Annotated in this window: 58 protein-coding genes, 1 pseudogene and 1 riboswitch (2 of these 60 running past the window's edge); of the genes and pseudogenes, 26 read left to right on the top strand and 33 right to left on the bottom strand. The window is 70.0% G+C overall.

Features of this window, described 5'->3' with window-relative positions; genetic code table 11:
• Positions 1-889, top strand: the 3' portion of a protein-coding gene (locus IE278_RS18610) for a bifunctional albaflavenone monooxygenase/terpene synthase (protein WP_189773665.1). Its footprint begins 482 nt before the window's first position; only the last 889 of its 1,371 coding nucleotides appear in the window; its start codon lies beyond the left edge, outside the window; it ends in the stop codon at positions 887-889.
• A 78-nt stretch (positions 890-967) separates the two neighbouring features.
• Here IE278_RS18610 and IE278_RS18605 read toward each other — a convergent pair whose 3' ends face one another.
• Positions 968-1,933 carry a helix-turn-helix domain-containing protein gene (locus tag IE278_RS18605; protein WP_189773663.1) on the bottom strand — a complete coding sequence of 322 codons (966 nt, stop codon included), beginning with the start codon at positions 1,931-1,933 and terminating at the stop codon, positions 968-970.
• A 93-nt stretch (positions 1,934-2,026) separates the two neighbouring features.
• Between IE278_RS18605 and IE278_RS18600 the strand changes: the two genes are divergently transcribed.
• On the top strand, positions 2,027-2,281 hold the full coding sequence (locus tag IE278_RS18600) for a hypothetical protein (RefSeq protein ID WP_189773661.1): 255 nt from the start codon (positions 2,027-2,029) through the stop codon (positions 2,279-2,281).
• Here IE278_RS18600 and IE278_RS18595 read toward each other — a convergent pair.
• The 9 genes from IE278_RS18595 to IE278_RS18555 all read right to left on the bottom strand — a co-directional run bounded on the left by IE278_RS18595 (position 2,194) and on the right by IE278_RS18555 (position 13,257).
• On the bottom strand, positions 2,194-3,264 hold the full coding sequence (locus IE278_RS18595; RefSeq protein WP_373312023.1) for a ribonucleotide-diphosphate reductase subunit beta: 1,071 nt from the start codon (positions 3,262-3,264) through the stop codon (positions 2,194-2,196). The genes IE278_RS18600 and IE278_RS18595 overlap by 88 nt on opposite strands.
• Positions 3,264-5,669: a ribonucleoside-diphosphate reductase subunit alpha gene (locus IE278_RS18590; RefSeq protein WP_189773659.1), complete on the bottom strand. Its 2,406-nt coding sequence runs from the start codon at positions 5,667-5,669 to the stop codon at positions 3,264-3,266. The genes IE278_RS18595 and IE278_RS18590 overlap by 1 nt, the downstream gene beginning before the upstream one ends.
• Positions 5,670-5,807: 138 nt before the next feature.
• A riboswitch (cobalamin riboswitch) is annotated at positions 5,808-5,976 on the bottom strand.
• A 74-nt stretch (positions 5,977-6,050) separates the two neighbouring features.
• Positions 6,051-6,584, bottom strand: coding sequence for a GNAT family N-acetyltransferase (locus IE278_RS18585; RefSeq protein ID WP_189773658.1), 534 nt, complete (start codon positions 6,582-6,584; stop codon positions 6,051-6,053).
• A gap of 56 nt (positions 6,585-6,640) precedes the next feature.
• The gene (locus tag IE278_RS18580) at positions 6,641-7,630 is read right to left on the bottom strand and encodes a nucleoside hydrolase (protein WP_189773657.1); all 990 of its coding nucleotides are present in this window, start codon (positions 7,628-7,630) and stop codon (positions 6,641-6,643) included.
• Between the two features lie 182 nt (positions 7,631-7,812).
• Complete coding sequence (gene mctP, locus IE278_RS18575; RefSeq protein ID WP_189773655.1) at positions 7,813-9,444, bottom strand: monocarboxylate uptake permease MctP; 1,632 nt, start codon at positions 9,442-9,444, stop codon at positions 7,813-7,815.
• Complete coding sequence (locus IE278_RS18570; RefSeq protein ID WP_189773653.1) at positions 9,441-9,734, bottom strand: DUF3311 domain-containing protein; 294 nt, start codon at positions 9,732-9,734, stop codon at positions 9,441-9,443. The genes mctP and IE278_RS18570 overlap by 4 nt, the downstream gene beginning before the upstream one ends.
• Before the next feature lie 145 nt (positions 9,735-9,879).
• On the bottom strand, positions 9,880-10,089 hold the full coding sequence (locus tag IE278_RS18565) for a YbdD/YjiX family protein (protein ID WP_107021434.1): 210 nt from the start codon (positions 10,087-10,089) through the stop codon (positions 9,880-9,882).
• Positions 10,061-12,238: a carbon starvation CstA family protein gene (locus IE278_RS18560; RefSeq protein ID WP_189773650.1), complete on the bottom strand. Its 2,178-nt coding sequence runs from the start codon at positions 12,236-12,238 to the stop codon at positions 10,061-10,063. The genes IE278_RS18565 and IE278_RS18560 overlap by 29 nt, the downstream gene beginning before the upstream one ends.
• Positions 12,239-12,492: 254 nt before the next feature.
• Positions 12,493-13,257 (bottom strand): GntR family transcriptional regulator, encoded by a 765-nt coding sequence (locus tag IE278_RS18555; RefSeq protein ID WP_107021392.1) that lies wholly within the window; start codon positions 13,255-13,257, stop codon positions 12,493-12,495.
• 418 nt (positions 13,258-13,675) lie between these two features.
• Here IE278_RS18555 and IE278_RS18550 point away from each other — a divergent pair, with 418 nt between their 5' ends.
• The 4 genes from IE278_RS18550 (at position 13,676) to IE278_RS18535 (ending at position 18,395) form a co-directional block, all read left to right on the top strand.
• On the top strand, positions 13,676-14,953 hold the full coding sequence (locus IE278_RS18550) for an extracellular solute-binding protein (RefSeq protein WP_189773649.1): 1,278 nt from the start codon (positions 13,676-13,678) through the stop codon (positions 14,951-14,953).
• Between the two features lie 86 nt (positions 14,954-15,039).
• Complete coding sequence (locus IE278_RS18545; RefSeq protein WP_189773648.1) at positions 15,040-16,068, top strand: carbohydrate ABC transporter permease; 1,029 nt, start codon at positions 15,040-15,042, stop codon at positions 16,066-16,068.
• A complete protein-coding gene (locus IE278_RS18540; protein WP_189773647.1) occupies positions 16,065-16,895 on the top strand; it encodes a carbohydrate ABC transporter permease in 831 nt (276 codons plus the stop codon). The genes IE278_RS18545 and IE278_RS18540 overlap by 4 nt, the downstream gene beginning before the upstream one ends.
• A gap of 9 nt (positions 16,896-16,904) precedes the next feature.
• Complete coding sequence (locus tag IE278_RS18535; RefSeq protein ID WP_189773646.1) at positions 16,905-18,395, top strand: glycoside hydrolase family 3 protein; 1,491 nt, start codon at positions 16,905-16,907, stop codon at positions 18,393-18,395.
• A gap of 233 nt (positions 18,396-18,628) precedes the next feature.
• Here the strand turns inward: IE278_RS18535 and nagB are convergent, their stop codons facing one another.
• The gene (gene nagB, locus IE278_RS18530; protein ID WP_189773645.1) at positions 18,629-19,414 is read right to left on the bottom strand and encodes a glucosamine-6-phosphate deaminase; all 786 of its coding nucleotides are present in this window, start codon (positions 19,412-19,414) and stop codon (positions 18,629-18,631) included.
• Between the two features lie 144 nt (positions 19,415-19,558).
• Here nagB and IE278_RS42300 point away from each other — a divergent pair.
• Both IE278_RS42300 and IE278_RS18525 read left to right on the top strand, forming a co-directional pair.
• Positions 19,559-19,666 (top strand): annotated as a pseudogene (locus IE278_RS42300) (TetR/AcrR family transcriptional regulator); the annotation flags it as partial.
• Positions 19,667-20,050: 384 nt separating this feature from the next.
• Positions 20,051-21,526, top strand: a complete 1,476-nt coding sequence (locus tag IE278_RS18525; protein WP_189773644.1) for a sensor histidine kinase — start codon at positions 20,051-20,053, stop codon at positions 21,524-21,526.
• A gap of 237 nt (positions 21,527-21,763) precedes the next feature.
• Here IE278_RS18525 and IE278_RS18520 read toward each other — a convergent pair whose 3' ends face one another.
• On the bottom strand, positions 21,764-22,021 hold the full coding sequence (locus tag IE278_RS18520) for a WhiB family transcriptional regulator (RefSeq protein ID WP_016639615.1): 258 nt from the start codon (positions 22,019-22,021) through the stop codon (positions 21,764-21,766).
• A 264-nt stretch (positions 22,022-22,285) separates the two neighbouring features.
• The gene (locus IE278_RS18515) at positions 22,286-23,254 is read right to left on the bottom strand and encodes a diacylglycerol/lipid kinase family protein (protein WP_189773643.1); all 969 of its coding nucleotides are present in this window, start codon (positions 23,252-23,254) and stop codon (positions 22,286-22,288) included.
• A 158-nt stretch (positions 23,255-23,412) separates the two neighbouring features.
• Here IE278_RS18515 and IE278_RS18510 point away from each other — a divergent pair, with 158 nt between their 5' ends.
• Positions 23,413-23,862 carry a hypothetical protein gene (locus IE278_RS18510; RefSeq protein WP_189773642.1) on the top strand — a complete coding sequence of 150 codons (450 nt, stop codon included), beginning with the start codon at positions 23,413-23,415 and terminating at the stop codon, positions 23,860-23,862.
• A 111-nt stretch (positions 23,863-23,973) separates the two neighbouring features.
• Here the strand turns inward: IE278_RS18510 and IE278_RS18505 are convergent, their stop codons facing one another.
• From IE278_RS18505 to IE278_RS18495, 3 genes are all read right to left on the bottom strand, one after another.
• Positions 23,974-25,119 (bottom strand): RNA polymerase sigma factor SigF, encoded by a 1,146-nt coding sequence (locus IE278_RS18505; RefSeq protein ID WP_189773640.1) that lies wholly within the window; start codon positions 25,117-25,119, stop codon positions 23,974-23,976.
• Positions 25,116-25,529, bottom strand: a complete 414-nt coding sequence (locus tag IE278_RS18500; RefSeq protein ID WP_055512819.1) for an ATP-binding protein — start codon at positions 25,527-25,529, stop codon at positions 25,116-25,118. Before IE278_RS18500 ends, IE278_RS18505 begins: the two co-directional genes overlap by 4 nt.
• A gap of 251 nt (positions 25,530-25,780) precedes the next feature.
• A complete protein-coding gene (locus tag IE278_RS18495; RefSeq protein WP_189773638.1) occupies positions 25,781-26,041 on the bottom strand; it encodes a UBP-type zinc finger domain-containing protein in 261 nt (86 codons plus the stop codon).
• Positions 26,042-26,102: 61 nt separating this feature from the next.
• Here IE278_RS18495 and IE278_RS18490 point away from each other — a divergent pair, with 61 nt between their 5' ends.
• A complete protein-coding gene (locus IE278_RS18490; RefSeq protein ID WP_189773636.1) occupies positions 26,103-27,698 on the top strand; it encodes a Na+/H+ antiporter in 1,596 nt (531 codons plus the stop codon).
• On the opposite strand, the gene IE278_RS18485 is transcribed toward IE278_RS18490, so the two are convergent.
• From IE278_RS18485 to IE278_RS18475, 3 genes are all read right to left on the bottom strand, one after another.
• The gene (locus IE278_RS18485) at positions 27,695-28,639 is read right to left on the bottom strand and encodes a 1-aminocyclopropane-1-carboxylate deaminase/D-cysteine desulfhydrase (protein ID WP_246570378.1); all 945 of its coding nucleotides are present in this window, start codon (positions 28,637-28,639) and stop codon (positions 27,695-27,697) included. The two genes, IE278_RS18490 and IE278_RS18485, sit on opposite strands and share 4 nt — an antisense overlap.
• 107 nt (positions 28,640-28,746) lie before the next feature.
• Positions 28,747-29,337: an N-acetylmuramoyl-L-alanine amidase gene (locus IE278_RS18480; RefSeq protein ID WP_189773632.1), complete on the bottom strand. Its 591-nt coding sequence runs from the start codon at positions 29,335-29,337 to the stop codon at positions 28,747-28,749.
• Between the two features lie 132 nt (positions 29,338-29,469).
• The gene (locus IE278_RS18475; RefSeq protein WP_149511585.1) at positions 29,470-29,703 is read right to left on the bottom strand and encodes a hypothetical protein; all 234 of its coding nucleotides are present in this window, start codon (positions 29,701-29,703) and stop codon (positions 29,470-29,472) included.
• A 236-nt stretch (positions 29,704-29,939) separates the two neighbouring features.
• Here IE278_RS18475 and IE278_RS18470 point away from each other — a divergent pair, with 236 nt between their 5' ends.
• From IE278_RS18470 to IE278_RS18460, 3 genes are all read left to right on the top strand, one after another.
• Positions 29,940-31,346, top strand: a complete 1,407-nt coding sequence (locus IE278_RS18470; protein WP_189773629.1) for a family 2B encapsulin nanocompartment shell protein — start codon at positions 29,940-29,942, stop codon at positions 31,344-31,346.
• Between the two features lie 111 nt (positions 31,347-31,457).
• The gene (locus IE278_RS18465; protein ID WP_373312022.1) at positions 31,458-32,684 is read left to right on the top strand and encodes a family 2 encapsulin nanocompartment cargo protein polyprenyl transferase; all 1,227 of its coding nucleotides are present in this window, start codon (positions 31,458-31,460) and stop codon (positions 32,682-32,684) included.
• A 191-nt stretch (positions 32,685-32,875) separates the two neighbouring features.
• Positions 32,876-33,484 (top strand): GNAT family N-acetyltransferase, encoded by a 609-nt coding sequence (locus IE278_RS18460; RefSeq protein ID WP_189773626.1) that lies wholly within the window; start codon positions 32,876-32,878, stop codon positions 33,482-33,484.
• Positions 33,485-33,659: 175 nt separating this feature from the next.
• On the opposite strand, the gene IE278_RS18455 is transcribed toward IE278_RS18460, so the two are convergent.
• The gene (locus IE278_RS18455) at positions 33,660-34,250 is read right to left on the bottom strand and encodes a TetR/AcrR family transcriptional regulator (protein ID WP_189773748.1); all 591 of its coding nucleotides are present in this window, start codon (positions 34,248-34,250) and stop codon (positions 33,660-33,662) included.
• Positions 34,251-34,369: 119 nt separating this feature from the next.
• On the opposite strand from IE278_RS18455, the gene IE278_RS18450 reads away from it, so the two are divergent.
• Positions 34,370-34,954 (top strand): dihydrofolate reductase family protein, encoded by a 585-nt coding sequence (locus tag IE278_RS18450; protein WP_189773624.1) that lies wholly within the window; start codon positions 34,370-34,372, stop codon positions 34,952-34,954.
• 55 nt (positions 34,955-35,009) lie between these two features.
• Positions 35,010-35,276, top strand: coding sequence for a hypothetical protein (locus IE278_RS18445; protein WP_189773761.1), 267 nt, complete (start codon positions 35,010-35,012; stop codon positions 35,274-35,276).
• 33 nt (positions 35,277-35,309) lie between these two features.
• On the opposite strand, the gene IE278_RS18440 is transcribed toward IE278_RS18445, so the two are convergent.
• The 5 genes from IE278_RS18440 to IE278_RS18420 all read right to left on the bottom strand — a co-directional run bounded on the left by IE278_RS18440 (position 35,310) and on the right by IE278_RS18420 (position 38,931).
• Complete coding sequence (locus tag IE278_RS18440; RefSeq protein WP_107021374.1) at positions 35,310-35,720, bottom strand: VOC family protein; 411 nt, start codon at positions 35,718-35,720, stop codon at positions 35,310-35,312.
• 4 nt (positions 35,721-35,724) lie between these two features.
• Complete coding sequence (locus IE278_RS18435) at positions 35,725-36,138, bottom strand: helix-turn-helix transcriptional regulator (RefSeq protein ID WP_189773622.1); 414 nt, start codon at positions 36,136-36,138, stop codon at positions 35,725-35,727.
• A gap of 39 nt (positions 36,139-36,177) precedes the next feature.
• On the bottom strand, positions 36,178-36,945 hold the full coding sequence (locus IE278_RS18430; RefSeq protein ID WP_189773620.1) for a GAF and ANTAR domain-containing protein: 768 nt from the start codon (positions 36,943-36,945) through the stop codon (positions 36,178-36,180).
• A gap of 292 nt (positions 36,946-37,237) precedes the next feature.
• A complete protein-coding gene (locus IE278_RS18425) occupies positions 37,238-37,996 on the bottom strand; it encodes a GAF and ANTAR domain-containing protein (protein WP_189773618.1) in 759 nt (252 codons plus the stop codon).
• A gap of 641 nt (positions 37,997-38,637) precedes the next feature.
• Positions 38,638-38,931 carry a hypothetical protein gene (locus IE278_RS18420; RefSeq protein WP_189773616.1) on the bottom strand — a complete coding sequence of 98 codons (294 nt, stop codon included), beginning with the start codon at positions 38,929-38,931 and terminating at the stop codon, positions 38,638-38,640.
• Positions 38,932-39,664: 733 nt separating this feature from the next.
• On the opposite strand from IE278_RS18420, the gene IE278_RS18415 reads away from it, so the two are divergent.
• The 5 genes from IE278_RS18415 (at position 39,665) to IE278_RS18395 (ending at position 43,102) form a co-directional block, all read left to right on the top strand.
• Positions 39,665-40,513, top strand: a complete 849-nt coding sequence (locus tag IE278_RS18415) for a GAF and ANTAR domain-containing protein (protein ID WP_246570377.1) — start codon at positions 39,665-39,667, stop codon at positions 40,511-40,513.
• Complete coding sequence (locus IE278_RS18410) at positions 40,510-41,238, top strand: GAF domain-containing protein (RefSeq protein ID WP_189773614.1); 729 nt, start codon at positions 40,510-40,512, stop codon at positions 41,236-41,238. The genes IE278_RS18415 and IE278_RS18410 overlap by 4 nt, the downstream gene beginning before the upstream one ends.
• 274 nt (positions 41,239-41,512) lie before the next feature.
• On the top strand, positions 41,513-41,899 hold the full coding sequence (locus tag IE278_RS42955) for an STAS domain-containing protein (RefSeq protein WP_189773612.1): 387 nt from the start codon (positions 41,513-41,515) through the stop codon (positions 41,897-41,899).
• Between the two features lie 179 nt (positions 41,900-42,078).
• On the top strand, positions 42,079-42,576 hold the full coding sequence (locus IE278_RS18400) for a hypothetical protein (RefSeq protein ID WP_189773610.1): 498 nt from the start codon (positions 42,079-42,081) through the stop codon (positions 42,574-42,576).
• Positions 42,577-42,772: 196 nt separating this feature from the next.
• Entirely contained in the window at positions 42,773-43,102 is a 330-nt protein-coding gene (locus IE278_RS18395) for a MerR family transcriptional regulator (protein WP_213089729.1), read from the top strand.
• A 13-nt stretch (positions 43,103-43,115) separates the two neighbouring features.
• Here the strand turns inward: IE278_RS18395 and IE278_RS18390 are convergent, their stop codons facing one another.
• Positions 43,116-43,469, bottom strand: a complete 354-nt coding sequence (locus IE278_RS18390) for a hypothetical protein (protein ID WP_189773606.1) — start codon at positions 43,467-43,469, stop codon at positions 43,116-43,118.
• Between the two features lie 230 nt (positions 43,470-43,699).
• Entirely contained in the window at positions 43,700-44,095 is a 396-nt protein-coding gene (gene sodN, locus IE278_RS18385) for a superoxide dismutase, Ni (protein WP_005480378.1), read from the bottom strand.
• A 144-nt stretch (positions 44,096-44,239) separates the two neighbouring features.
• Between sodN and sodX the strand changes: the two genes are divergently transcribed.
• Positions 44,240-44,674, top strand: a complete 435-nt coding sequence (gene sodX, locus IE278_RS18380) for a nickel-type superoxide dismutase maturation protease (RefSeq protein ID WP_189773604.1) — start codon at positions 44,240-44,242, stop codon at positions 44,672-44,674.
• Here sodX and IE278_RS18375 read toward each other — a convergent pair.
• The gene (locus tag IE278_RS18375) at positions 44,578-45,207 is read right to left on the bottom strand and encodes a CGNR zinc finger domain-containing protein (protein WP_189773602.1); all 630 of its coding nucleotides are present in this window, start codon (positions 45,205-45,207) and stop codon (positions 44,578-44,580) included. The genes sodX and IE278_RS18375 overlap by 97 nt on opposite strands.
• Positions 45,208-45,305: 98 nt before the next feature.
• Here IE278_RS18375 and IE278_RS18370 point away from each other — a divergent pair, with 98 nt between their 5' ends.
• Positions 45,306-46,064, top strand: coding sequence for a class I SAM-dependent methyltransferase (locus IE278_RS18370; protein ID WP_189773600.1), 759 nt, complete (start codon positions 45,306-45,308; stop codon positions 46,062-46,064).
• Between the two features lie 176 nt (positions 46,065-46,240).
• Here IE278_RS18370 and IE278_RS18365 read toward each other — a convergent pair whose 3' ends face one another.
• Genes IE278_RS18365 through IE278_RS18355 form a run of 3 tightly spaced genes read right to left on the bottom strand, consistent with a single transcriptional unit; the run spans position 46,241 to position 48,992 of the window.
• Complete coding sequence (locus IE278_RS18365) at positions 46,241-46,993, bottom strand: amino acid ABC transporter ATP-binding protein (protein WP_189773744.1); 753 nt, start codon at positions 46,991-46,993, stop codon at positions 46,241-46,243.
• Between the two features lie 53 nt (positions 46,994-47,046).
• Positions 47,047-47,988, bottom strand: coding sequence for an amino acid ABC transporter permease (locus IE278_RS18360; RefSeq protein ID WP_189773599.1), 942 nt, complete (start codon positions 47,986-47,988; stop codon positions 47,047-47,049).
• Between the two features lie 41 nt (positions 47,989-48,029).
• Complete coding sequence (locus IE278_RS18355) at positions 48,030-48,992, bottom strand: ABC transporter substrate-binding protein (protein WP_189773597.1); 963 nt, start codon at positions 48,990-48,992, stop codon at positions 48,030-48,032.
• Between the two features lie 659 nt (positions 48,993-49,651).
• On the opposite strand from IE278_RS18355, the gene IE278_RS18350 reads away from it, so the two are divergent.
• From IE278_RS18350 to IE278_RS18335, 4 genes are all read left to right on the top strand, one after another.
• Positions 49,652-50,875, top strand: a complete 1,224-nt coding sequence (locus IE278_RS18350; protein ID WP_107021358.1) for an NAD(P)-dependent malic enzyme — start codon at positions 49,652-49,654, stop codon at positions 50,873-50,875.
• A gap of 395 nt (positions 50,876-51,270) precedes the next feature.
• Positions 51,271-52,236 (top strand): zinc-binding dehydrogenase, encoded by a 966-nt coding sequence (locus IE278_RS18345; RefSeq protein ID WP_189773595.1) that lies wholly within the window; start codon positions 51,271-51,273, stop codon positions 52,234-52,236.
• Positions 52,237-52,338: 102 nt separating this feature from the next.
• A complete protein-coding gene (locus tag IE278_RS18340) occupies positions 52,339-52,548 on the top strand; it encodes a helix-turn-helix domain-containing protein (protein ID WP_010984411.1) in 210 nt (69 codons plus the stop codon).
• The gene (locus IE278_RS18335) at positions 52,548-53,168 is read left to right on the top strand and encodes a Clp protease N-terminal domain-containing protein (protein WP_189773593.1); all 621 of its coding nucleotides are present in this window, start codon (positions 52,548-52,550) and stop codon (positions 53,166-53,168) included. Before IE278_RS18340 ends, IE278_RS18335 begins: the two co-directional genes overlap by 1 nt.
• A 41-nt stretch (positions 53,169-53,209) precedes the next feature.
• Here the strand turns inward: IE278_RS18335 and IE278_RS18330 are convergent, their stop codons facing one another.
• Together IE278_RS18330 and IE278_RS18325 are read right to left on the bottom strand one after the other, a co-directional pair.
• Positions 53,210-54,283: a PadR family transcriptional regulator gene (locus tag IE278_RS18330; RefSeq protein WP_189773591.1), complete on the bottom strand. Its 1,074-nt coding sequence runs from the start codon at positions 54,281-54,283 to the stop codon at positions 53,210-53,212.
• A 1-nt stretch (position 54,284) separates the two neighbouring features.
• Positions 54,285-54,840, bottom strand: partial view of a DUF4097 family beta strand repeat-containing protein gene (locus IE278_RS18325; protein ID WP_189773589.1) — the 3' portion only. The gene runs 479 nt beyond the window's last position; 556 of the gene's 1,035 nt are visible here — the last part of the coding sequence; its start codon lies beyond the right edge, outside the window; the stop codon is at positions 54,285-54,287.

Raw genomic sequence — 54,840 nt, 5'->3', positions numbered from 1 at the left:
CGCCCGCTGTCTGCTGCGCGGCGACTTCATGGACGAGCGGGCCGAGCGGCTGAGCATCGCCCTCGCCACCGTGTTCCGCGGCATGTACCGCCGTATGGTCGTTCCCGCGGGGCCGCTCTACAGGCTTCCGCTTCCGGCCAATCGTAAATTCGACCGCGCATTGGCCGATTTGCACCTCCTGGTCGACGAGATCGTGGCCGAGCGCCGTGCATCTGGTCAAAAGCCGGACGATTTGCTGACAGCATTGCTGGAAGCGAAGGACGAGAATGGCGAGCCCATCGGGGAACAGGAGATCCACGACCAGGTGGTCGCGATACTCACCCCCGGAAGCGAAACCGTCGCTTCCACGATCATGTGGCTTCTCCAGGTCCTCGCGGAACATCCGGAACAGGCGGACCGAGTACGCGAAGAGGTCGAATCGGTCACCGATGGCCGTCCCGTCGCATTCGCGGACGTGCGGAAGCTGTCCCACACGAACAATGTCGTCGTCGAGGCCATGCGGTTGCGTCCCGCCGTTTGGATATTGACGCGCCGGGCCGTGACCGAAACCGTACTCGGCGGGTATCGCATTCCGGCCGGGGCCGACATCGTCTACAGTCCGTACGCGATACAGCGCGACGCGCGTTCGTACGGCACAAACCTGGAGTTCGACCCCGATCGCTGGCTTCCGGAACGCGCGAAGGACGTGCCGAAGTACGCGATGAGCCCGTTCAGTGTGGGCAACCGGAAGTGTCCGAGCGACCACTTCTCGATGGCCCAGCTCGGCCTCGTCACGGCGGCGGTGGCCTCGCGCTGGCGCCTGGAGCAGGTGTCCGAGTCGAACGACACCACGCGCGTCGGCATCACGCTGCGACCGCACCGGCTGCTGCTGAGGGCCGTACCGAGGTGAGCGCGGCTCCTGCCGAGGTGAGCGTGCTCGTACCGAGGTGAGCGCGGGCGTACCGCGCTGACCGCTCCCGGCGCACGTTCAGGCGGCCTGCGGGCCCCTGAACGTGCGCCGGTACGCGTTCGGTGTCGTCCCCAGCGAGCGGACGAACTGATGGCGCAGCGCCGCCGCCGTCCCGAACCCCGTGCGGTCCGCGATGAAGTCCATCGTCTCGTCCGTGGCCTCCAGCAACTCCTGCGCCAGCAGCACCCGCTGACGCAGCAGCCAGCGGTACGGGGTGGTCCCCGTCTCCTGCTGGAAGCGCCGGGCGAAGGTGCGCGGCGACATGTGCGCGCGGGCGGCCAGCTGCTCGACGGTCACCTCCTCGTCGAGGTGGGCCTCCATCCAGGCGAGCACCCCGCCGACCGTGTCGCACGTCGAGCGCGGCAGCGGGCGCTCGATGTACTGGGCCTGGCCGCCGTCGCGGTGCGGCGGCACGATCATGCGGCGCGCGATGCTGTTGGCGACCTCCGGGCCCTGTTCCTTGCGGACGATGTGCAGACAGGCGTCGATGCCGGAGGCGGTGCCCGCCGAGGTGATCACCGGGTCGTCGTCCACGTACAGCACGTCCGGTTCGACCTTCGCGCGCGGGTGGCGCCGGGCCAGTGTCTCGGCGTGCCGCCAGTGGACCGCGCAGCGCCGCCCGTCGAGCAGGCCGGCCGCGCCGAGCACGAAGACCCCGGAGCAGACGCTGAGCACCCTGGTGCCGCGGTCGGCCGCCCGGACGAGGGAGTCGAGCAGCGCGGGCGGGTAGGTGCGCCCGATGTAGTGGCTCCCGGCGGGCACGACGATCAGGTCGGCCTCCTCCAGCCGGTCGAGCCCGTACGGGGTGGAGACCGTGAAGCCCGGGACGTGGGTGGCGAGGGTCGGCCCCTCGGCCGAGGCGACCGCGAAGTCGTACACCGGCAGGCCCTCGTCGCTGCGGTCGAGGCCGAACACCTCGCACACGACGCCGAGTTCGAAGGGATGCGCGCCGTTGAGCAGGACGGCGGCCACGTTGGTCAGCATGCTGACAGTGTGCACCCGATCTGGCAGGAAATCGAGGGTGTGCGGCAGTACTGCCACTCACGGTAAGGAGTATTCGGCGCGACAGTGGTGTCCATGAATACGACACAGCTGGAAGGCCTGATCGGAATGCTCTTCGTCCTCGGAATCCTCGTCCTGCTCGTCCTCCCTTCGGTGTTCGGCATCGTGCGCGACCGGCGCGTCGACCGTCAGCTCAGGGAGGCCGAGCAGGGCCCCGCGCGGCAGCAGGGCCCCTCGGTGGATCAGAAGTCCTCGTCGAGGTCGACCGTCCCCTCCACCGCCACCTGGTACGCCGAGGGCCGGCGCTCGAAGAAGTTGGTCAGCTCCTGAACCCCCTGCAGCTCCATGAAGGAGAAGGGGTTCTCGGAGCCGTACACCGGGGCGAGGCCGAGGCGCTGCAGCCGCTGGTCGGCCACGCACTCCAGGTACTGCCGCATCGACTCGGTGTTCATACCGGGCAGGCCCTCACCGCACAGGTCGCGCCCGAACTGCAGCTCGGCCTCCACGGCCTCGCGCATCATGTCGGTCACCTGCTGCCGGAGCTCCTCGTCGAAGAGCTCCGGCTCCTCCTTGCGGACGGTGTCCACGACCTCGAAGGCGAAGCTCATGTGCATCGTCTCGTCGCGGAACACCCAGTTGGTGCCGGTCGCGAGGCCGTGCAGCAGGCCCCGGCTGCGGAACCAGTAGACGTACGCGAAGGCCCCGTAGAAGAACAGGCCCTCGATGCACGCGGCGAAGCAGATCAGGTTCAGCAGGAAGCGGCGCCGGTCGGCCTTCGTCTCCAGCCGGTCCAGCTTCTCGACCGAGTCCATCCACTTGAAGCAGAACTCGGCCTTCTCGCGGATGGACGGAATGCTCTCGACGGCGTCGAAGGCCGCCGCCCGGTCCGCCGGATCGGGCAGATAGGTGTCGAGCAGCGTCAGATAGAACTGGACGTGCACGGCCTCCTCGAAGAGCTGACGGCTCAGATAGAGCCGCGCCTCGGGGGAGTTGATGTGCTTGTACAGCGTCAGCACCAGGTTGTTCGCGACGATCGAGTCGCCCGTCGCGAAGAACGCGACCAGCCGGCCGATCATGTGCTGCTCACCCGGTGACAGCTTCGCGAGGTCGGAGACGTCCGAGTGGAGGTCGACCTCCTCGACGGTCCAGGTGTTCTTGATCGCGTCCCGGTAGCGCTCGTAGAAGTCCGGGTAGCGCATGGGGCGCAGGGTCAGTTCGAAGCCGGGGTCGAGAAGGTTCTTCTCGATCTTCTCGGTCTTCTCGGCGTTCTCGGTCGTGCCGGTCTCGGCGGCCGTCTCGGGTGCGGTGGTCATTACTGGCAGGCCTCGCAGGACTCGGGGTTCTCAAGGGAGCAGGCGACCGCGTCGGGGTCGGCGGCCTGCTGAAGGGGAATGGTCTTCTCGGGCTGGGCCTGGGCCTGCTGGCCCTGGGCGGCGCGGGCGATCCGGGTCGCCGGGCGCGAGCGCAGGTAGTACGTCGTCTTCAGCCCCGACTTCCAGGCGTACGCGTACATCGAGGAGAGCTTGCCGATGGTCGGCGTCTCCAGGAACAGGTTCAGCGACTGCGCCTGGTCCAGGAACGGGGTCCGGGCGGCGGCCATGTCGATCAGGCCGCGCTGCGGGATCTCCCACGCCGTGCGGTAAAGGTCACGCACGTCCTGCGGGACCCAGGTGAAGCCCTGCACCGAGCCGCCCGACTCGCGCAGCGCCTCGCGGGTCTGCGCGTCCCACACGCCGAGCTTCTTCAGCTCGGCCACCAGGTACGAGTTGACCTGGAGGAACTCACCGGACAGCGTCTCGCGCTTGAACAGGTTGGAGACCTGCGGCTCGATGCACTCGTACACGCCCGCGATGGACGCGATGGTGGCGGTCGGCGCGATGGCCAGCAGCAGCGAGTTGCGCATGCCGACGGAGGCGATCCGCTCCCGCAGGGCCGCCCAGCGCTCCGGCCAGTTCAGCTCGACGTCGTAGTGGTCCGGGTGCAGCACACCCTGGGCCGTACGGGTCTTCTCCCAGGCGGGCAGCGGCCCGTTGCGCTCGGCGAGGTCGGCGGACGCCTCGTACGAGGCGAGCATGATCCGCTCGGCGATCCGGGTGGACAGGGCGCGCGCCTGCGGGGAGTCGAACGGCAGCCGCAGCTTGAAGAAGACGTCCTGGAGGCCCATCGCGCCGAGGCCCACCGGACGCCACTTGGCGTTGGAGCGACCCGCCTGCTCGGTCGGGTAGAAGTTGATGTCGACGACCCGGTCGAGGAAGGTGACGGCGGTACGGACGGTCGCGTCGAGCCGCTCCCAGTCGATGTCCTGCGCGTCGGCGTCCACGAAGGCGCCCAGGTTGACCGACCCGAGGTTGCAGACGGCGGTCTCCCCGTCGTCGGTGACCTCCAGGATCTCGGTGCACAGGTTCGAGGAGTGGACGGTGTGGCCGGGCAGGGCCGTCTGGTTGGCGGTGCGGTTGGCGGCGTCCTTGAAGGTCATCCAGCCGTTGCCGGTCTGCGCGAGGGTACGCATCATGCGGCCGTACAGATCACGGGCCGGAATGGTCTTCTTCGCGAGCCCGGCCTCCTCGGCCGCGCGGTAGGCGGCGTCGAACGCGTCGCCCCACAGATCGACCAGCTCGGGCACGTCCGAGGGCGAGAACAGCGACCAGTCGCGGTTCTCGTTCACCCGGCGCATGAACTCGTCCGGGATCCAGTGCGCGAGGTTCAGGTTGTGCGTACGCCGGGCGTCCTCACCGGTGTTGTCGCGCAGCTCCAGGAACTCCTCGATGTCGGAGTGCCAGGTTTCCAGGTAGACGGCGGCGGCGCCCTTGCGCCGGCCGCCCTGGTTCACGGCGGCGACCGAGGCGTCGAGGGTCTTCAGGAACGGGACGATGCCGTTCGAGTGCCCGTTCGTGCCGCGGATCAGCGAACCGCGTGACCGGATCCGGGAGTACGAGAGCCCGATGCCGCCCGCGTGCTTCGAGAGGCGGGCCACCTGGTGGTAGCGGTCGTAGATGGAGTCCAGCTCGTCCAGCGGGGAGTCGAGCAGATAGCAGGACGACATCTGCGGGTGGCGCGTACCGGAGTTGAAGAGCGTGGGGGAGGACGGCAGGTAGTCGAGACGGCTCATGAGCCGGTACAGGGAGGCGACTTCGTCGAGGGCGCGCGTGGTGTCGTCCTCGGCGAGACCGCTCGCCACCCGCAGCATGAAGTGCTGGGGCGTCTCGATGACGGACCGCGTGATCGGGTGCCGCAGCAGATACCGGCTGTGCAGGGTGCGCAGACCGAAGTAGCCGAAGCGGTCGTCGCCCGCCAGATCGATCAGCGTGTCGAGCCGGGCCGCGTGAAGGCGTACGAACTCGGCCGTGCGGTCGGCGATCAGGCCCTCGCGGTGACCGACGGCGACCGACTCGGAGAAGGAGCGCACGCCCTGCGAGGCGGCCTCCTCGGCGATGCCGACGGTCAGCAGGCGGGCGGCCAGCTTCGAGTAGACGGGGTCCTCGGAGATGAGACCGGCGGCCGCCTCCGTGGCCAGCTCACGCAGCTCCGCGGTGTCCGCGGCGGCGGACCGGCCGCGCAGCGCGGCGGCGGCGACCCGGCCGGGGTCGGCGCCGGGGAGGTCGGCGGTGAAGTCGGTCAGGATCCGCAGCAGCGCGGTTCCCGGTCCGTCGGCCTCGGCCCTGTCCTGCTGGTCCCGGTTCGCTGTCGCGGAGACCGGATCGGCTGGCGCGATGGTCACGTGGGGCTCTCCCTCGCTCGGCACGGGGCCTCGGGGGAGAGGGGATCGGGGCACACGGGGGTACGCGCTCTGCGCAGCGGTACTCCGCGTCCACCGGCCCACTCCACGAGGCCCGGACGTCATGCACCCGGGCCGGTCGGCCTGGGCGCGCTGTCGGCAGGTCCTCGGACTGACTTCTGTACGCGATACGCGGGCACGCGGCCATGCGGACATGGAGGCATGCGGGTATATCCCGTACAAGTACACCGTTGCGGGACAGTTCCGGATTCGCACCGGATTCCCCTGCGACGACAGCGAGCATGAGCATACATCTTGTGCCGGGCTCCGGAAGCACCCCCACATCTTGTGTCGCGTCGACTCCGGAATGGGTAGCGGAGCGTGTCAGAGCGTCAACTCATAGCTGAGGAGCATGATGTCGTCCAGGTGCGGGACGGGGTTCCAGTCCCGGGCCGGATCGCGGGTGAAGCCGAGGCGCTCGTAGATCCGGTGGGCGCTGCGCATGGTGCGCTGGGTGGACAGCACGACGGATCCGCAGCCGGCCGTGGCCCGTGCGCGGTCGACACAGGCGCGCACGAGGGCGGTGCCCACGCCCCTGCCGCGGGCATCCTTCGCGACCGCCAGCATCCGGATCTCGGCCTCGCCGTCGCGCGAGACCTCGGCCATGGGACCGCCGGCCGGCACGAAGGTCACCCCGCCGAGAAGCCGGCCCCGCGCCCCCGCCCCGCCGCCCTCCATGTCCTCGACGGCCACCAGCACGTCCGCGGCGGCGGCCCGCTTCGCCACGTTCCGCAGCTCGCCGAGGTACGCGTCGCTCTCCCCGAAGTCGAGCAGCCCGTCCCCGAGATAGGCCTGCGCGGTGATCTCTCCCAGCGCGGTGTACTCCCCGGGCTCCGCCCGTCTGATCACGATGTCCATGCTGAGCAGTGTGCAGTGTGCAGTGTGCAGTCTGCCGGTGGCTCGGGTGGTCGTTCTCAGCCCGCGCTCGGCCACAACTGCAGGGTCGCGACGAAGTCCTTCGTGAAGTCGCGCGGGCCCGGGCCGAGGGCGACGCGGCCGGTGAGACGGGCCCGCGCGGTCAGGGCGGGCGACTCCGGGTAGTAGATCCGCCCGGCGGAGGCGGGGACGAACACGGTCTGGCCGCGTGTGAGTTCGGCGGCGGACTCGACGACGACCGCCCCCTCCGCGAGCGTCACGAACGACTCGTCCGCGCACACACCGACGGCGAGCGGATCGTGCAGCGGACAGGTGCCGTCACCGCCGCTGCGCCGGTACGCCTCCATGTAGACGCGCAGCAGCCGGGCGGCGAGCGCGGTGCCGGGGCCGGCCGCCTCCAGGGCCGCGAGGTCGGCGGGCCTGAACAGCCAGCGGTGCGAGGCGTCCAGGTCGACCATGGTGAACGGGATGCCGGAGGACAGGACCAGTTCGGCGGCGTCCGGGTCGGCCCACATGTTGAACTCGGCGACCGGCGTGATGTTCCCGGGCACCTGCGCCGCGCCGCCCATGAACACGAACCTGCCGACGCGGCGGGCGAACGCGGGGTCCTCCAGGAGGGCGATCGCGATGTTGGTGAGGGGGCCCGTCGCGCACACGGTCAGCTCGCCCTCGTACTCCCGGGAGAGCCGCAGCAGGGCCTGCGCGGAGGACTCCGTCGGGTGGGCCGCGGTCGAGTCCGGCAGCGTCTCGTCGCCGAGTCCCGCGGGGCCGTGGAAGTCGGCGGCGACGCGGTGGGGGAGGCGGGTGAGGGGGCGGCCCGCGCCGCGGTGTACGGGGACTTCGGTTTCGATGCGCATCGCTCGTGCGAGGGCTCGGGCGTTGAGGTAGGTTTGCTCGGCGGGGAGGTTGCCGCCCACGGAGGTGTAGGCCTTCAGGTCCCACAGGCCTGTGCCGAGCAGGTACTGGAGGGCTACGGCGTCGTCGATACCGGGGTCGCTGTCGAGGACGATGGGCGCGCGTGGGGTCACCGGTCCAGGTTATCCGCCCCCGCCGCCCCTACCCGTTCCCGTCCCGCATGGGGGCTCTGCCCCCTCGCCCCCGTTGTCCTCAAACGCCGGACGGGCTGAAAGACATACGCCCGTCCGGCGACATCTCAGCCCCTCCGGCGTTTGAGGAGCGGGGGTTCGGGGGCTGGCCCCCGAGTACGGCCCTAGTGGCCGGCCGTGCCCGCCGTGGCAGGCGGCAGGTCCACCTGGACTCCCTTGTCGCCGGCGTCCGCCGTGTAGTCCTCGGCGGAGGTCTCGTCGACGCCGTCCGGCGCGTTGACCGCCTTCAGCACGAACGTCAGCACCACCGTCACCACCACGTTCAGCACGAACGCGGTCAGCCCGATGTACCCGATCTCCCCGATCCCGGGAATCTCCTTCGACGACCCACCGAAGTGCTTCTGCGAAGGCGAAGCCACCCCGTACGCGGCGAGCGTGCCGTACAGCATCCCGACCGCCCAGCCCGCGAGCAGCGCCCACCGGTGGAACCAGCGCGTGAACAGCCCGCCGACCAGCGCCGGGAAGGTCTGCAGGATCCAGATCCCGCCGAGCAGCTGGAAGTTGATGGCGACCGTCTTGTCCATGGTCAGGACGAAGACCAGCGCGCCCACCTTCACCAGGAGCGAGACCAGCTTGGAGACCTTCGTCTCCTGCGCGGGCGTCGCGTCGGGCTTGATGAAGTCCTTGTAGATGTTGCGGGTGAAGAGGTTCGCCGCCGCGATGGACATGATGGCCGCCGGCACGAGCGCGCCGATACCGATCGCCGCGAACGCCACGCCCGCGAACCAGTCCGGGAACATGGTCTCGAAGAGCTGCGGGATCGCCAGCTGCCCGTTCTCCACCTTGATGCCCGCCGCGATCGCCATGAAGCCGAGCAGCGCGAGCAGGCCCAGCATCAACGAGTACAGCGGCAGGATCGTGGTGTTGCGGCGGATCACCTCACGGCTGCGCGAGGACAGCGTCGCCGTGATCGAGTGCGGGTACATGAAGAGGGCGAGCGCGGAGCCGAGCGCCAGCGTCGCGTACGTCCACTGGCCCGCCTCGCCCGGTACCAGCGAGCCGCGTGGCGCGCCGGTCGCCGGGTTGGTCTGGTTGTACGCCTCGCCCGCCTTGGCGAAGATCTCGTCGAAGCCGCCCAGTTTGATCGGGATGTAGATGATCGCGACCGCGATGACGATGTAGATCAGCGTGTCCTTGACGAACGCGATCAGGGCGGGCGCGCGCAGCCCGGACGAGTACGTGTACGCGGCCAGCACACCGAAGGCGATGAGCAGCGGCAGGTCCTTGACGAACCAGTTGGTGTCCTCACCGCCGCCGACGCCCATCACGTCGAGCACGGCCTGGATGCCCACCAGTTGCAGCGCGATGTACGGCATCGTCGCGAGGATGCCGGTGACGGCGACCGCGAGCGAGAGCCCCTTCGAGCCGAAGCGCCCGCGTACGAAGTCCGAGGTCGTGACGTACCCGTGTTTGTGGGAGACCGACCACAGGCGGGGCAGGAAGGTGAAGATCAGCGGGTAGACCAGGATCGTGTACGGGACGGCGAAGAAGCCGGCCGCGCCCGCCGCGTAGATCGCCGCCGGGACCGCCACGAACGTATACGCCGTGTAGAGGTCGCCGCCGAGCAGGAACCAGGTGACCCAGGTGCCGAACGACCGGCCGCCCAGGCCCCATTCGTCGAGGGTCTGCTCGCCGTCGGCCCGGCGCCAGCGGGAGGCCAGGAAGCCCATGACCGTGACGGCCAGGAAGAAGAAGATGAAGACGGCGAGTGCCACGCCGTTCACGCCGTCCTTCATGCGGACGCGCCCCCGTTCTGCGCCTGGCGGGCGGCCTTGCGGGCGCGCTGCTCACGGTTCCACAGTGTGAACGCGGTCATCGTGAGCGCGGTCGAGATGAGCACCCACAGCATCTGGTACCAGTAGAAGAACGGGATGCCGATGAAGGTCGGGTCGACCTTCGCGTACGACCCCACCCAGAGCATCGCCACGAACGGCGCGATCAGGCAGAGGGCGATCACCACGCGGACCGGTGTCACCACCGGCGGTTCCCCTTCGGGTGCTCTTGGCACATCCGGTGTTTCCGACATACGGCGGCTCCGTCCCCTCACTGATCACCTGTGCAACGCGCAGGAAATCTAAGGGACGGTTCCGCTTTATGGAACCCCTGTCCGCATAACGGATGCGCCGTGTCGTTCAGCGGCAACGACCGCATCCGTCACGGCGTCAGCGGGGTCAGCAACAGCGGAAGCCCTGCCGCGGATCCGCCTCCTGACGGTCCGTGCGCATCCGCTCGAACTCCCGCCGCGAGGGCACGTCCGCGTCGGCCCGCTCCGCGCGCAGATGCGCCACGTACCGGTCGTACGCGGACTCGTCGGTCAGCTCCCGTACGTACCAGCGCACGCCCCTGGCCGCCCTAACCGCGTGGTTCAGCGCCGACCGCATCGCGTACCTCCTCCCTCTCCTCCTTGGTCGGGATGAGCCCGGCCGGAGCGACGATCTGCGACTCGACGTACGGCGCCTCGCTGAGCGTGGAGAGCGCGGGACGGCGTATGTGCCGGATGCACACCCGCGTCGCGTCCGCGATCACCACGACGATGAGCAGGGCGAGAACCGCGGTGAGGACACCGTCGACCGTGGAGTTCGTGACGATCGTGTGCATGTCGTCCATGTTCTTCGCGGGTGCGACGATCTCGCCCCGGTCGATGCCGTCCTGGTAGATCGAGCGCTGCTTGAAGAAGCCGACGCGCGGGTCGCTGGAGAACACCTTCTGCCAGCTCGCGGTCAGCGTGACCGTGGCGTCCCAGACGAGCGGTATCCCGGTGATCCAGGCCCACTTGAGGCGCCCGGACTTCACCAGCAGGGTCGTGCAGACGGCCAGGGCGACCGCGGCGAGCAGTTGGTTGGAGATACCGAAGATCGGGAACAGCTGGTTGATCCCGCCGAGCGGCTCATGGACGCCGACCCACAGGAAGTAGCCCCACAGACCGCAGACGATGCCGCTCGTGATGACCAGACCGGGCTTCCAGCTCACATCCTTGAAGGGTTTGTAGAGGTTGCCCAGGGTGTCCTGCAGCATGAAGCGGCCCACCCGGGTGCCCGCGTCGAGCGCGGTCAGGATGAACAGCGCCTCGAACATGATCGCGAAGTGGTACCAGAACGCGCGCAGTCCGTCCCCGGTGACGTCGGAGAAGATCTCCGAGACGCCGATCGCGAGCGTGGGCGCGCCGCCGGTCCGCGACAGCAGGGACGACTCCTCGACGTTCTTCGCCGCGGCGGCCAGGTCGTCGGGGGAGATCTGATAGCCCCAACCGCCCACCACTTGGCTGGCGTTCTGGACCGTGTCACCGATGACACCGGCCGGCGCGTTCATCGCGAAGTACAGGCCGGGGTCGATCACGGACGCGGCGACCAGCGCCATGACCGCCACGGACGACTCCATGAGCATGGAGCCGTACCCGATCATCCGGACCTGCGTCTCCTTCTGGATCATCTTCGGCGTGGTGCCGGAGGAGATCAGGGAGTGGAAGCCGGAGAGCGCCCCGCAGGCGATGGTGATGAAGACGAACGGGAAGAGCGAGCCCGCGAAGACCGGCCCGTTCCCCTGCGAGGCGAAGTCCGTGACCGCGTCCATCTTCAGGGTCGGCAGCGAGACGACGACCCCGACCGCGAGCAGCACGATCGTGCCGATCTTCATGAACGTGGAGAGGTAGTCGCGGGGTGCCAGCAGCATCCACACGGGCAGGATCGACGCGATGAACCCGTACGCCACCAGCCAGATGACCAGGGTCGAGGGCGCGAGCGTGAACGTGTCGGCCCAGGACGACTCGGCGACCCAGCGGCCGGCGACCAGCGCGAACAGCAGCAGCGCCACACCGATCAGCGAGACCTCGGCGACCCGGCCGGGCCGCAGGACCCGCAGGTAGAAGCCCATCAGCAGGGCGATCGGGACCGTCATCGCGATGGAGAAGGCGCCCCACGGGGACTGGGCGAGCGCGTTGACGATCACCAGCGCGAGCACGCCCAGCAGGATGATCATGATGGCGAAGGCGGCGATCAGGGCCGCCGCGCCGCCGAACGGGCCGATCTCCTCACGCGCCATCTGCCCCAGCGAACGGCCGTCGCGCCGGGTGGAGAAGAAGAGGACGACCATGTCCTGGACCGCGCCCGCGAAGATCACGCCGACGATGATCCAGATGGTGCCGGGCAGATACCCCATCTGCGCGGCCAGTACGGGCCCCACCAGCGGCCCCGCGCCGGCGATCGCCGCGAAGTGGTGGCCGAGCAGCACGCGCCGGTCGGTGGGATGGAAGTCGATGCCGTTGTTGAGCCGCTCGGCCGGGGTGGCCCGGGTCTTGTCGACCTTCAGAACCTTGTACGCGATGAACTTCGAGTAGAAGCGATAGGCGATGGCGTACGAGCCGAGGGCGGCGGCGACCATCCAGGCGGCCGAGACCTCCTCGCCCCGCGAGAGTGCGAGCACGGACCACCCGGCCGCGGCTACCAGCGCGACGAGGGTCCAGATGACGATGCTGCGGGGACTTGCCTTACGGGGGCCTTGCGGAGATGCCGTCCGGGGACTGTCGGTGCGCACGGGTCGTCCTCCCGTCCATGAGTGACGGGAGGACGGTAGAACAGGATCCAACCCAGCGCTACACCACGTGCACTACCTGATCCCACCAGCCCAACTCCCCGCTATGCAGCGGAGCTTGGGGGCACCCCCAGGGGCGCACCCCTCAGGGGCGCGGGGAACGGCGCAGTCCTTCGTCTTTAGGGGCGCGGGGAACGGCGCGGGCCAGCCACAACGCACCCGCACCCGACGACGCCCCCCAGCCCACCCCGGCCCAATCAGTCCGTGGGCCTCTTCAGCCGCGCGACGAACTTGTACCGGTCCCCCCGGTACACGGACCGCACCCACTCCACCGGCTGCTGATCCTGATCGATCGAGTGCCGGGACAGCATCAACATCGGCAACCCCACGTCCGTACCGAGAAGCCCCGCCTCCCGAGGAGTCGCGAGCGACGTCTCGATCGTCTCCTCCGCCTCTGCCAGCCGCACGTCGTACACCTCGGCCAACGCCGTGTACAAGGACGTGTACTTCACCAAGGACCGCCGCAACGCGGGAAACCGCTTCGCGGACAGATGCGTCGTCTCGATCGCCATCGGCTCCCCGCTCGCGAGCCGCAGCCGCTCGATCCGCAGCACCCGCCCCCCGGCGCTGATGTCGAGCAGCTCCGCGAGCGTGTCGTCGGCGGTGATGTACCCGATGTCCAGCAGCTGCGAGGTGGGTTCGAGCCCCTGCGCCCGCATGTCCTCCGTGTAGGAGGTGAGTTGCAGCGCCTGCGAGACCTTCGGCTTCGCGACGAACGTGCCCTTGCCCTGGATGCGTTCGAGCCGCCCCTCGACGACCAGCTCCTGCAGCGCCTGACGCACGGTCGTGCGCGAGGTGTCGAACTCGGCGGCGAGCGTGCGCTCGGGCGGTACCGGTGTACCGGGCGGCAGTGTGTCCGTGATGTCGAGCAGATGCTTCTTCAGGCGGTAGTACTTGGGCACGCGCGCGGTACGGATGGGGGCGCCACCCTCGTTCTCCGCACTGCTGACGTCGGTGCTCATACTCTGCCTTCCCGGCTTCGAGTGCCGATGCGGCCGACGTACGCGCCGGCCACGGCTCACATCGTGGCACGCCCAGCCGTGCGAGTGTCCCCCCGCACGCTGCGTGATCCCCTCTATATACCGTCGGGGTCCCTTTTGGTCTAGTCCATAGGGCGCGCAGCCCGGCCCGGAGGCGCCGTCGCGACCTGCGCGCGGGCCCGCCCGATCTGTCACCCGTGTAGTGAAAGGTCCCTGCATATGTAGGTCGCGTAACGGACGGTCGGGAGCGGCTTTTTCACCCTTGACACCCCTCTAGGTCTAGGCCAAGCTCCCCGTACTGGTCTAAACCATTGAGGACCAGGTCCCAGCCCCACGGGCAGTACTCGTCGTAAGTCACGCGGTGGGCAGGGGGGTTGCTGGCATCCCTGAGGAGGATGACGTGAATCGCAAGCTCATCGCGGCCGTCGGTGTCGCGGGCATGTTGATGTCGGTCGCTGCCTGTGGCGGCGACGACGGTGACGACGGCGGCAAGGCGGGGGCCGACGGTTACAAGGGCCAGACCCTGACCGTCTGGGCCATGGACGGCTCCACGCCCGAGGGCTGGACCAAGGACCTCACGGCCGCCTTCGAGAAGAAGACGAAGGCCAAGCTGAAGTTCGAGACGCAGCAGTGGAACGGCATCCAGCAGAAGATCACCACCTCGCTCTCCGAGGACAACCCGCCGGACGTCATCGAGGTCGGCAACACGCAGACCCCGGCCTACGCGGCCACCGGCGGTCTCGCCGACCTGAGCGACCTCAAGGAGGAGATCGGCGCCGACTGGACCAAGGCACTCAACGAGTCCTCGGTCTTCGACGGCAAGCAGTACGCCGCCCCCTGGTACTTCGCCAACCGCGTCGTCATCTACAACAAGAAGGTCTGGGCCGACGCCGGCATCACGGACACGCCCAAGACGCGCGCCGAGTTCTTCGACGCCCTGAAGACCATCGACAAGAAGACCGACGCCGAGCCGATCTACCTGCCCGGCCAGAACTGGTACTTCTTCGACGGTCTGACCATCGGCCAGGGCGCCGACCTGGTGAAGAAGGAAGGCGACAAGTACGTCTCCAACCTCTCCGACCCGAAGGTCGGCAAGGCCATGGACATCTACAAGGAGTACCAGTCCTACTCCAAGGCCCCCAAGGACAAGGACGAGGCGACCCCGCAGCAGGCCGAGGTCTTCGCCAAGGGCAACGTCGGCGCCTTCATCGGCATGGGCTGGGAGGCCGGCACGGCCATCGCGGCCAACAAGAAGATCGAGAAGGACATCGGCTACTTCACCATCCCCGGTGAGACGGCCGACTCGCCCGAGGGTGTCTTCCTCGGCGGTTCCAACTTCGCGGTCGCCGCGGGCAGCAAGAAGCAGGAGCTCGCCAAGGAGTTCCTGAAGCTCGCCCTGTCCGACAAGTTCGAGGGCGCGCTCGCCAAGGAGAACGGCGTCATCCCGAACAAGGAGGCGCTGCAGATCCACCTCGCGGGCAACGGCGCCGCCGAGGCCGCCGCTCCGGCCGCGGCCGGCGGTGGCACCACGCCGCTGATCCCCGAGTGGGCCGCCGTGGAGAACGACCCCAACCCGATCAAGGCCTACATGACCGCGGTCCTGAAGGGTAAGTCGCCCGCCGATGCCGCCAAGCAGGTCGAGGCGGAGATCAACAAGCGGCTCGCGCAGAGCAGCTGATCACCTCCGTGCCGGGGACGGTCCCTCCGTCCCCGGCACGCCGGCGCATTCAACTGCGAACCCCGATGGTGGAAGAGATGGCGAGCATGTCAGTGCAGACCGACCGCACGGACACAGGCACGGCCGCCGCGCCCGGTGTCCGTAAGACCGACGTACCCCCGCCCGACGGCACAGGCATACGCAAGGGCAAGAACGAGGGCAGGGGCAAGGACCCGGCCGGCAGACGCAGCGGCGCGTCCGCCCCGTACGTGCTCCTGCTGCCCGCCCTGCTCGCCACGGTGATCCTGCTCGGCTGGCCGCTGATCAAGAACGGCATGCTGTCGTTCCAGAACCTCAACCCGCGCCAGCTGATCCTCCACCTCACCGAGTGGAGAGGGATCGACAACTACACGGACGTCCTGAGCAGCGCGGACTTCTGGAAGGTCGTCCAGCGGACGGTCGTCTTCACCGCCGTCAACGTCGTCCTCACCATGGTGTTCGGCACCCTCGTCGGCCTGCTCCTCGCCCGGCTGGGCAAGCGCATGCGGCTGGTGCTGCTGCTCGGCGTCGTCCTGGCCTGGGCGATGCCGGTGATCGCCGCGACCACGGTCTACCAGTGGCTGTTCGCCCAGCGCTTCGGCGTCGTCAACTGGCTGCTCGCCAAGGCGGGCTGGACGTCGATGGCCGACTACAACTGGTTCGGCACCCAGCTCTCCACCTTCTCCGTGATCACCCTGCTGATCGTCTGGCAGTCGATCCCGTTCGTGGCGATCAACCTGTACGCAGCCACGACCACCATCCCCAAGGAGCTGTACGAGGCCGCCTCCATCGACGGGGCCGGCACCTGGAAGAGCTTCACCTCCGTGACCTTCCCCTTCATCCGGCCGTTCCTGTGGGCGACGACCTTCCTGGAGGTCATCTGGATCTTCAAGGCGTTCCCGCAGATCTTCGCGATGAACAAGGGCGGCCCGGACCGGCTCACCGAGACCCTGCCGATCTACGCGTTCGTCGAGGGCCCCGGCAACCAGCACTACGGGATGGGAGCGGCGATCTCGTTCCTGACGATCCTCATCCTGCTCGCCCTGACGGCCTACTACCTGCGTACCGTTCTCAAGCAAGAGGAGGACGAGCTGTGAAGCGCTCCCTGATGGCCCGGCTGTGGCCCAACGCGACGGCCCTCGTCCTCTTCGTGGTCTTCACGTTCCCCGTCTACTGGATGTTCGCGACCTCGCTGAAGCCGACCGGCGACATCATCGCGGACACCCCGGTCTTCCTGCCGACCGACATCACGTTCGACCACTTCAAGAAGGCCCTCGACGCCGACCACTTCTGGACGCTGGTCGGCAACTCCCTGACGGTGACCGTCCTCGCGGTGGTCTTCTCCCTCGTCATCGGACTGCTCGCGTCCTTCGCGCTGGCCCGCATGCGCTTCAAGGGCCGCCGCGGCTTCCTGCTGACCTTCATGATCGCGCAGATGGCCCCCTGGGAGGTCATGGTCATCGCGATCTACATGATCGTGCGCGACGCGGACCTCCTGAACAGCCTCATACCGCTCACCGCCTTCTACATGATCATGGTGCTGCCCTTCACGATCCTGACACTGCGTGGCTACGTCGCCGCGGTGCCCAAGGAACTGGAGGAGTCGGCCATGGTGGACGGCTGCACCCGCCGGCAGGCCTTCGTGAAGGTCATCTTCCCGCTGCTCGCCCCGGGTCTCATGGCGACCTCGCTCTTCGGCTTCATCACGGCGTGGAACGAGTTCCCGCTGGTCCTGATCCTCAACAAGGACGCCGAGAAGCAGACGCTCCCGCTGTGGCTCTCCAGCTTCGAGACGACGTTCGGCGACGACTGGGGGGCCACCATGGCCGCGGCATCGCTCTTCGCGATCCCGATCCTGGTCCTGTTCGTCTATCTCCAGCGCAAGGCCGTCAGCGGACTCACCTCCGGCGCCGTGAAGGGATAACGCCACCCGATGACCACCATTGCCTCCGGCACGGACACGCTGACCCGTGACGCCCTCGCCGTCCTGCAGCCCGGCTTCACCGGGACCTCCGCACCCTCCTGGCTGCTCCGGCGGCTCGGCGAGGGCCTCACCTCCGTCGGCCTCTTCGGCCGCAACATCGCCTCTCCCGACCAGCTCGCCGCCCTCACCGCCCAACTGCGCGCGGAACGCGACGACGTCCTGGTCGCCATCGACGAGGAAGGCGGTGACGTCACGCGCCTTGAGGTGCGTACGGGATCGTCGTTCCCCGGCAACCACGCGCTCGGCGCGGTCGACGACGTGGCACTGACGGAGGCCGTCGCCCATGAACTGGGCCGCCGGCTGGCCGTCTGCGGGGTCAATCTCAACTGGGCCCCGTCCGCGGACATCAACTCCAATCCCTCCAACCCCGTCATCGGCGTACGGTCCTTCGGCGCCGACACCGACCTGGTGGCCCGGCACACCGCCGCGTACGTCTCGGGGCTCCAGTCCGCCGGGGTCGCCGCCTGCACCAAGCACTTCCCGGGCCACGGCGACACGGCGGTCGACTCGCACCACGCGCTGCCGCGCATCGACGCCGACCTGTCGGTCCTGCACGCCCGTGAACTGGCCCCCTTCCGCGCGGCGATCGCCGCCGGCAGCCGGGCCGTGATGAGCGCGCACATCCTGGTACCGGCGCTCGACCCGGCCCACCCCGCGACCCTCTCCCGCCGCGTCCTCACCGGGCTGCTGCGCGAGGAACTCGGCTTCGACGGGCTGATCGTCACCGACGGCATGGAGATGCAGGCCATCTCCGCGACCTACGGCATCGAACGCGGCAGTGTCCTCGCGATCGCCGCGGGCGCCGACGCGATCTGCGTGGGCGGCGGACTGGCCGACGAGGAGACGGTCCTGCGACTGCGGGACGCGCTGGTCACGGCGGTCCGCTCCGGCGAACTCCCCGAGGAACGCCTCGCCGACGCGGCGGCCCGGGTCCGCGCACTGGCCTCCTGGACGACATCGGCCAAGGTCACGCCCGCGCCCTCGACCGCCTCGGCCCCCGACATCGGCCTGGTGGCGGCCCGCCGAGCACTGACCATCACCCGCGGGCAGCACCACACCCCGCTCACCGAGGCCCCGTACGTCGCCTCCCTCACCCCCGTCGCCAACATCGCCGTCGGCGACGAGACCCCCTGGGGCGTCGCCGCCGAACTGCGGCGCATCCTGCCGGGCACGGAGACGGGCAGTTTCACGGGGGAGGGGGCCGGGGCCGAGGTCATCGCGGCCGCCGGTTCGCGCCGCGTGGTCGCCGTGGTCCGCGACGCCCACCGCCACGCCTGGATGGCGGAGGCCCTGGACACGCTGATCACCGCCCGCCCGGACACGATCGTGATCGAAATGGGCGTCCCCCAGGCCCCACCCCAGGGCGCCCTCCACATAGCCACCCACGGAGCAGCCCAAGCCTGCGGCCAGGCAGCAGCGGAGGCGATCACCGCCCCATAAGGGGCACGGGGAACGGCGCAGTCCTGTGGCCTTTGGGGGCGCGGGGAACGGCGCAGTCCTTGGCTTTCAGGGGCGCGGGGAACGGCGCAGTTTTTAGCTTCTAGGGGCGCGGGGAACGGCGCAGTCGTTCGCTTCAGGGGCGCGGGGAACGGCGCAACCAGCCACAACGAACCCGCACCCGCCCACCGCAGGTGAGTCGTGGCCGGCCACACAACCCCCGCGCCCCAGGGCAGCTAAATCCCCTGCCAAGCCGGCTTGTTCGCATACGTATGCCGAAAGTACTCCGCAAGCTTCAGCTTGGACGCAGCCCCCTCATCCACCACGACAGTCGCATGCGGATGCAACTGCAGCGCCGACGCCGGACACACCGCGGCCACCGGCCCCTCGACGGTCGCCGCCACGGCGTCCGCCTTGCCCTCACCCGTGGCCAGCAGCACCAGGTGCCGCGCCTCCAGGATCGTCCCGATCCCCTGCGTGATCACGTGATGCGGCACCTGCTCGATGTCGCCCTCGAAGAACCGCGCGTTGTCGATCCGCGTCTGCTCGGTCAGCGTCTTGATCCGCGTACGCGAGGCCAGCGAGGAGCACGGCTCGTTGAACCCGATGTGCCCGTCGGTCCCGATCCCGAGCAGCTGGAGGTCGACCCCGCCCGCCTCGGCGAGCGCCCTGTCGTACGCCTCGCACGCCGCCATGACGTCCTCGGCGGTCCCGTCCGGCCCCATGAACGCGCCCAGGTCGAGCCCCAGCGGCTCCAGCACCTCGCGCCGCAGTACGGACCGGTACGACTCGGGGTGCTCGGCCGGCAGCCCCACGTACTCGTCGAGCTGCGCGACCCGCGCCCGCGAGGCGTCCACGCCGCCGGCGCTCACCGTCGCCGCCAGCGCCTGGTAGATGGGCAGTGGTGTCGAACCGGTGGCCACCCCGAGCAGGGCGTCGGGCTTGTGACGGAGCAGCTCCGCCATGGCCCCGGCAATGAGCTCGCCACCCGCCTTGGCGTCCGAAACGATGACAACTTCCACGCTGGGCCTGCCGTTCTGAAGGGGAACTCACCTGCGTATGTGGTATAGACCAATCTAGCAGAGCACTCCTCTCCAGTCGCGCCTTCCCGGACGGCTGTCCGTGTACGGCACGCGCAACGCCGACACCGCCACCGTCGAGGACCGACCGGCGCCATGATCCAGGGAATGTCCCAGCAGGCCCGGGACGGAGCCACCCGGGAGCAATGGGAGGCACTGGCGCAACTCGCTCCGCGTATCCGGCCCCACCCGTGAACCGCCCGGGGTTAGGCTGCGGGGTGAAGCAGGACGCGTGTTGTTGGATTAATGGACAACAACAAACATCCGACAACGCATGGACAGCCGAAGTGGTCTAGTCCAGAATCATAGGCAAAGCACACACGCGCAGCTGAATGACCAAGCCTCCGCCTTCCCCGCACAGGAAGGCGGATCGAGGAGCCGGCGCTCTCTGCCCTGACTGCACCGGGTCCTCATCCTCGGCCGATCGGGACCGCACACCCCGTGGCCGATGTTGCTCCGGGCTGCGGTGCCGGGAGGGTTGAGGGTCCCTCTCAGGCGCCGCGGCCCGCGGGTGTCTCCGGGGCCCTTACGGGTGGCTGATTTCGGGTCTTGTCGTACCTGACGGGTACGCTCGCACATGTGCCCTCCATGAACGACCTCGTACGCCAGCACACCGCGCTCGGTGACTCCGACCTCGAGTGGCTGCATCTGCTGGTCTCGGAGTGGCAGCTGCTCTCCGACCTCTCCTTCGCCGACCTCGTCCTGTGGGTCCCCACCCGCGACGGCACCCGCTATGTCTCGGTCGCCCAGATGAGGCCCAACACCGGCCCCACCTCGTACCAGGACGACATGGTCGGCCACCTCGTCCCGCGCGGCCGGCGCCCCATGCTGGACGCGGCCCTGGACGAGGGCCGGATCGTGCGCGAGGGCGACCCGGAGTGGCGCGAGGAGGTCCCCGTACGGGTGGAGTCCATCCCCGTACGAAGGGAAGGGCGGGTCCTCGGGGTCATCGCCCGCAACACCAACCTGCTCACGGTCCGCACGCCCTCCCGGCTCGAACTGACCTATCTGCAGAGCGCGTCCGACCTGGCCCAGATGATCGCGGCGGGTTCCTTCCCGTTCCCCAACCAGCAGGTCGACATGGACGCCTCGCCGCGCGTGGGCGACGGCCTGATCCGGGTGGACGCGGACGGCGTCGTCCAGTACGCGTCCCCGAACGCGCTGTCGGCGTACCACCGCCTCGGCCTCGCCGCCGACCTGGTCGGCCATCACCTCGGCAGGACCACCGCCGAACTCGCCCCGTCGCGGGGCCCGGTGGACGAGGCGCTGGCGAAGGTCGCCAGCGGCTGGGCACCCCGCGAGTTCGAGATCGAGAGCAACGACGGCGTGATCCAGTTGCGCGCGATCCCGCTGAAACCCAAGGGGACGCGCGTCGGCTCCCTGGTCCTCCTGCGTGACGTGACCGAACTGCGCCGTCGCGAGCGCGAGTTGATCACCAAGGACGCGACCATCCGGGAGATCCACCACCGGGTGAAGAACAACCTCCAGACGGTCGCGGCCCTGCTGCGCCTCCAGGCCCGCCGCATCGAGTCCGACCGGGGCCGCGAAGCACTCGAAGAGGCGGTGCGCCGGGTCGGCTCCATCGCGATCGTGCACGAGACGCTCTCGCAGAACCTGGACGAGCGTGTGGAGTTCGACGAGATCGCCGACCGGGTGCTCGCCATGGTCGCCGAGATCTCGCCGGGCAAGGTCGTCGGCCGGCGCACGGGCCGCTTCGGCATACTCGACGCCGAGGTCGCGACCCCGCTCTCCATGGTCCTCACCGAGATCCTGCAGAACGCCCTGGAGCACGGCTTCCGCGAGGGCGAGCGCGGCACGGTCGAGGTGTCCGCGGTCCGCGGCGGCACATCGAAGGAGAACCGCCTGCTGGTCACGGTCCAGGACGACGGGGTGGGCCTGCCCGAGGGCTTCGACCCGCACCGCTCGGGCAATCTCGGCCTGCAGATCGTCCGGACGCTGGTGGAGGGCGAGTTGGGCGGCACCTTCGACATGGTCGCGGCCCCCGAGCGGGGCACCCAGGTCGTCCTGGACATCCCGGTACGGAACCCCAAGTAACCCGGGCCCCCATCACCCCTCGCGTAACTCCCGTACCTCCCGCACCACTACTTCACGAACACGCTGCGTAATCTTCACCCCGGTGCACACAGCAATGAGCCCCGGACCACTGAGTGGTCCGGGGCTCAAAGTGTCATTCGGTTGCGCATCGGGGGTACTGCGCGCTGCGGCTCGGGGGCGGGAGATGCGTACACGCTGTACGCGCCGCCAAGCTCAGGGCTGTCGCGGGGTGGGTTGTCAGGCGGAAGCCTGACGGGCCCGGTTGCGGGCGGCGCGGCGCTTCATTGCGCGGCGCTCGTCCTCGCTGAGACCACCCCAGACGCCGGAGTCCTGGCCGGACTCAAGCGCCCACTGCAGACACTGCTCCATAACGGGGCAACGACGGCAAACGGCCTTGGCTTCCTCGATCTGCAGCAGCGCAGGACCGGTGTTGCCGATGGGGAAGAAGAGCTCGGGGTCTTCCTCGCGGCAAACGGCGTTGTGACGCCAGTCCATGGCTGCTACCTCTCCTTGGTATTACATGCACGTTGCTTGTGAATGTGAACGCTTTCACGAATCCCTCAACAAGTGAAGGGCCGACTACCAGACGGACTGGTGTGGTCCTTTGAAGTGAGGAGGGGTTCCGGCGCTCTGTGGGGGCGATGTTGCGGCCCGTCCCGAGCGCCACGTAGAGACTCGCAAACCTCAGCGACGGATACAACCCCTACCGGAAAGTTTTTTTTGATTCCTCGGTGTCGACTAGGTCACAGCCGTATCCGCTCACACAATCACACGCAGTGCACGGCGAACGCCTGTGAACGCGACGCTCGTACGCAGTCCGAGGTGGTCGCCGTCCATCTGGAGGGGGAGTGGGACCTTCGAATGCAAGGTGAAGTCGGTCAGATCGTGCAGGGACACCGCGTGCTTGCCGTGGGGTCCGCGCTCGGGGGACGAAGTGAGCAACTGGGTGCCATACCGGGCAACCGCGCTCGTCGACATGCGGCTGAGACCGAGTACGTCGAGGCCGGTATCGAACGAGGCCTTAGGTGACGCGTACACCGGGCGATTACCCAGATACGTCCACGGCGAGGTGTTGCAGACTATCGACAGCACCAGATCGGTCACCGGGTCGGCACCCGGCCGCTCCAGCGTGATGGTGCCGCGCCGGCGGTGGGTCTCCCCGAAGAACTGGCGCATCGCCTGACGCAGATAGAGCGAGTGCGTGGAGCGTTTCCCGCGCTCCCGGTGCTGTTCGACCCGGCCGACCACGCCGGCGTCGAAGCCGAGTCCCGCGTTGAAGGTGAACCAGCGGGAGGGGACCGCCTCGTCCTCGGTGCCCGGGGTGCCCGCGGCGAGACCGAGGCCCACCGTGCGCTGCCGACCCTCGCGCAGGGCGTCCAGCAGGGCGCCCGTCGCCTCGACGGCGTCGTTGGGCAGGCCCAGGGCGCGGGCGAAGACGTTGGTGGAGCCGCCGGGGACGACGGCGAGGCCGGGCAGCCGGTCGGGGTCGGGGCCGTTGTGCAGCAGACCGTTCACGACCTCGTTGACCGTGCCGTCGCCGCCGAGAGCCACGACCAGTTCTATGTCCTTGCTCTCCGCGGCCTGCCGCCCGAGGTCTCTCGCGTGGCCGCGGTACTCGGTGGTGACCGCTTCGAGTTTCATCTCGCTCGCCAGCGCGTGGATCAAGACGTCACGCGTGCGTGCGCTGGTGGTGGTAGCTGCCGGATTGACCACAAGAAGTGCACGCATGCGATGCAGCGTACCTACCGCGTGGTACTCGTCCCATACCGAGGTGAGGATCAGGTGAGAGCCGCGGAGCCCGTCGCTCGCGTGCGGATCGCCCGGTGGGAGCCCCGGGGCCGTGGGCGGGCAGGGGGCGCACAGGACGCGAGGGCTACCCTTCAGGGGTGAGCTCTGAGCAGAATCCCACCCCGGAAGACGTCGGCGCCGACCCCCGCCCCGGGCGGCTGACCATGGCGGCCGCACTCGTCGGGCTGGAGGGGGTCGCCCTCGTCGCCGGAGGCGTCTATCTGCTGGTGATGGGCCTCACCGGCCATCCGGACGACCGGAGCCAGGCGGTCACCGGGGGTGTGACGCTGATCGCACTCGCCCTGCTGCCTCTGCTGGCCGCGCGGGGACTGCTGCTGCGGCGCAGCTGGAGCCGGGGGCCCACGATCATCACGCAGATCATGGCGCTGCCCGTCGCGTACAACCTGCTCCAGGCCGACAGTCTCGCCATCCCCGGGGGGATCGCCCTGGCGGTGGTGGCGGTCGCGACGCTCGTACTGATCCTGAACCCCGAGACGACACGGGCGCTCGGGATCACCGGGCCGGGCGCGGTGCGGGACTCGGAGTGACGGAAAGCCGCGCCGCGCGCTGAGCGTGAACCGGCGCACGGGGCGCACGGGCCGGGCGGGTCACCGGGTCCGCCGCGCCCCTGACGGGGCGCGAGCCGTGTGACGTGCCGCCTACTCCTCCACCAGCAGCTTCTCGCGGAGCTGGGCCAGCGTCCGGGCCAGCAGCCGGGAGACGTGCATCTGCGAGATGCCGACCTCCTGGGCGATCTGCGACTGGGTCATGTTCGCGAAGAAACGCAGCAGCAGAATGCGCTTCTCACGCGGGGGCAGGTCCTCCAGGAGCGGCTTGAGGGACTCCCGGTACTCGACGCCCTCCAGGGCCTCGTCCTCGGAGCCGAGCGTGTCCGCGACGGCCGGGGACTCGTCGTCCGTGTCGGGGACGTCCAGGGACAGCGTGGAGTACGCGTTGGCCGACTCCAGGCCCTCCAGGACCTCCTCCTCCGAGATGCCCAGCTTCTCGGCCAGCTCGTGCACGGTCGGCGAGCGGCCGTGCTGCTGCGAGAGCTCCGCGGTCGCCGTGGTCAGCGCGAGCCGCAGCTCCTGCAGCCGGCGCGGCACGCGCACCGCCCAGCCCTTGTCCCGGAAGTGCCGCTTGATCTCACCGACGACTGTGGGGGTCGCGTACGTCGAGAACTCGACACCGCGCTCCGGGTCGAACCGGTCGACCGACTTGATCAGGCCGATGGTCGCGACCTGTGTGAGGTCGTCCAGCGGCTCGCCGCGATTGCGGAAGCGGCGGGCGAGGTGCTCGACGAGCGGCAGATGCATGCGGACCAGCTGATTGCGCAGCTCCGCGTACTCCGCGCTGGTGCTGTCCAGTTTGCGCAGCTCGATGAACTTGGCCCGCGCCCCGCTCCTGTTGTGGGGGTCGTGCTGTGATCCCGACGCGCCGTTGTCGGCGTTTCGCTCGTGTTCGTGCTGCTCGCTCATGATCCCGCCCGTCACCCGCCGCCGCCCTTCCAAGGACGTCCCCCCAGACTCCGTCCGGGGGGACCCCCACTGCGCGGCAACGTCTGGATCCTGTCGCCCGTCACTGCCGGAAAGCGCCTCGCGCTCGTCCTGGTCGACCGGCTCTCCCCGAGCCGCCCCGGCCGCCGGGGAACTGCCGTCCTCCGGGTGCGGCCGGGCCTGCTGTTCGGGGATGCCGTCGACGCCTTCCACCAGACGCCGGGGCCCGCCCGGGCCGCCTTCGCCCTCGGCGGAAAGTTCCCGTGTGCCGCGCTCTTCGTCCCGCACCGGCCCGTCCCCGTTCCTCACGCCGGCCCGGGTCCCGCGCCGCGCTGTTTGTAGAGGCTGATCGAAACGGTTTTGTCATCGGCCACCGAGGAGGAGACCTTGCCTGCGAGGGCCGACAGCACGGTCCAGGCAAAGGTGTCCCGCGCGGGGGCGTGGCCGTCGGTGGTCGGGGCCGAGACAGTCACCTCGAGCGAGTCGTCGATCAGGCGGAAGACACAGCTGAGCACGGAGCCCGGCACCGCCTGTTGCAGGAGGATCGCGCACGCCTCGTCCACGGCGATACGCAAATCCTCGATCTCGTCGAGGGTGAAGTCCAAGCGCGCCGCGAGGCCGGCCGTGGCCGTACGCAGCACCGACAGGTAGGCACCCGCAGCCGGCAGCCGGACTTCCACGAAGTCCTGGGTCGCGGGCTCGCCTGCGATCTGGGACACCCTCACCTCCAAGGTGGTACAAGCTCTTTCGGGGGCCGAGGGTCGCCCCCCGGGGTAACGCGCTACGTGGTTCAGCGGTGACGCTATCGCGCTCTCAGGTTTCCTGTCCCCGGGACCCCAACCCCTTGCTGTCACTCATAGTAAACCTATGTATACGCACAGTGGCTAGAGGTCTGCGGGCCCAATTGGGAAGAGGGCGCGCCGGATTGACGTACCCAGACGTCAGAGCATCGAACCGTCCGGAACCCACGTCACACCAGCACGTGGTCGACGAAGCACCAGCGCCAGCTCTCACCGGGCTCGAAGGTCCGCATGATCGGATGCCCCGACTCTTTGAAATGCTCTGTGGCGTGCCGCATCGGCGAGGAATCGCAGCAGCCCACGTGCCCGCAGTCCAGGCACAGTCGTAGCTGCACCGGGTGCGTGCCCGCGGCCTGGCACTCCAGGCAGGTGTCGCTCAGCGGCGCGGGTTCCGGCTGCGGCAGCGCGTCGGCGTGCGTGCACTGTTTCATGATTGCCAGATTACGTCGGGTGTGCGGGAATCCGCGCGGAAATGAAAGCGGGCCGATACCGATGCATGTGATGCCCCTGCTCCTGCTGATCGCGGGCAGTGCCGCGGTGGCGGGCGCCGCGCGCCGTACTCCGGTGCCCGCGCCCCTGCTCCTCGTGGCGGCGGGCCTGATCGTCTCGTACGTCCCAGGGGTGCCTGACTACACCCTCGACCCCCACATCGTCCTGCCGCTGCTGCTGCCTCCGCTGCTCTACACGGCCGCCACGGACAGTTCGTACCTCGACCTGCGGGCGCAGATCCGCCCGGTCGCGCTGCTGTCGGTCGGGTACGTGCTGTTCGCGACGTTCGCCGTGGGCTGGGCCGCGTACATGATCGTGCCGGACCTGTCGCTGACCGCGGCGCTGGTGCTCGGCGCGGTCGTGGCGCCGCCGGACGCGGTCGCGGCCACGGCGGTGGCGCGCAGGGTCGGGCTGCCGTCGCGGGTCACCACGATCCTCCAGGGCGAGTCACTGGTGAACGACGCGACCGCGATCACCGCCTACAAGGTGGCGCTCGCCGCCGCCGTCGGAGAGGGCGCGACCTGGGCGGGCGGCATCGGCGAGTTCCTGCTCGCGGCGCTGGGCGGCATCGGCGTCGGACTCGTCCTGATGGTGCCGATCCACTGGATGCGCACGCATCTGAAAGAAGCGCTGCTGCAGAACTCCCTGTCGCTGCTGACTCCCTTCTTCGCCTACGCGGTCGCCGAGCAGCTGCACGCCTCCGGAGTGCTCGCCGTGGTCGTCGTCGCGCTCTACCTGGGCCACCGCAACTGGGAGGTCGACTTCGCGACCAGGCTCCAGGAGGAGGCCGTCTGGAAGATGGTCGCGTTCATCCTGGAGTCGGCGGTCTTCGCCCTCATCGGCCTGCAGCTGCCGGTGATCCTCAAGGGCCTCGGCGAGTACGAGGGGCCGAGCGCGGCCTGGTACGCGGTGGTCCTCTTCCTGATCGTCGTCGCCACCCGCTTCGCCTGGGTGTACCCCGCGACCTACCTGCCGCGCCTGCTGTCCGCGCGGATCAGGAAACGGGAGGAGAACCCCACCTGGAAGGGGGCCTTCGTCATCAGCTGGGCCGGTATGAGAGGCGTGGTCTCGCTCGCCATCGCCTTCTCGATCCCGCTCACCGCGGACGGCGGCGAGGACTTCCCCGGCCGCAACATGATCCTCTTCCTGACCTTCACGACGGTGATCGGAACGCTCGTCGTGCAGGGGCTGTCGCTGCCACCGCTCATCCGCATGCTGAAACTCCCGGGGCGGGACCAGCAGGCCGAGACACTCGCCGAGGCGAACGCCCAGGCGCAGGCCTCCCGGGCCGCCGAGCGGCGCCTGGAGGAACTCCTCTCCGACGAGCGCAACACCCTTCCGCCACCCCTGGCGGACCGGCTGCGCACGGTCCTGGAGCGCCGCCGCAACGCCGTCTGGGAACGTCTCGGCCAGGTCAACACCGTCACCGGCGAGACCGCCGACGACACCTACAGGCGGCTGTCCCGGGAGATGATCGGCGCCGAGCGCGCGGTGTTCGTGAAGCTGCGGGACGGCCGCTTCATCGACGACGAGATGCTGCGGACCCTGCTGCGGCGCCTGGACCTGGAGGAGGCCGCCGCGTTCCGCGAGACGACCTAGGTCCGAGCGGTCGGCAGGGCGCTGTCCGGCCTGCCCGTGATGACGGCCGCGAGCGTCGTCCCGGGCTGGAACGCGCCCTCCGCGGCGAGGGTCACGAGTCCGTAGAGCGACTTGGCGACATAGAGACGTTCGACGGGCAGGTCGTGGCGCTGCTCGAAGTCGGCCGCGAAGGCGTCCAGCTCGGGAGGCGTACGGGCGTAGCCGCCGAAGTGGAAGCGGTCGTCGAGGGACCAGTCGCCGCGCGGCCCGCCGAACGCCTCCTCCTGGAGGGCCCGTATGTCGGCGCCGAGGAAGCCGCCCTTCAGGACGGGTATGCCCAGCGCGCGTCTGCCGGGAGGGAGGCCGCCGGCCAGACCCGCCAGGGTGCCGCCCGTGCCGCAGGCGAGTGCGACGACGTCGGCGTGCTCGCCCAGCTCCTCGCCCAGCGCCGTGCAGCCGCGTACGGCGAGGGCGTTGCTGCCGCCCTCCGGGACCACGTACGCGTCCTCGCAGGCGGTCGCGCGAAGGAGGGCGGCCAGTGTCTTCGGCTCGCTCTTGTGGCGGTACGTCGATCTGTCGACGAAGTGGAGCCGCATGCCGTCGGCCGCGCACCGGGCGAGGGACGGGTTCAGGGGGCGGTCGGCGAGCTCCTGGCCGCGGACCACACCGACGGTGGGCAGGCCCAGCAGACGGCCCGCGGCGGCGGTGGCCCGCAGATGGTTCGAGTACGCGCCGCCGAAGGTGAGGACCGTGCGGCCGGCCGCCGCGCGCAGGTTCGGGGCCAGCTTGCGCCACTTGTTGCCGATCAGCTCCGGGTGGATCAGATCGTCCCGCTTGAGCAGCAGCCGCACACCGCGGCGCGCGAACCGCTCGTCCACGACCTCCCGCAGCGGCGACGGCAGCCGCGGCCGCAGGACGCCGAGGTCGGGGGTGGCTGCTTCAGGGGTGTCGGGGCCGGTCACACCCCCATTGTCGGACACCCGTCCGAGCGACACGCGGGCTGCGCCGGCACATGGGCTTCGCCGACACCGCCCCGGTCAGGTCCGGCCCCGCGGGCGGAGCCCGGCCGTCACTGCAGGAGGTCCCGGACGCGCGCCCGCATGGCGGCCATCGTGAAGCCCCGGGGGTCGATCTTGCCCGGCTGCCATTCCAGATGACCGATCACCGAGCGCTCCGTCCAGCCGTGGTGGCGGCAGACCGCCGCCGCGGCCCGCGCGGCGGCCTCCAACTGGGCCTCGGGCCACGGGTCCTCGCCGTCGCCGAGGTTCTCGCACTCGAAGCCGTAGAAATGGCGGTTTCCGTCGGTGTTCGCCTCGTTGTCCGCCGGCAGCGCCGTTTCGGCGATCACCGCGCGCAGGACGTCGTCGTCACCGAGGCCCGCGTGATTGGAGCGGCCGAAACCGACGAGATGGACGCGGCCGTCCTTGGTGATGACACCGTGGCACAACGGGCCTGGTAACCCGCTGTAACCGTCACGGCAGAGCTCGACCGTGTGCTCGCTGCCCGACGTCACCGTGTGATGGATCATCACGCCGTGGACCGGGCCCCACGGGCCCTTGTGATTGCGGTTGTGATGCTCCCAGTCGCCGACCTCGACGACGGTGATTCCCTCCGCCTTGAGCCGGCTCAGAAAACTGCCCGCGGACATGGGTGAGGCCACGGCCGCCTCCTCACGGGGCGCGACGGCCACCCGCCGTGGCCGCCTCGTACCGCTGCTTGTACCCGCAACTCCCGTGCAGCGAACACCTGTTCGTCCGCCCGGTGCCCAGGACCAGGCGCCGGGCGTCAGGTGCTAGGCGCGCAGGAAGCCGTCCCCGTGTGTCGCGATGTGGCTCTCCACCGCCTGGAGCGCCTGCTGCGTGGCCTGCGGGGAACCGCTGCCACGCCGCTCCGCGAGGTAGGCGGCGCCGAGGGTCTTCAGCAGATCGCCGCCGGTCCGCTGCGCCTGCACCTCGTCGATCTTCTGCTTGCCCTGCGTGAGGCCGCGCTGTGCTTGTTCCTTCGCGCGGTCCAGGAAGCCTGCCATGGCCGTCTCCTCCGTCGTCGTGCGTTCTGCCTGTTCAACGGGCCGCCCGATCTTGGAGTTCCCCGGTCGGAGGGCCCTCGGACCCGTCGGCCCGGTTCACCCGGTCCGGCCGGGCGCCCGCAGTATGCCCCGCTTCGCGAAGATCCATTCCCGCTCTTTCGTGTAATAGCACCAGCACGGTCCGTGATGGAAGTGTGGGCGCCGCACGCTCATTGCACGATGGGGAGGACATTTTCATGTCGGTAGGCGAAGAGATCCGCGCGGACCAGGACCAGCCGCAGAAGAGTCTCGGCACATCCGCGGCGCGGAACCTGGCCACGACCACCAAGTCCGCACCGCAGATGCAGGAGATCAGCTCACGATGGCTGCTGCGCATGCTGCCGTGGGTGAACGTGCAGGGCGGCACGTACCGGGTGAACCGCAGGCTCAGCTACTCCGTGGGAGACGGCCGCGTCACCTTCGTGAAGACCGGTGACCGCGTCCAGGTCATCCCGGCGGAGCTCGGCGAACTGCCGGCGCTGCGCACCTACGAGGACCAGGAGGTGCTCGCCGAGCTGGCCGCGCGCTGCGAGCAGCGGGAGTTCGAGCCGGGCGGCGTGATCGCCTCCTTCGGCAGCCCGGCCGACGAGGTGTTCCTGCTGGCACACGGCAGGGTCGAGAAGATCGGCACGGGCCCGTACGGGGACGACGCGGAGCTGGGGACGCTCGCGGACGGCGCCTACTTCGGCGACCAGGCGATCCTCGACCCGGACGCCATCTGGGAGTACACGGCCCGCGCGACCACCGCGTGCACGGTCCTCGTGCTGTCCCGCACGCACTTCGACACGATCTCGGAGCGCTCCGAGTCCCTGCGCGAGCACCTCGCGCAACTGCGCGCGATCCCGCACCAGCGCGCCAACAAGTACGGCGAGAAGGAGATCGACCTCGCGGCCGGCCACACGGGAGAGCCCGCCATCCCGGGGACGTACGTCGACTACGACGCGGCGCCACGGGAGTACGAACTCAGCGTCGCCCAGACCGTGCTGCGCATCCACACCCGCGTGGCCGACCTCTACAACCAGCCCATGAACCAGACCGAGCAGCAGTTGCGGCTCACGGTGGAGGCGTTGAAGGAGCGCCAGGAGCACGAGCTCATCAACAACCGGGAGTTCGGGCTGCTCAACAACTGCGAGTACGACCAGCGGCTCCAGCCGCACGACGGCGTACCGAGCCCGGACGACCTGGACGAACTGCTCACCAGGCGGCGCGGCACCAAGCTGCTGCTCGCCCACCCCCGCGCGATCGCCGCCTTCGGACGCGAACTCAACAGGCGGGGCCTCGTCCCGGAGACCCTGGACGTGGCGGGCAACCGCATCCCCACCTGGCGCGGAGTGCCGATCTACCCGTGCAACAAGATCCCGGTGACCGAGGCCAGGACGACGTCCATCATCGCCATGCGTACGGGCGAGGCGGAGCAGGGGGTCATCGGACTCCAGCAGGCGGGTATCCCGGACGAGATCGAGCCGAGCCTGTCCGTGCGGTTCATGGGCATCAGCGAGCAGGCGATCATGTCGTACCTGGTCACGACGTACTACTCGGCCGCGGTCCTGGTGCCCGACGCGCTCGGTGTCCTGGAGAACGTCGAGATCGGCCGTTGGCGGTGACCTCCGGCGCAGTGCGTGCCGTGTCCCCGTCCGCCGGACCGGGTAGACCCCAGGGATACGCGCCGGTGCCGGGGAAACCGCCACCGGCCGCGCGACCTTCGAGGCGGATCCATGGGTGAGTTCATGACGGAGACGCGCACGGGGACGCGTGCGGAGCCGCGTGCGGAGCCGCTTACGGGGACGGGTGCGGAAGCGCCGGCGGGGCCGCTTACGGGGACGGGTGCGGAAGCGCCGGCGGGGCCGCGGCAGAGCTCGTCGTCCGTGGCGGAGGGGATCGTTCCGGAGCAGGGGCCGGTACCTGTCGGGCCGCACGGCTCGCCCGAAGGACAGGAGGCGGCCGTCATCCTCGACAGGGCCCGGGTCTCGGTCGAACCGGAACTGCGCCGCGCCGTCGAGTCGCTGCCCGGCTCGATGCGCCGGGTCGCGCTCTACCACTTCGGGTGGGAGCACGCGGACGGCACTCCGGCGGCGGGGAACGCGGGCAAGGCCATCCGGCCCGCGCTCGTGCTGGCCGCGGCCGGGGCACTGGGCGGACACCGGACGACGGCCGTACGGGCGGCCGCCGCCGTGGAGTTGGTGCACAACTTCACGCTGCTGCACGACGACGTGATGGACCGGGACACCACCCGCAGGCACCGGCCCACCGCCTGGGCCGTGTTCGGTGACGCCGACGCGGTCCTCGCGGGGGACTCCTTGCAGGCGCTGGCGCACCGGCTGCTCGCCGAGGATCCGCATCCGGCGTCCGCGGCGGCGGCCGCGCGGCTCGCCGGCTGTGTCGTCGAGCTCTGCGCGGGACAGCAGGCCGACACCGCGATGGAGCGTCGTGCCCCGGACGACATCACGCTCGACGAGGTACTGGCCATGGCCGAGGCCAAGACCGGGGCGCTCCTGGGTTGCGCGTGTGCGTTGGGGGCGCTGTACGCGGGCGCCGACGACGCGGATGTCGCGGCGTTGGACGCCTTCGGGCGCGAGGCCGGGCTCGCCTTCCAGCTCATCGACGACGTGATCGGTATCTGGGGGGACCCGGGACGCACCGGCAAGCCGGCCGGGGCGGACCTGATGGCCCGCAAGAAGTCCCTCCCCGTGGTCGCGGCGCTCGCCTCCGGCACACCGGCGGCGGCCGAACTCGCCGAGCTGTACCGGACTCCGTACCGGGACGGCGATCTGGAGCGCACGGTCCTCGCGGTCGAGCGGGCGGGTGGTCGCGACTGGGCCCAGATGCAGGCGGCCGACCGGATGGCGCGGGCCCTGGGGCATCTCTCCCGTGCGGTCCCGGACCTGGAAGCGGCGGAAGGCCTGCTGTCGTTGGCGGAGTTCGTGACCCGCCGGACGTCATGAGGAGGGCCGTCTGAGACACCGGACCTCTCTGTCGCGTGCGGCACCTGACGGCGCGGCGGGGCGGAGAGGTTCCGGTTTCGGCGGGCCCCGCGCATCCCCACGGTGCGCGGGACCCGCCACCCCTCGCCCAGGTGATCGCCTAGGCTGTAACGGCCAAGTGGACAGGGGCCGTTGAGGCAAAGGGGCGGGACATGGGCGTGGCGATCCGAAGAGCGGGCGAGGCCGACCGGGAGGACGTGACGCGGCTCCTCGACGAGGCGTTCCAGGACGACCCGGTGAGCAGTTGGGTCTTTCCCGACGCGGAGCACCGCCGGCGTACGCATCCTCTGCTGATGGGGGCCTTCCTCGACATCGTGCTCGACGCGGGGTACGTGGACGTGACGGAGGACGGCTCGGCCTGCGCGCTGTGGCTGTCGATACCGGCGGGGGAGCACGAGGAGGACGTCGAGGGGCCGGCCCAGTTGCGTGCGGCCGTCGATCCCGGCAACGAACGGGTCGAGCTGATCGCCCGGCTCACCGCCGAGGCGCATCCGGCGGGCGCGGCCCACGAATATCTGTGGATGATCGCGGTCAGGCCGGACCGGCAGGGGGAGGGGCTCGGGACGGCGCTCGTCCAGCACGTGCTCGAACGGTGTGACGGGGCGGGGCTGGCGGCGTACCTGGAGGCGAGCGGGGTGCGGAGCCGGGGGCTCTATGAGCGGCTCGGGTTCGCCTTCACGGGGCGGCCGGTCGCGCTGCCCGCGGGGCCGTCGATGTGGCCGATGTGGCGCGAGCCCTTGCGCTCGCCGCTGCGGGGGTAGGGGTTTTGAGGTGCGGCGCCGCTGAGGCTGGGGTGCGCAGTTCCCCGCGCCCCTAAAAACGTGCGCCGGCCGTTGCGTTTGTCGCTGCGGCGCCGCAGAGGCTCGGTGCGTATTTCCCTGCGCGCCTAAAGGCGGCGGGCGCCCGTTGCGCCTGAGTGCGCCGTTCCCCGCGCCCCTAAATGCTGGGGACGATTGTGTGGACGATTCGTTCTACCAGGTCGTTCGGGACGGTTACTCCTGGTAGGACGCCGTCCAGTACTCCCGGCAGGGTGAGGTGTTCGAGGATCAGGCCGAGCATCGCGACGTAGAGGATCGTCACGGTTTCGTCGCCGCCCGGGAGGCCCGCGGCGCGGTGGAACTCCATGCCGTACTCGAGGTCCGCGCGGACGGTCTTCGTGTACGAGGCCCGCAGTTCGGGGCGGCGGGTGGCTTCCAGGCGCATTTCCAGGAGGCCCAGGTAGCCCGTGCGGTCGCGCTGGGCGCGGGCCATGAGGTCGTGCATGAAAGCCGTGATCAGCGAGCGGTCCCGCGGTGACTTCAGGAGTTCGGCCATGACCTCCGGATCCGGGGCCAGCCGCTCGTGGAGCCGGGTGTCGATCTGGCGGAGCAGGTCGTCGCGGCCGGTGAAGTAGTTCGAGGCGGTGCCCACCGGTACCCCGGCCTCGGCGTCCACCGCGCGGAAGGTCAGCCCGCGCGCGCCCTCGCGGGCCAGGACCTCCACCCCGGCGTCGACCAGCGCGGCCCGGCGCTGCGGGTTGCTCGCCATCCGGAAGCCTTTCTCCCACTTGAGTCCCGTACGGGGATCCACGAGTTATCACCTTGCAACCACTACAAGTGAAGCACTATGAATGGAGTGGTTCAGACAGCCTACGGAAAGAGACCGGCTTGCGAAAGCTCACGTATTTCATCGCCTGCTCGATCGACGGCTTCATCGGCGATCCGGGCGGCGACGGGTCGATGATGATCCCGTTCGTGGACGAGGAGTTCTTCGAGTTCCTCAAGACCGAGTATCCGGAGACGCTGCCCACCCACGGCCGCCGCGCTCTGGGCCTCGACGACCTGGCGAACCAGAAGTACGACACGGTCGTCCAGGGCCGCGCCAGCTACGACCTGGCGCTGCAGGTCGATGTCACCAGCCCCTACGCCCACCTGCGCGAGTACGTCGCCTCGCGCACGCTGAAGGAGTCACCCGACCCGAACGTCGAGATCGTCGCCGACGACCTGGTCGGCAAGGTCCGCGAACTCAAGGCGGAGGACGGCGACTTCGGCATCTACCTCTGCGGCGGCTCGCAGATCGCGGGCGAGCTGATCGACGAGATCGACGAGCTGGTCATCAAGACGTATCCCATCGTGCTGGGCACCGGCATGCCGATGTTCGGCTCCGGCTTCGCGATCAGCGAGTTCACGCTCGGCGAGGTGCGTACGTTCAAGAACGGGGCGGTCGTGCGGACGTACAGCCGGAAGCGCTGATTCCGGGGCTGCCGCCCGGCTGTCGGCCCGGCCCCTTGCGCAATATTCTGGAGGCATGGCCAGCGATGAGTCCCTCTGTCCGGTCTGCGAGCAGTCCGTCGACACGGTCGTGCGTCGGCACAAGACCCTGGGTGTCTACGTGCCTGTCTGGGGCCCCGGCCCCTGCCGCAACCCCCATTGCGCGAGCTACGAGGCGGGGGAGGAGCCCGCGAAGGCCGGGGCCGAGCCGGCCCTGACGGCCGCCGAGGCGGAGCCCGTGCTCATGACCGAGCCGGGCGCGCCGTCCGAGGAGCCCCGCCCCGCCACGGAGCGGAACTCCTGACCGGCGGCACCCGACAGCCGGTGCCCGCTCCCGTCACTTGCGCTGGGTGAAGCGCAGCAGATTGCCCGCGGGGTCGCGGACCGCGCAGTCACGGACTCCGTACGGCTGGTCCATCGGTTCCTGGATGATGTCGGCATCCGCGGCGAGCAGCCGCTCGTACGTCGCGTCGCAGTTCTCCGTGGTGAAGATGACGCCCCGGAGCAGCCCCTTGGCCAGCAGCTCGGCCACCGCCTGCCGGTCCGCCGCCGGTGCGTTCGGATCGGCCAGCGGCGGTTCCAGGACGATCTCCACGTCCGGCTGGAGCGGAGGGCCGACAGTCACCCAGCGCATGCCCTCGAAACCGACGTCGTTACGGACCTCCAGGCCCAGCACGTCACGGTAGAAGGCGAGCGCCCGGTCGTGGTCGTCGACCGAGATGAAGCACTGCGCGATTTTGAGGTCCATGGCCTCACGCTAGAGGCTTCGCCGCCGCTCGGCGCACCGGTCGCGTGTACATCTTCGCCACGCAGGCCGGGATCGCCGCCCCCGGTTCGTGCGACCGCGCCCGGTACGCGCTCGGCGTCTGGCCGACCAGCTCCGTGAAGCGGGAGCTGAACGAACCGAGCGACGTACACCCCACCGCGAAGCAGACCTCCGTGACGCTCAGGTCGCCGCGCCGGAGCAGCGCCTTGGCGCGCTCGATGCGGCGCGTCATGAGATAGCCGTACGGCGTCTCGCCGAAGGCCGCGCGGAAGCTGCGCTGGAAGTGGCCGGGGGACATCAGCGCGGTGCGCGCGAGCATGGGCACGTCCAGCGGCTGCGCGTACTCACGGTCCATGCGGTCGCGTGCCTTGCGCAGTCGGACCAAGTCCTCCGTGGTCATGCCCTCAGCATCCCACGGCCCACTGACAGTGCCCCCGGATCAGTCCGCGGGCTCCGCGGGCTCCGCGGGCTCCGCGGGCTCGGAGAGCGACAGCTCGCCGGTGCCGTCCAGGACCTCCCGGGCCACGGCCGAGATCCGGCGCCGCCGGGAGCGGGCGTGGTCGCGCAGCAGCGCGAAGGCCTCGTCCACGGTGATCCGGCGCCGCTGGGCGAGGGCGCCCTTGGCCTGCTCGACGAGGATGCGGGACTCCAGCGCGGTCTCCAGCTGCTCGGTGAGCCGCATCTGCCGGCGCAGTTCCCGCTGCTGCAGTATCGGGATGGCGGCGAAGTCGGCCAGGGCCCGGCCCAGCCTGAGCTGCCCGGAGTCCGGTGTGCCGGGCCCGTCCAGAAAGAAGCTGAGGGCGCCGACCACCTCGTCGCGGACGCGCAGGGGCGTCGCGGCGACCGAGTGGAATCCCAGTCGGCGGGCCCTGTGGGTGAACCGGGGCCAGGCCGCACTCGCGGCGGGGTGGTCGAGGGCGATCCCCTCGGAGGGGTTGCCGGTGCGCAGACAGTCCTGGCACGGCCCTTCGCCCCAGTCGACGCCGTTCCGTTCGAGGCTGCGGACACGGGCGTCGGATCCGGTGACCTGCGCCCGGCCGTCCCAGGGTACGGCCAGGGCGACACCCGCGGCCGCGATGTCCAGCAGTTCGACGCAGCGCTCGGACAGGGTGCGCAGGAAGTGGATGTCGTCGAAGTCGCCCGTCAGGGTCGTGGCGAGTTCCACGAAAGCGGCGGCCAACCGCTCCTCGCGCGGCTGCTCGGGCATTCCGGCTGCCTCCCCTGTTCTTCTCGTGCCTGTCTCTGCCGGTACGTTCCTGCGGATCACGCCGACTCGCAGCGACCCGCGCCGGTTCGTTCTGCCGGCTCCGTTCCGCTCCGGCCCCCGGTCGGCGGGGCGGCGGTCCGCGGGACGGCGGGCGGCATCCAGCCTACGACTACGGCGGTTCGGGTTCGATGGCAATCACGCGACGGGTCGGCTCCGTTCGGTGACTCCCGCCGCACGCCGATCGGCCGGAGCGGGACCGCGGTTCCGGTGACCGCGGCCGGTTCGACGGTCGTCAGACGGCCCGGCGCCGACGCGGAAAAGGCGAGCTGTCGGACGGGCTGCCGACGATCTGGGCGGCCAGGTCGGCGAGCTTCATGCGCTCCGCCCGGGCATGGCCGCGCAACTGCTCGAACGCCTCCTGGAGGTCGCAGTCGAGGCGTTCGGCGAGGATGCCCTTGGCCTGTTCGATGACGACGCGGCTGTTCAGGGCGTTCTGCAGTTGATCGCCCCGGACGAGCGCGTCGCGCAGCACCTCACGATGGGTCAGCCCGACGGCCGTGGCGTCGGCGAGGAGCCGGGCCCACCCGATGCCCGACTGTTCCAGCCGGCCGTGCTGGTGGTAGAGATCGAGCGCGCCCAGCGCCCGGTCCTGATGGGCCAGGGGCAGGGCCGTGACAGCGGTGAAGCCCTCGGACAGGGCGCGGCTGGTGAAGCGGGGCCAGCGGGTCCGGCTGTGCGGGTGGGACATCGGAACGTTGGCCAGAGGTCCCCTGCCGCGTGCGATGTCCAGGCAAGGCCCCATCCGGGACTCGGCCTGAAGGCACTCCAGCCGGCGCGTGCGCTCGTCCGACGCGGCCATCCGCCAGGGAACGCCCTCCGGGCCGATCAGGCTGCAGGCGGCGGCGTCCACGCCGGGCACGAGGGCCGTGACGTGCGCGAGCCGGCGCAGGAGATGCTCGTCGTTCTCACCCCGGGCCGGCGCGTCGGCCAGAGTCAGCAGGCTCGCAGCCAGTTCCTGCGCCCGGGTGGTGTCAAGCGGTTCGCTGCTCATTCACGTTTTTCCTGACGGCTGGGTGGGAGGCCGAGCCGGAACGAACCGCCCCCCGGGTGACCGGGTGTCGCCGCCGGACCGAGGGGTTGTCGTTCGTTCCACACGACAGCCAAGCACATGGCGCCATCGCGCGACTACGGTGAGTCGGGGTCGGTGGTGTCTCCCGCTCCGCGTCCTTTCGAGGGTGCAAAGCTTTACGAACCGTTGACGTTTTCGCGGCGCGGGGATACGTGAGCGCGGACGGAAGAGGTGCCCGAGTCCGCCCGCCGGTGCCAGGACCTCGCCGTCCGGGGCCGGCTGTGCGCTGGTTCCGGACCGGATGTCCGGGCGCCTCGGGAACGGGGCCCGTGCGCGGGTGAGGTGACGAGGCGTCATGCGGAGCCGTCCGCGACCGGCCGCACCACGGTCATCCCTTCCTGCGCCGGCCACCCCTCCTGCGCCGGTCGGCCTGGGTTCATGACTTCTTCCTCCTTTCGCCGCCGTCTCCAGGAGGGCGCCGGACCTTGTTCTCCTTGTCGGGGGCGCTCCGGTCCCTGTCCCGCGGCGTGCCGTGATTCCTGGACTCTCCTGCGCGCAGCCCGCGGGAGAGCTCCGCCACGAACACCTCCCACAGCCGGTCCACGGGCGGGAATCCCGGCTCGTCAGTCGCCGACGGGCGCCTCCCGCCCGACCGTCGCCCGTCTGTGCCCGACCCGTTCGCCCCGGGGCGGCCTGGCACCGGGCGGCCCGCCACGCCCCCGCGGACGGATCAGCGGCCGGGCACCGGCGCGGGGTGCGCCACCGAGGGCGAAGGCCTCGTACGCGAACGCCTGCCGGGCCGGGCAGTGGTGCGGGACGGTCCCGGTGCGAGCGTGCTCGACCGGTCCGGCCGGGCGGTGTTCGGTTGAGGTCCGGGCGGTTCCGTGCGCACTGGCGTAGCCGACCAGCGTCCTCATGGGATCGGAACACTCCCTCTTCGGCGTAGGGAATCTGGTGTGGGGCGCTCCTGGTGCAGACATGTCCGCGCTCGTGTTCGCGATCCGGGCGGGGTGTCCGGGCGGTCGCCGCCGGGATCGAACGACAGGCCGGGAGGTGTGCCGGGGCGGGACAGCGGGGGGCCCGGGGCAGGGCGGGGCTCAACTGGCACCTGTGACGGCGGGCGTACCCGGCGGGTGCGGGACGGCGGCCGGACGGCGTACGTCCGAGGGCGGTGCGCGGCACGGCGAAGCCGGTCGCCGCATGCCGATGCGCCAGGGCGCGCGGCCCCCTTCGCACGGCCCTCACCTCGGCTTCCGCTCATGGATCACTGATACACGCGGTGCTTCGCCGGGGGCTCGGGCACTGATCACCCTAGGCCGGATCGGCAGTGCGCGACAGAGGGTGACCGGCCACTCGCGGGTGGCGCGACAAGCGCGGCGGGGAGGCCACGGTCGGCAGCGCGCGGGAGGCGCGTGCGGTACGGCGGAGGTCACCGCGGCTGAAACCGTACGAGTCCGAAACCGGTGTGCGTCGGTTCCGGTAAGACTCCGACCGGTGTGAGCCCGCAGCGGTCGGAAGGACGAGACTGGGAACTCGGGTGCCGTGGCGTGACAAGGCGCGACGGGCGGGTGACGGCCCTTCGGGGATGCCTGCGTGAGCGATACTGACGGATCATGCTGATGGCCGTGCGACCGGGCGGAGGTGAAGCCGATGCGGCACGAGAACCGCGGCGGCGGGAGCGAGATGCCCGACCGTATACAGCCGTCCGATGTGGAGGATCGTCGCCGGGTCACCGAGGCCTTCACGTCCCTGACCTCCTCCAGCCAGGTGCGCCGGGTGCCCGAGCTGCTGTGCGGAGCCTGCGTGGATCTGCTGCCCGTCACCGGCGCCTCGATCTCGATCACCGGCAGCAGCACCGCACGGGCGCTGTGGTGCGCCAGTGACGACACGGCCGCCCGCCTCGCCGAGGCGCAGTACACGCTGGGCGACGGCCCCTGCCAGAGTGCCCTCGACCGGGCCGCCCCGGTGCTCGCGCCGGACCTCACCCAGGGGCCGGACGCCCGCCGGTGGCCGGTCTTCGCCCATCAGGCCGTCGAGCTGGGTGTCCGGGCGGTCTTCTCGCTGCCTCTCGGCGCCGGCGCGCTCGCGATCGGCACCCTCGACCTCTACCGGGACACCGCCGGCGCCCTGTCCCCGCGCGACCTGCGGATCGCGCTGCTGGCAAGGGACGCGGTCACGTTCGCCGTACTGAACCTCGAAGCGTCCTCGGACGGCTTCCTGTCGGCGGACGAAGCAGGAGTAGCGTCATGGGTGGACGCCGCGGAAGCCGACCACATCGAGGTCCATCAGGCCGTTGGCATGGTCATGGTCCAACTTGGGGTCGATCCCGAGCAGGCACTGGACCGATTGCGGGCGCATGCCTTCTCGGAAGGACGGACGGTCACCGAGGTGGCACAGGAGATTCTGGCCCGAACGCTGCGCTTCCATCCGGAAGCGGACGACGATCAGCAGAAGGGCCGCGGTCGGCTCGGCGACGAAGGAGACGGTGACCGGTCATGACCCGAGAAGAGCAGCTCGCAGAGGCGTTCGTCGGGCTGGCCGATACCCTCGCCGACGGGTTCGACCCGGTGGTGCTGCTGGACCGCCTGGCCGGGCACTGCGTCGGCATCGTGGGCGCCGACACGGTCAGCGTCATGATGGCCACGGTCCGTGGCGACCTTCGTACGATGTCGGTCTCCGCCCACGCGGCCTCGGCCGAACTGGTCCAGACGCAGACCCGGGAAGGCCCCGGCCGGGACTGCTACCGGACCCGGCTGCCGGTCGACGCCACCCATCTCGACGACCTCGACGGCCGGTGGCCGCGGTTCACGGCCCAGGCCCAGGAAGCCGGTTACGGCGCCGCGCACGCGCTGCCGCTGCGGGTCAACCACCAGACCATCGGTTCCGTGAGCCTCCTGCTCGCCGCGCCCACCGGCCTGCTGCCGGGCGACCTGCGGCTGGCCCAGGCGCTGGCGGACGTGGCCGCCGTGGCGCTGGTCCACTGGAGCCCGGACCCCGCCCGGCCCATGGACATCCTCACCCATGTCCAGGCGGCCGTCGCAGCCAAGGCCACCGTCGAGATGGCGCAGGGCATGCTCGTCGAGCACGGGCAGCTCGAACCCGCTCAGGCGATGGAGGCCCTGCTCGCCTACAGCGGCCGCAACGGCAACCGGTTGACCTCGACGGCCCAGGCACTGGTCCGCCGCACCCTCGAACCGTCCGTGGTGCTCGCCGCACGGGGATGACCCCGGCGTGCGCGAGCTGTCGTGCACGCCCCTGTACAACCGCGTGCGCGAGCTGTTGTGCACGCCCCCTGCGCAACGGCGTGCGCAGGGGCGCCCGATCCGTGCAACTACCACCAAGAACCACCCCGTGTACGGCGTACGACCGTGTTTGACCGGGCACGATGCTGAGTATCACTTCGGTGCCGCCCAAGACCCTGGTGGCATCCGCCGCGCGTCCCCCCCAGCCGCGCCCTCGCGTTTGACGTCGTACCTGGAAAGAACACTGAGGTGGGCCATGGGCACCCATCACGTCACCTTCGGCCTCCGTCACCGGACGACGGGAGACACGCTGTTACTCCTGCCGCGCGGTGAACTGGACGCCTGGGCCGACCAGGAGCTGTTCCCGCGCATGGCCGAACTCCTCGACCGCCCTCGGGACCCGGCCCTGTCCGGTGTCGTCGTGGACCTCGGCGCCGTGACCTTCCTGGACGCCGGCGGTCTGCGCATGCTGGTCCGCCTCCGGAACCGGACATGCCTGAGCGGCATCGAACTGCGGCTCGCCAACACCCCGGACAAGGTCCGCCGCGTGCTGCGCCTCTCCCGGCTCGAACGCACCTTCACGTTCCTGGACGAACCCAGGTCACCGTGCGACAAGGCCTCCGGGCGGGGGGTCCCCGCCTGACCGGACAGCGTCTTGCCGGGGCCCCTTCGCCGTACGAGAGTGGGAAGGCGCTCCCGCGCCGGGCTCACCCGGTCCGGGGGCGCCGGCCCAGGACCCCGGCAGGCACCCCCACATCGGACGCGGTCCGCGTGCGCCCACCTCGGCGTGAGCGGGCGCCGGCGGAGGGCCGAAGCGTGGACATGCGGCACCGGAGCGGGCCGGAGGACCGGGCCCGGACGACCGAGCAGGACCATCGGACCCGGCTGACCGAGCAGGAGTGCCGGGAGGTCCTGGCCCGCACACCGGCCGCCCGACTGGCTGTCACCCGCCGTGGTCTGCCCCGGATCGAACTGGTCGGGCTGGTCCACTTCGACGGCGAACCGGTGGCGCTCCTGCCCGAGGACAGTCCCGTCGCCCGTGCGCTGTCCGAGGTGATCTCCCCGCGCAGGCTCGTCGCGCTGCAGACCGACGACCTGACCGACGCCCGGCACGAGGTGCACAGTGTCACCGCCGTCGCCCGGCCCCGCTGGATCGTTGGCTTCGACGACGTGCGCGAGTGCCGGCGACTGGCCGAGGCCCGGGGGCTCGACGTCAGGTCCGACACCTGGTTCCTGGCCATGACCCACCCCATGCTCGTGGGCCGGCGGGTTCCGCTGCGCAGTCCGGGCCGTGTGCCGCAGAACCCCGCGCGGACGTGAGCGCGACGAGCCGGACGCGAGGCCTGCCCGAAGCCTGCTCGAGTTCGCCGTGGCGCGGGCGCGCGCGGCCCGAGTACCGTCCGCGTGCCGGTGAAACCGTCCTCGTTTCTATTAAGTACGGTCCATGAAATCTGTAAACTGGCTTGCAGGTTTGTGCCAGGCCGGATTTCTGCGAGGCCTCAACGGGGGGATGGTCGTGCCGACCCTGCCGATCGACGACGAGAACGCGGCGCTCTACACCATCGGCCAGGTCGCCGACATGCTCGGCGTGCAACTCGCCTTCCTGCGCCGCCTCGACGAGCAGCGCGTGATCGTTCCCGTGCGGTCGGCCGGCGGCCAGCGGCGCTACACCCGCAGGGAGATCGGCCAGGTGACCGAGACGCTCGCGCTGATCGAGGAGGGCGTCACCCTGGCCGGCGTACGGCATGTGCTGACGCTCCGGCACCGGGTGGCCCAACTGGAGTCCGACCTGGCCGAGTTGCGGCAGGAGCGGCGCGTCGACAGCGGCCGCGTGGCGAGGGGCTGACGGGCACCGCCCGTCAGGGAGCGGCGCCTTGGGGGTCGCCGGCCGCCGACAGCATGGGCGCGCTGTGCCGTTCCGGCCGGTGGCCGCCGGCGTCCGGGACCGGGCTGCGGGGCGAGCCGGGCATGCCGGGCAGCGGTACGGGGCGGCGAGCCGTGAGACGGCCCGCGGGGCGGTGGCCGCAGTGGCCGCAACGGGGCGCACCCTCCAGGGTGTAGGGCGACGGCACACTGCGGCTGTCGCAGGAGAAGTACTCCCACTCGTGGCCGAGGCCGTCCATGAAGCGCTGTACGTCGTAGTCGACGGTCCAGCGGTCCCGGCACTGGCCGCAGGTGAACTCGACCCGCTCCACAGCCAGTTCGGTGATCATGGCGTCACCCCTCCCGCGTCACCGTTCTCTATACTCCGCCGACCGCGGGGTTGACAACGATCAGCTCAACTTCTTTTCTCTCCCATGGGGAGATTCCCTGTATGCGAGAGGCACGGAAAACGACCGCACCCGGACCGCGACGGACGCCGGGTTCGGCGGCCTGCGGACCGGGCGCGGTCAGGAAGGCGCTGCGATCGAAGCGATCGCAAGTCAGAGAGCTTGACGCGAGGTCAGGCCTTCTTCGTCTCCCAGAAGATCTTGTCGATCTGGGCGATGTAGTCGAGAGCCTTCTGGCCCGTCGCCGGGTCGGTCGAGGCCTTCGCGGCCGAGAGGGCCTTGAGGGCGTCGTTGACCAGCTGGTGCAGCTCCGGGTACTTCTCGAAGTGCGGGGGCTTGAAGTAGTCGCTCCACAGCACCGAGACGTGGTGCTTGGCGAGCTCGGCGCGCTGCTCCTTGATGACGGTGGCGCGGGCCTGGAAGTGCGGGTCGTCGTTGGCGGCCATCTTGTCCTGAACGGCCTTGACCGACTCCGCCTCGATGCGGGCCTGGGCGGGGTCGTACACACCACAGGGCAGGTCGCAGTGTGCGCTGACCTTGACCTTGGGGGCAAACAGGCGGGAAAGCATTGAGCTGTCCTTCCTCGTGATCGTCTTCTCAGGTGGGACATTACTCCGTGAGGGACGGGTTTTCGCGAGTGCCCCCATGGGCTTAGGACAAAAGTCCAGGGTCAGACTGGGACTCGTGGAGGATAGGACCGGGGAGGTGCCGGGATGCCGGAGCTGTCACAGGAGACCGAGCGCGTGAGGGGTGTCCTGCCGTTCGGGACCGCCGAGGTGACGGGGCCGTCCATGGTGCCCACGCTGCTGCACGGCGATCAACTCGTCGTGCAGTACGGGGCCAGGGTCAGGCCCGGTGACGTCGTCGTCCTGCGCCATCCGTTCCAGCAGGACCTGCTGGTCGTGAAGCGGGCGGCCGAGCGGCGCGAGGGTGGCTGGTGGGTGCTCGGCGACAACTCGTTCGCCGGCGGGGACAGCACCGACTACGGGACCGTGCCCGAGGAACTGGTCCTCGGGAAGGTCTGGTTCCGCTACCGGCCGCCCACGAAGGGTCAGCGCTCGCCGTTCGCGGTCGCGCGCTGGCTGTGGTCGGCCGCCCGGCCGGTGCTCTCCGGCCGGTCCGCCTCCAGGCGCTTGCGGGCGCGGTAGGCGGCGACGTTCGCCCGGGTCGCGCAGCGGTCCGAGCAGTAGCGCCGGGAGCGGTTCGTCGAGGTGTCGAGGTAGGCGTTGCGGCACGGCGGTGCCTCGCACAGGCCCAGGCGGTCCACGCCGTACTCGGTGAGATGGAAGGCCAGGCCCATCGCGGCGATCGCGGCGTAACCGGCGGTCGCGTTCGACGGGTGGTCCGCCAGGTGCATGTGCCACAGCGGGCGGCCGTTGTCGTCCCGGAAGTCATGGCCCGAGATCTGCGGGCTGACCGGGAACTCCAGCAGCAGTGAGTTCAGCAGGTCCACGGCGAGCGTCTCGTCGCCGCCGTCGGCCGCCTCGAAGACCGCGCGCAGCCGGGCCCGTACGCCGCGGAAGCGGGTCACGTCCGAGTCGTTGGCGCGGCGGGCCGCCGACGCGTTGCCCCCGAAGAGGTCACGGACGGCCTCGACCGAGGTGAGCGTGTCCTTGCCCCGGGCCGGCTCCTCGCTGTTGACGAGACGGACGGCGTAATCCGAGTAATAGGCCAGTTCCACTTGTAGTCCTTACGAGGGCGCTCTATGGTCGTGGTGCGGGCACGTAATGGCTGATTGTGCTTCCAGGGTATTACATCCTGGTGGGGAAAGGGGCTTTCATGACGACCACCCTCGGGTCCGACTGGCAGGCGTGGCAGGAGAGCTGGGACCGGCAGCAGGAGTGGTACCTCCCGGACCGCGAGGAGCGGTTCCGGGTCATGCTCGACATGGTCGAGGCACTGGTGGGCCCCGAGCCACGGGTCCTGGACCTCGCGTGCGGTACGGGAAGTATCACGGCCCGGCTCCTCGAAAGGTTCCCGAAGGCGGTCAGTACCGGTGTCGATCTCGATCCGGCGCTCCTGACCATCGCCGAGGGCACGTTCGCGGGCGACGACCGGGTCGCGTTCGTCACGGCGGACCTCAAGGACCCCGAGTGGGCCTCACTGCTGCCGTACGACTCGTACGACGCCGTCCTCACGGCGACCGCGCTCCACTGGCTGCACAGTGAGCCGCTTGCGGTCCTGTACGGGCAGGTCGCCGGGGTCGTCCGGGAGGGGGGTGTGTTCATGAACGCCGACCACATGGTCGATGAGAGCACTCCGCTGATCAACGCGGCGGACCGGGCGCAGCGGCATGAGCGGATGGAGGCGGCGAAGGCCGCCGGGGCGCTCGACTGGGCCTCGTGGTGGCAGCTCGCCGCGCAGGATCCCGTGCTCGCGGAGCCCACGGCCCGGCGGTTCGAGATCTACGGCGAGCATGCGGACGGGGACACTCCGTCCGCCGGGTGGCATGTGGGGGCTCTGCGGGCTGCCGGGTTCGCGGAGTCGCGGGAGGTGTGGCGGTCGCCGTCCGACGCGCTGGTCCTGGCCGTCAGGTAGGCGTTCTTCTCGCCCCCGCCGCCCTTACCCTTCCCGTCACTGCATGGGGGCTCCGCCCCCTCGCCCCCCGTATCGCGCTACGCGCTCGTCCTCAGACGCCGGACGGGCTGAAAGGCAGGGGCGGTACGGATTTCCCGTACCGCCCCTGCGTGTGCCCTCCGTGACCGCCGGACGGCTTAAAGCACCTTCGACAGGAACGACTGCGTCCGTTCGTGCCGCGGGTTCGTCAGGACCTCTCGGGGGTGGCCGGACTCGACCACCACACCCTCGTCCATGAAGACCAGCGAGTCGCCGACCTCCCGGGCGAAGCCCATCTCGTGGGTCACGACGATCATCGTCATGCCCGACTCCGCGAGGTCGCGCATGACGTCGAGGACGTCACCGACCAGCTCGGGGTCGAGCGCCGACGTCGGCTCGTCGAACAGCATCAGCTTCGGCTCCATCGCGAGGGCCCGCGCGATCGCGACCCGCTGCTGCTGACCGCCGGAGAGCTGCGAGGGGTAGTTGCCCGCCTTGTCGGCCAGCCCGACCCGCTCCAGGAGCTGACCCGCACGCTCGCGCGCCTGGGCCCTGCTCACGCCCTTGACCTGGACCGGCGCCTCCATGACGTTCTCCAGCGCCGTCATGTGCGGGAACAGGTTGAAGCGCTGGAACACCATGCCGATGTCCCGCCGCTTCAGCGCGACCTCGCTGTCCTTGAGCTCGTACAGCTTGTCGCCCTTCTGGCGGTAGCCGACCAGCTCCCCGTCGACGTACAGCCGCCCCGCGTTCACCTTCTCCAGATGGTTGATGCACCGCAGGAACGTCGACTTGCCCGAGCCGGACGGGCCGATCAGGCAGAAGACCTCGCTGGGCTTCACTTCGAGGTCGATGCCCTTGAGGACCTCGACCGGGCCGAAGGACTTGTGGACGCCCTCGGCCTTCACCATCGCCGTGCCGGAGCCCGCACCGGGCACGTTCTTCGTGTCGTTCGTACCGGTGCTCATGCCTTGGCTCCTCCGCCCGACCGGTTGGACAGGGACAGCACGTTCGCCTTGATCTTCTGGATCGGCGTGGGCGGCAGCGCACGGCTCGACCCGCGGGCGTAGTACCGCTCGACGTAGTACTGCCCGACGCTGAGCACCGAGGTCATGATCAGGTACCAGGCGGCGGCCAGGAACAGCATCTCGACCGTGGCCCCGGAGGTGGTGCCGATGTCCTGGGAGAACCGCAGGAGTTCGGGATACTGCACCGCCGCGACCAGGGAGGTCGTCTTCAGCATGTTGATGACCTCGTTGCCCGTGGGAGGCACGATCACGCGCATCGCCTGCGGGATCACGATCCTGCGCAGGGTCTTGCCGTGGCTCATGCCCAGGGCGTGCGAGGCCTCGGTCTGGCCCTCGTCGACCGAGAGCAGACCCGCGCGGCAGATCTCCGCCATGTACGCGGCCTCGTTCAGGCCCAGACCGAGCAGCGCCGTGAGGAACGGCGTCATGAAGTCGGCCCACTGGTCCTTGTAGATCGGCCCGAGGTTGACGTACTCGAAGACGAAGCCGAGGTTGAACCAGACGAACAGCTGGACCAGGACCGGGGTGCCGCGGAAGAACCAGATGTAGAACCAGGCGATCGACGAGGTCACCGGGTTCTTCGACAGGCGCATCACGGCCAGGACCACGCCGCCGACGATGCCGATGAGCATCGACAGGAACGTCAGCACCAGGGTTTCGCGGACACCCTTGAGGATGCGGTCGTTGAAGAAGTAGTCGGGGATGGCGCCCCAGTTGATGTCGCCGTTGGCGAAGGCCCAGACGAGCAGGCCGAAGATGCCGAGGGCGACGACGGCGGCGACGTACCGGCCGTAGTGCCGGACCGGGATGGCTCTGATCGCCTCCGGCCCGGCCGCCGGGGTGTCCGCCGACGAGTCGGTCTTCTTGAAGTCATTCACGGGTGATGCCTTTCAGTGACGTGTCGAAGAGCGAGACACGGTCACTTTCCGCCGTTGATCGTGGCCTCTTCGACCGCCCCCGCGTCGACGCCCCACTTCTCGATGATCTTCTTGTACTCGCCGTTCGCGATGATCGCGTCGAGCGCGGCCTTGACGGCGTCGCGCACCTCGGTGTTCGACTTGGCGACCGCGATGCCGTACGGGGCGGCCTCGACCTGCTCGCCGACGAGCTGGAAGTCCTTGCCGCCGCCCGAGGTCTTCACCGCGTACGCCGCGACCGGGAAGTCGGAGGAGCCGGCGTCCGCGCCGCCGGAACGCAGCCGGGTCTGGGCCTGCTGGTCGTTGTCGAAGGCCTCGATGGAGATGGCCTTGCCCTTGGCACACTTCTTGGCCTCGGACTTCGCCAGGTCGTGCGAGACGGTGCCGCGCTGGACGACCAGCTTCTTGCCGCACAGGTCGGACCAGGTCTTGATGCCCTGGTCGGCGCCCTTCTTGGTGTAGATCGAGACACCCGCGGTGAAGTAGTCGACGAAGTCGACGCCCTCGCCGACCTTCTTGCCGGTGTCGGCGTCGACGCCGTCCTGGCGGTTCTTGGTGTCCGTCATCGCGGACATCGCGATGTCGTACCGCTTGGAACGCAGGCCGCCGAGCAGCGTGTCGAACGTGCCGTTCTCGAACTCGAACTTCACGCCGAGCTGCTTGCCCATGGCGTCGGCGAGATCGGGGTCGATGCCCACCGTCTTGCCGGAGTCGTCCTTGAACTCGACCGGCGCGTACGCGATGTCCGAGCCGACCTTGATGACGCCCTTGTCGCGGATGGCCTGGGGCAGCTTGTCGGCCAGCGGGGCCGCGCTGGAGTCGGCGGTGTCGCTGCCGCCGCTCTCCTTGTCCTTGGTCTGGTCACCGCAGCCGGTGAGCAGCAGGGCGCCTGCGACCGCGATCGCACCGACCGCGGCTATCCGGGACTGCGCGGCGGTCGTACGACGGGTGGAGCGTGCGGTCATGGTGGGTTCCTCCGGCGGGTGGGTGGAGTTGCCGATGGGTCGGCAGTAGCCGATGGGTCGACGAGAACACACACCTTCGGGTGTCGCGACCTCGTGTGATTAGGGCATCTTGCCATTCGGACTCGTCCCTTCAGGGTTCCCGCCATGTCAAAATCGGATAACGGGTGACCCCCTAACCGGACCGAAGCGGTCCGGCTCGACCGGATCTTGTGCGGAAAACCTCCGCGAGGGCCGGAGGATCTTCGGCGGATCCCGCGAGACGAGCGACCACTTCTGCGCACTTGCGACACCATGGCGCCTATCGGCGGATTGTTCGTGAAGTGGGCTTGATCGACGTATTCGGCCATGAGTCATGTCACCGGTATGTGACCTTCGCACTCCGGTATACGGGCCCGGGTGCCGCGATCTGCCGGTCCCTGCCCTCCGGCGCGCGAGCTTCGGCCGCCCACGTGTGACCTTCGCTTTATGGACTCGTCCGCGGTGCGGTCCGTCCGGTAAGAAGGATCCTTACACCCCTCATCCGGGGCTCAGGGCGCGTGTGCGGCGCGCCCGTCGCGCATGTTCCGCACTTAACAGTCATCAGGGACATGCGCGGTGCCCGCCCGCTCCTCACCCGGAGCGGCGACCCTCAACCATTAAGACTTAAGGGGTAAAACAAAGTGGCAGCGGAGATCGTCAATCCTCGCAGCGACAGCAGTACGGATCAGGACGGCGGGGCCGAGCCCCTCGATTCCTTCGACCCGGCGTTCGCGCTGCACCGTGGCGGGAAGATGGCCGTGCAGGCCACCGTGCCCGTCCGTGACAAGGACGACCTGTCCCTCGCGTACACGCCCGGCGTCGCGAAGGTCTGCATGGCCATCGCGGAGCAGCCGGAACTCGTCCACGACTACACATGGAAGTCGTCCGTGGTCGCCGTCGTGACGGACGGGACCGCCGTGCTCGGTCTCGGCGACATCGGCCCCGAGGCCTCGCTCCCCGTCATGGAGGGCAAGGCGATCCTGTTCAAGCAGTTCGGCGGGGTCGACGCGGTGCCGATCGCGCTGGACTGCACGGGCGTCGACGAGATCGTCGAGACCGTCGTGCGGCTCGCGCCGTCCTTCGGCGGCGTGAACCTGGAGGACATCTCGGCACCCCGGTGCTTCGAGATCGAGCGCCGGCTCCAGGAAAGGCTGGACATTCCCGTCTTCCACGACGACCAGCACGGGACGGCCGTCGTCACGCTGGCCGCCCTGCGGAACGCCGCGCGGCTGACCGGGCGCTCGCTCGGGCAGCTGCGCGCCGTGATCTCGGGCGCCGGTGCGGCCGGGGTGGCCATCGCCAAGTTCCTGCTGGAGGCGGGGCTGGGAGACGTCGCCGTCGCGGACCGCAAGGGCATCGTGTCGGTCGACCGGGACGATCTGACCCCGGTCAAGCGGGACCTCGCGGTCATGACCAACAAGGCGGGCCTCTCCGGCTCGCTGGAGTCGGCGCTCGCGGGCGCCGACGTCTTCATCGGTGTCTCCGGCGGTACGGTGCCGGAGCCGGCCGTGGCCTCCATGGCCGAGGGCGCGTTCGTCTTCGCCATGGCGAACCCGAATCCCGAGGTGCATCCCGATGTCGCCCACAAGTACGCGGCGGTCGTCGCCACGGGGCGGTCGGACTATCCGAACCAGATCAACAACGTGCTGGCGTTCCCCGGGATCTTCGCGGGGGCGCTGCAGGTGCGGGCGTCTCGGATCACCGAGGGCATGAAGATCGCGGCAGCCGAGGCGCTGGCCGCGGTCGTCGGGGACGACCTTGCCGCGGACTATGTGATTCCGTCGCCGTTCGACGAGCGGGTGGCGCCGGCGGTCACGGCGGCGGTTGCCGCGGCGGCGCGGGCGGAGGGCGTGGCGCGGCGCTAGCATCGCGCCCTGCGCCCGCCGCACGCACGCCTCTGGGCCCCGTCCTCCTGGACGGGGCCCAAAGTTTTCGGCGGGGGGTTCGGCTGAGCGGGTGGTGTGGGCTGCGCCGGGCGGTCGGGCGATCAGCCGGGTGCGGGCCGGTGGGGGGTTTTGCGCCGTTCCCCGCGCCCCTGAGGTGGGGAGTGGTGGGGGTGGTGTGTTGGGTGCGGGCGGGTGGGGGTTGCTCGCGCCGTTCCCCGCGCCCCTGGTGTGTGGGGGGAACGGCGCGAGCGGCCACGGCGGTGGGTGGGGCGGCGTCTTTGGGGGTGTGGGGGACTGCGTGGGTTTGGGGTGGGGGACGTGTGTCACAGGCGGGGCCCGTTCCGTCGGACGCACCCGCCACCTAGGGTCGGCACATGTTCGCTGCCTACGCCGCCCATATCGACCGTGACCAGCCCTTGAACGGCCTGGAGTTGGGTGACCGCCCCGCTCCCGAGCCCCGCCCCGGCTGGACGACCGTCAACGTCAAGGCCGCCTCCCTGAACCACCACGACCTCTGGTCGCTGCGCGGGGTCGGCCTCGCCGAGGACAAACTGCCGATGATCCTCGGATGCGACGCCGCGGGGATCGACGAGGACGGCAACGAGGTCGTCCTGCACTCCGTCATCGGGCAGACGGGCCACGGCGTCGGCCCGAAGGAGCCCCGTTCCATCCTCACCGAGCGCTACCAGGGAACCTTCGCCGAGCAGGTCTCGGTCCCCACCTGGAACGTCCTGCCCAAGCCCGCCGAACTCTCCTTCGAAGAGGCCGCCTGCCTGCCCACCGCCTGGCTGACGGCGTACCGCATGCTCTTCACCAACGCGGGCGTACGGCCCGGCGACTCGGTTCTCGTCCAGGGAGCCGGTGGCGGCGTCGCCACGGCGGCGATCGCGCTCGGCAAGGCCGCGGGGCTTCGCGTCTTCGCCACCAGCCGCGACGAGGCGAAGCGCAAGCGCGCCCTGGAACTCGGCGCTGTCGAAGCCGTCGAGTCCGGAGCCCGGCTGCCGCACCGCGTGGACGCCGTCATCGAGACCGTCGGCGCCGCCACCTGGTCCCACTCGGTCAAGTCCCTGAAGCCGGGCGGCACCCTGGTCATCTCGGGTGCCACGAGCGGTGACCGGCCCCCGCACGCCGAGCTGACCCGCATCTTCTTCCTCGAACTCAAGGTCGTCGGCTCCACCATGGGTACGAAGGACGAGCTGGAGGATCTGCTGTCCTTCTGTGCCGCCACCGGCGTCCGCCCCGTCATCGACGAGGTTCTCCCGCTGGACCGCGCCCGCGAGGGCTTCGAGCGGATGGAGTCCGGCGAACTCTTCGGCAAGGTCGTGCTGACCGCCTCCTGATACGCCCTGACTTCTGATACCTCCTGACACCTCATGGCTTCTGACACCCCGGGCCGTCAACCACAGTTGACAATTCCCGGCGTGTCAATCTAAGTTGACGTCATGACCGAAGCAACGGATCTCGCCGAGCGCGCGGGCGACCGCGATCCGCGGATCGGGCTGCGGGCCGTCTCCGCGTTGCGGCGGCTCTTGGAGCAGCTCGAAGCGGTGCAGGTGCGCAGTGCGCGCAATCAGGGTTGGTCGTGGCAGGAGATCGCCGCGGAACTGGGTGTCAGCAGGCAGGCCGTGCACAAGAAGTACGGGAGGCAGTGATGTTCGAACGGTTCACCAAGGACGCCCGCGCGGTGGTCCTCGGCGCGGTCGGCCATGCCGAGCGCCTGGAGGCGGAGGCGGTCGAGGAGCAGCACCTGCTGCTGGCGCTCCTCGACCGCGAGGCCAGCCGTGCGTCGTTCGCCCTGACGTCGCTGGGGCTCGCAGGACGCAGGGAGTCCGTCCAGCGGGCGCTGGCCGAGGCGCGCCGTCGCGGCGGGCTCTCCCGCGCCGACACCGACGCCCTCTCGGGGCTGGGCATCGACGTCTCGGCGATCGTCTCCCGCGTCGAGGAGGCTCATGGCGAGGGCGCCTTGGAGGCCGCCCACGGGAACACGAAGGGGAACGGGAGGGGCGACGGCCATGACAGCGGGCGTGGCAAGGGGTGGTGGTCCGGCTTCGTCGGCGGGCGGCGTCCCTTCGCCCGAGGTGCCAAGGACGTCCTCACCGAGTCCCTGCGCATGGCCCTCGCCCAGCAGGACCGGCACATCGGCGACGAGCACCTCCTACTCGCTCTCGCCGCCCGCCCCGGTGTCCCGTCGGAGGTCCTGGCCGACCACGGCGTGACCTACGTGGCACTGCGGCGCGTGCTGTACGGCGGGGGAGAGGCGAAGGCCGGCTGAGAGGGCGAGGCGGTCCGCTCCCGGACCGCCTCGGCCGTCGCTCAGCCCTTGGGCGTCCGCAGCACCGCCCCTATGTGCGCCGCCGCCGACGACAGGTGCCGGCGGGCATCGCGCAGTTGGTCCTCCGTCACCCCGTGATCACGGGCCGCGTCGCGGATGTCGTCGCGGAAGCGGTCCAGCAGGCGGTCCAGGTCCCGGGCGGGATCGCCCGTGGAGTCCTCATGGGCCCAGGAGGGTTCGTAACCGGCGGGGAAGTCCTCCGGAGTGTCCGTGTAGTCGGGCCTCCTCGTCTCCCTCCCGGCTCCCGTCCCGGCCCTGCCGAAGCCGAAGTCCTTTCCGAACTCCTTGCCGAAGTCCTTCCCGAAATCGCCGAACTCCTTGGCCAGCTCGGTGAGGCCCTCACGGACCCCCGTCGGCCAGTCGCCCCGGGTGAAGTGGTCCTGCACCTGGTCCTGGACGCGCTTGGCGATGCGCTGGAGCTCCTCCTGCGCCTGCGCCCGGACCCGCTCCTGGGCCTCCTTGGCCTGGTGCCGGGCCCGCTGGGCCTCCTCGCGGGCCCGCCGGCTCTCGTCCTTGGCGCGCCGGGCCTGCTCCTTCCACTCCTGCTTGACGCGACGCATCTCCTCCTTGGCGACGCGCCACGCCTCCTTGTCCCCGAAGTCCGTGAAGTCGCCGTGGCCGCTCTCGCGCTCGCCGTGCGCCTTGGCACCGGCTCCCGTGGAACCCCGCCGGGCCTCGCTCGCCGCGGCCCGCATCTCGCGGCGCAGATCCCCCGCGGCGCCGCGCACGTCGGCCCGGATCTCCGCGGCCAGCTCGGCGACCGACTCGCGGATCTCCAGCTCCAGATCGGCCAGTTCACCGCTGCGGTCGGCCAGCTCGGCACGGCCGGCGTCCGTGATCGCGTACACCTTCCGGCCGCCCTCGGTGGTGTGGGTGACCAGGCCCTCGGCCTCCAGCTTGGCCAGCCGGGGGTAGACGGTGCCGGCCGACGGCGCGTACAGCCCCTGGAAGCGCTCCTCCAGGAGGCGGATCACCTCGTAACCGTGGCGTGGTGCCTCGTCGAGGAGCTTGAGCAGGTAGAGCCGCAGGCGGCCATGGGCAAAGACGGGAGCCATGTCAGAGCCCCTTCTGGTGGGTCGGGCCGTCGGGTGATCCGTCGGTGGCGTCAGTGGCGGTGGCGGCGTCGGCGGCTGGGGGTGTCGCGGGGGTGGAGAGGGCGGCTGACGCGGGCGTCTCGGCGGTGGGTCCGGTACCGGACGGGTCAGGAGCCGTGTCCTGTGGGTCATCCTCCCCGACGTCCGCCTTCTTCTCGAAATCCACTTCCTGGTCCCACGGCTCGTCCTCCGCCGGTGGCCTGCGCAGCAGTGCGATCGAACCGGAGACGGTGGTCGCTTTCAGGCGGCCGTTCCCCGCGCCGAGCCTGCCGGTGATCTTCTTGGCGCCCCACTGGCCGTCGATGCGCAGGTCCTCGAACGCGCTGGAGACCACGCCGCTCGCCGAGTCCACCTCGACCTCCGCGTCGGCCGGATGCGGTAGGCGGACGGCGATCTCGCCCGAGATGCTGGCCAGCCGGATGTCACTGGACCGGCCTGCCGGGTCCAGGTCGACGATCACGGAACCACTGACCGAGTCGACCCGCACGGAAGGGCTGGAGCCCTCGATGACCGTCAGG

The sequence above is a fragment of the Streptomyces tauricus genome (genome assembly GCF_014650955.1).
Classification (GTDB): domain Bacteria; phylum Actinomycetota; class Actinomycetes; order Streptomycetales; family Streptomycetaceae; genus Streptomyces; species Streptomyces tauricus.
The sequence above is the reverse complement of the archived record's forward strand: the minus strand, read 5'-3'. Positions and strand labels throughout refer to the sequence as shown.

What these genes read in the sequence shown, in the direction of transcription:
- IE278_RS18470 (WP_189773629.1), top strand. Translation starts at nt 29,940, where the DNA reads ATGTCGGTAGGCGAAGAGATCCGCGCGGACCAGGACCAGCCGCAGAAG.
- IE278_RS18535 (WP_189773646.1), top strand. Translation starts at nt 16,905, where the DNA reads ATGACCACCATTGCCTCCGGCACGGACACGCTGACCCGTGACGCCCTC.
- IE278_RS18600 (WP_189773661.1), top strand. Translation starts at nt 2,027, where the DNA reads ATGAATACGACACAGCTGGAAGGCCTGATCGGAATGCTCTTCGTCCTC.
- IE278_RS18355 (WP_189773597.1), bottom strand. Translation starts at nt 48,992, where the DNA reads ATGACCGCACGCTCCACCCGTCGTACGACCGCCGCGCAGTCCCGGATA.
- IE278_RS18435 (WP_189773622.1), bottom strand. Translation starts at nt 36,138, where the DNA reads ATGACCACGGAGGACTTGGTCCGACTGCGCAAGGCACGCGACCGCATG.
- IE278_RS18425 (WP_189773618.1), bottom strand. Translation starts at nt 37,996, where the DNA reads ATGAGCAGCGAACCGCTTGACACCACCCGGGCGCAGGAACTGGCTGCG.
- IE278_RS18330 (WP_189773591.1), bottom strand. Translation starts at nt 54,283, where the DNA reads ATGGCTCCCGTCTTTGCCCATGGCCGCCTGCGGCTCTACCTGCTCAAG.
- IE278_RS18445 (WP_189773761.1), top strand. Translation starts at nt 35,010, where the DNA reads ATGGCCAGCGATGAGTCCCTCTGTCCGGTCTGCGAGCAGTCCGTCGAC.
- sodN (WP_005480378.1), bottom strand. Translation starts at nt 44,095, where the DNA reads ATGCTTTCCCGCCTGTTTGCCCCCAAGGTCAAGGTCAGCGCACACTGC.
- IE278_RS18475 (WP_149511585.1), bottom strand. Translation starts at nt 29,703, where the DNA reads ATGGCAGGCTTCCTGGACCGCGCGAAGGAACAAGCACAGCGCGGCCTC.
- IE278_RS18555 (WP_107021392.1), bottom strand. Translation starts at nt 13,257, where the DNA reads ATGAGCACCGACGTCAGCAGTGCGGAGAACGAGGGTGGCGCCCCCATC.
- IE278_RS18415 (WP_246570377.1), top strand. Translation starts at nt 39,665, where the DNA reads ATGCGGCACGAGAACCGCGGCGGCGGGAGCGAGATGCCCGACCGTATA.
- IE278_RS18440 (WP_107021374.1), bottom strand. Translation starts at nt 35,720, where the DNA reads ATGGACCTCAAAATCGCGCAGTGCTTCATCTCGGTCGACGACCACGAC.
- IE278_RS18520 (WP_016639615.1), bottom strand. Translation starts at nt 22,021, where the DNA reads ATGGACTGGCGTCACAACGCCGTTTGCCGCGAGGAAGACCCCGAGCTC.
- IE278_RS18605 (WP_189773663.1), bottom strand. Translation starts at nt 1,933, where the DNA reads ATGCTGACCAACGTGGCCGCCGTCCTGCTCAACGGCGCGCATCCCTTC.
- IE278_RS18460 (WP_189773626.1), top strand. Translation starts at nt 32,876, where the DNA reads ATGGGCGTGGCGATCCGAAGAGCGGGCGAGGCCGACCGGGAGGACGTG.
- IE278_RS18335 (WP_189773593.1), top strand. Translation starts at nt 52,548, where the DNA reads ATGTTCGAACGGTTCACCAAGGACGCCCGCGCGGTGGTCCTCGGCGCG.
- IE278_RS18515 (WP_189773643.1), bottom strand. Translation starts at nt 23,254, where the DNA reads ATGCGTGCACTTCTTGTGGTCAATCCGGCAGCTACCACCACCAGCGCA.
- IE278_RS18365 (WP_189773744.1), bottom strand. Translation starts at nt 46,993, where the DNA reads ATGGTGAAGGCCGAGGGCGTCCACAAGTCCTTCGGCCCGGTCGAGGTC.
- IE278_RS18465 (WP_373312022.1), top strand. Translation starts at nt 31,458, where the DNA reads ATGGGTGAGTTCATGACGGAGACGCGCACGGGGACGCGTGCGGAGCCG.
- IE278_RS18345 (WP_189773595.1), top strand. Translation starts at nt 51,271, where the DNA reads ATGTTCGCTGCCTACGCCGCCCATATCGACCGTGACCAGCCCTTGAAC.
- IE278_RS18390 (WP_189773606.1), bottom strand. Translation starts at nt 43,469, where the DNA reads ATGATCACCGAACTGGCTGTGGAGCGGGTCGAGTTCACCTGCGGCCAG.
- sodX (WP_189773604.1), top strand. Translation starts at nt 44,240, where the DNA reads ATGCCGGAGCTGTCACAGGAGACCGAGCGCGTGAGGGGTGTCCTGCCG.
- IE278_RS18495 (WP_189773638.1), bottom strand. Translation starts at nt 26,041, where the DNA reads ATGAAACAGTGCACGCACGCCGACGCGCTGCCGCAGCCGGAACCCGCG.
- IE278_RS18420 (WP_189773616.1), bottom strand. Translation starts at nt 38,931, where the DNA reads ATGAGGACGCTGGTCGGCTACGCCAGTGCGCACGGAACCGCCCGGACC.
- IE278_RS18570 (WP_189773653.1), bottom strand. Translation starts at nt 9,734, where the DNA reads ATGTCGGAAACACCGGATGTGCCAAGAGCACCCGAAGGGGAACCGCCG.
- IE278_RS18585 (WP_189773658.1), bottom strand. Translation starts at nt 6,584, where the DNA reads ATGGACATCGTGATCAGACGGGCGGAGCCCGGGGAGTACACCGCGCTG.
- IE278_RS18370 (WP_189773600.1), top strand. Translation starts at nt 45,306, where the DNA reads ATGACGACCACCCTCGGGTCCGACTGGCAGGCGTGGCAGGAGAGCTGG.
- IE278_RS18430 (WP_189773620.1), bottom strand. Translation starts at nt 36,945, where the DNA reads ATGCCCGAGCAGCCGCGCGAGGAGCGGTTGGCCGCCGCTTTCGTGGAA.
- IE278_RS18565 (WP_107021434.1), bottom strand. Translation starts at nt 10,089, where the DNA reads ATGCGGTCGGCGCTGAACCACGCGGTTAGGGCGGCCAGGGGCGTGCGC.
- IE278_RS18545 (WP_189773648.1), top strand. Translation starts at nt 15,040, where the DNA reads ATGTCAGTGCAGACCGACCGCACGGACACAGGCACGGCCGCCGCGCCC.
- IE278_RS18595 (WP_373312023.1), bottom strand. Translation starts at nt 3,264, where the DNA reads ATGACCACCGCACCCGAGACGGCCGCCGAGACCGGCACGACCGAGAAC.
- mctP (WP_189773655.1), bottom strand. Translation starts at nt 9,444, where the DNA reads ATGAAGGACGGCGTGAACGGCGTGGCACTCGCCGTCTTCATCTTCTTC.
- IE278_RS18455 (WP_189773748.1), bottom strand. Translation starts at nt 34,250, where the DNA reads ATGGCGAGCAACCCGCAGCGCCGGGCCGCGCTGGTCGACGCCGGGGTG.
- IE278_RS18400 (WP_189773610.1), top strand. Translation starts at nt 42,079, where the DNA reads ATGCGGCACCGGAGCGGGCCGGAGGACCGGGCCCGGACGACCGAGCAG.
- IE278_RS42955 (WP_189773612.1), top strand. Translation starts at nt 41,513, where the DNA reads ATGGGCACCCATCACGTCACCTTCGGCCTCCGTCACCGGACGACGGGA.
- IE278_RS18490 (WP_189773636.1), top strand. Translation starts at nt 26,103, where the DNA reads ATGCATGTGATGCCCCTGCTCCTGCTGATCGCGGGCAGTGCCGCGGTG.
- IE278_RS18410 (WP_189773614.1), top strand. Translation starts at nt 40,510, where the DNA reads ATGACCCGAGAAGAGCAGCTCGCAGAGGCGTTCGTCGGGCTGGCCGAT.
- IE278_RS18340 (WP_010984411.1), top strand. Translation starts at nt 52,339, where the DNA reads ATGACCGAAGCAACGGATCTCGCCGAGCGCGCGGGCGACCGCGATCCG.